At 51.9% G+C, this 47,716-nt stretch carries 36 protein-coding genes; 5 read left to right on the forward strand and 31 right to left on the reverse strand.

The genetic code is table 11. The annotated features are described in order from the left end of the window. Nucleotides 1–224: 224 nt before the first annotated feature. Nucleotides 225–899: a multicopper oxidase domain-containing protein gene (locus LJE94_16320; protein ID MCG6911668.1), complete on the reverse strand. Its 675-nt coding sequence runs from the start codon at nt 897–899 to the stop codon at nt 225–227. A 15-nt stretch (nt 900–914) separates the two neighbouring features. After that, nucleotides 915–1,433: a periplasmic heavy metal sensor gene (locus LJE94_16325; protein ID MCG6911669.1), complete on the reverse strand. Its 519-nt coding sequence runs from the start codon at nt 1,431–1,433 to the stop codon at nt 915–917. A gap of 546 nt (nt 1,434–1,979) precedes the next feature. Here LJE94_16325 and LJE94_16330 point away from each other — a divergent pair. Next, nucleotides 1,980–2,321, forward strand: coding sequence for a hypothetical protein (locus LJE94_16330; GenBank protein ID MCG6911670.1), 342 nt, complete (start codon nt 1,980–1,982; stop codon nt 2,319–2,321). 19 nt (nt 2,322–2,340) lie between these two features. Here the strand turns inward: LJE94_16330 and LJE94_16335 are convergent, their stop codons facing one another. The 7 genes from LJE94_16335 to LJE94_16365 form a co-directional block, all read right to left on the reverse strand. Beyond that, complete coding sequence (locus LJE94_16335; protein MCG6911671.1) at nt 2,341–4,806, reverse strand: multicopper oxidase domain-containing protein; 2,466 nt, start codon at nt 4,804–4,806, stop codon at nt 2,341–2,343. A 221-nt stretch (nt 4,807–5,027) separates the two neighbouring features. After that, nucleotides 5,028–5,516 (reverse strand): SoxR reducing system RseC family protein, encoded by a 489-nt coding sequence (locus tag LJE94_16340; GenBank protein MCG6911672.1) that lies wholly within the window; start codon nt 5,514–5,516, stop codon nt 5,028–5,030. Nucleotides 5,517–5,638: 122 nt separating this feature from the next. Then, a complete protein-coding gene (locus tag LJE94_16345; GenBank protein MCG6911673.1) occupies nt 5,639–5,845 on the reverse strand; it encodes a cation transporter in 207 nt (68 codons plus the stop codon). 320 nt (nt 5,846–6,165) lie between these two features. After that, on the reverse strand, nt 6,166–6,861 hold the full coding sequence (locus LJE94_16350; GenBank protein MCG6911674.1) for a hypothetical protein: 696 nt from the start codon (nt 6,859–6,861) through the stop codon (nt 6,166–6,168). Between the two features lie 49 nt (nt 6,862–6,910). Beyond that, on the reverse strand, nt 6,911–7,168 hold the full coding sequence (locus LJE94_16355) for a YHS domain-containing protein (protein ID MCG6911675.1): 258 nt from the start codon (nt 7,166–7,168) through the stop codon (nt 6,911–6,913). A gap of 32 nt (nt 7,169–7,200) precedes the next feature. Further along, a complete protein-coding gene (locus tag LJE94_16360) occupies nt 7,201–7,572 on the reverse strand; it encodes an SHOCT domain-containing protein (protein MCG6911676.1) in 372 nt (123 codons plus the stop codon). 134 nt (nt 7,573–7,706) lie between these two features. Beyond that, entirely contained in the window at nt 7,707–7,922 is a 216-nt protein-coding gene (locus LJE94_16365) for a hypothetical protein (protein MCG6911677.1), read from the reverse strand. Between the two features lie 839 nt (nt 7,923–8,761). On the opposite strand from LJE94_16365, the gene LJE94_16370 reads away from it, so the two are divergent. The 4 genes from LJE94_16370 (at nt 8,762) to LJE94_16385 (ending at nt 12,311) form a co-directional block, all read left to right on the forward strand. Then, the gene (locus LJE94_16370) at nt 8,762–9,043 is read left to right on the forward strand and encodes a hypothetical protein (GenBank protein ID MCG6911678.1); all 282 of its coding nucleotides are present in this window, start codon (nt 8,762–8,764) and stop codon (nt 9,041–9,043) included. Between the two features lie 198 nt (nt 9,044–9,241). Further along, a complete protein-coding gene (locus LJE94_16375; GenBank protein ID MCG6911679.1) occupies nt 9,242–9,865 on the forward strand; it encodes a class I SAM-dependent methyltransferase in 624 nt (207 codons plus the stop codon). Between the two features lie 530 nt (nt 9,866–10,395). Further along, the gene (locus LJE94_16380; protein ID MCG6911680.1) at nt 10,396–10,968 is read left to right on the forward strand and encodes a hypothetical protein; all 573 of its coding nucleotides are present in this window, start codon (nt 10,396–10,398) and stop codon (nt 10,966–10,968) included. Nucleotides 10,969–11,078: 110 nt separating this feature from the next. After that, on the forward strand, nt 11,079–12,311 hold the full coding sequence (locus LJE94_16385) for a permease (protein MCG6911681.1): 1,233 nt from the start codon (nt 11,079–11,081) through the stop codon (nt 12,309–12,311). Nucleotides 12,312–12,975: 664 nt separating this feature from the next. Here LJE94_16385 and LJE94_16390 read toward each other — a convergent pair. The 22 genes from LJE94_16390 to LJE94_16495 form a co-directional block, all read right to left on the reverse strand. Then, nucleotides 12,976–13,266, reverse strand: a complete 291-nt coding sequence (locus tag LJE94_16390; protein MCG6911682.1) for a MoaD/ThiS family protein — start codon at nt 13,264–13,266, stop codon at nt 12,976–12,978. 33 nt (nt 13,267–13,299) lie between these two features. Continuing rightward, nucleotides 13,300–14,442: a radical SAM protein gene (locus LJE94_16395; GenBank protein ID MCG6911683.1), complete on the reverse strand. Its 1,143-nt coding sequence runs from the start codon at nt 14,440–14,442 to the stop codon at nt 13,300–13,302. A 2-nt stretch (nt 14,443–14,444) separates the two neighbouring features. Further along, nucleotides 14,445–15,482: a radical SAM protein gene (locus LJE94_16400; GenBank protein MCG6911684.1), complete on the reverse strand. Its 1,038-nt coding sequence runs from the start codon at nt 15,480–15,482 to the stop codon at nt 14,445–14,447. Nucleotides 15,483–15,516: 34 nt separating this feature from the next. Beyond that, nucleotides 15,517–17,016: a mycofactocin biosynthesis glycosyltransferase MftF gene (mftF, locus tag LJE94_16405; protein MCG6911685.1), complete on the reverse strand. Its 1,500-nt coding sequence runs from the start codon at nt 17,014–17,016 to the stop codon at nt 15,517–15,519. A 96-nt stretch (nt 17,017–17,112) separates the two neighbouring features. Further along, entirely contained in the window at nt 17,113–17,964 is an 852-nt protein-coding gene (locus tag LJE94_16410; protein MCG6911686.1) for a hypothetical protein, read from the reverse strand. A gap of 5 nt (nt 17,965–17,969) precedes the next feature. Then, nucleotides 17,970–19,874 (reverse strand): (Fe-S)-binding protein, encoded by a 1,905-nt coding sequence (locus LJE94_16415; GenBank protein MCG6911687.1) that lies wholly within the window; start codon nt 19,872–19,874, stop codon nt 17,970–17,972. Nucleotides 19,875–19,878: 4 nt separating this feature from the next. After that, complete coding sequence (locus tag LJE94_16420; protein MCG6911688.1) at nt 19,879–20,643, reverse strand: hypothetical protein; 765 nt, start codon at nt 20,641–20,643, stop codon at nt 19,879–19,881. Next, nucleotides 20,640–21,656 (reverse strand): electron transfer flavoprotein subunit alpha/FixB family protein, encoded by a 1,017-nt coding sequence (locus tag LJE94_16425; protein MCG6911689.1) that lies wholly within the window; start codon nt 21,654–21,656, stop codon nt 20,640–20,642. Before LJE94_16425 ends, LJE94_16420 begins: the two co-directional genes overlap by 4 nt. Before the next feature lie 102 nt (nt 21,657–21,758). After that, nucleotides 21,759–23,141, reverse strand: coding sequence for a hypothetical protein (locus tag LJE94_16430; protein MCG6911690.1), 1,383 nt, complete (start codon nt 23,139–23,141; stop codon nt 21,759–21,761). Between the two features lie 177 nt (nt 23,142–23,318). Next, entirely contained in the window at nt 23,319–25,277 is a 1,959-nt protein-coding gene (locus LJE94_16435) for a mycofactocin system FadH/OYE family oxidoreductase 2 (GenBank protein ID MCG6911691.1), read from the reverse strand. Continuing rightward, on the reverse strand, nt 25,274–27,223 hold the full coding sequence (locus LJE94_16440; GenBank protein MCG6911692.1) for an FAD-dependent oxidoreductase: 1,950 nt from the start codon (nt 27,221–27,223) through the stop codon (nt 25,274–25,276). The genes LJE94_16435 and LJE94_16440 overlap by 4 nt, the downstream gene beginning before the upstream one ends. Then, on the reverse strand, nt 27,220–28,233 hold the full coding sequence (mftC, locus tag LJE94_16445) for a mycofactocin radical SAM maturase (GenBank protein MCG6911693.1): 1,014 nt from the start codon (nt 28,231–28,233) through the stop codon (nt 27,220–27,222). Before mftC ends, LJE94_16440 begins: the two co-directional genes overlap by 4 nt. Further along, the gene (mftB, locus tag LJE94_16450; protein ID MCG6911694.1) at nt 28,223–28,486 is read right to left on the reverse strand and encodes a mycofactocin biosynthesis chaperone MftB; all 264 of its coding nucleotides are present in this window, start codon (nt 28,484–28,486) and stop codon (nt 28,223–28,225) included. The genes mftC and mftB overlap by 11 nt, the downstream gene beginning before the upstream one ends. Before the next feature lie 113 nt (nt 28,487–28,599). Beyond that, entirely contained in the window at nt 28,600–28,731 is a 132-nt protein-coding gene (gene mftA / locus LJE94_16455) for a variant-type mycofactocin precursor (GenBank protein ID MCG6911695.1), read from the reverse strand. A 100-nt stretch (nt 28,732–28,831) separates the two neighbouring features. After that, nucleotides 28,832–29,320, reverse strand: a complete 489-nt coding sequence (locus LJE94_16460) for an SCP2 sterol-binding domain-containing protein (protein MCG6911696.1) — start codon at nt 29,318–29,320, stop codon at nt 28,832–28,834. Nucleotides 29,321–29,372: 52 nt separating this feature from the next. Continuing rightward, entirely contained in the window at nt 29,373–31,049 is a 1,677-nt protein-coding gene (locus LJE94_16465) for an AMP-binding protein (protein ID MCG6911697.1), read from the reverse strand. 251 nt (nt 31,050–31,300) lie between these two features. Next, nucleotides 31,301–33,172, reverse strand: a complete 1,872-nt coding sequence (locus LJE94_16470; GenBank protein ID MCG6911698.1) for an aldehyde ferredoxin oxidoreductase family protein — start codon at nt 33,170–33,172, stop codon at nt 31,301–31,303. A gap of 23 nt (nt 33,173–33,195) precedes the next feature. Then, a complete protein-coding gene (locus LJE94_16475; GenBank protein ID MCG6911699.1) occupies nt 33,196–34,314 on the reverse strand; it encodes a Zn-dependent alcohol dehydrogenase in 1,119 nt (372 codons plus the stop codon). Nucleotides 34,315–34,820: 506 nt separating this feature from the next. Continuing rightward, nucleotides 34,821–40,688 (reverse strand): sigma 54-interacting transcriptional regulator, encoded by a 5,868-nt coding sequence (locus LJE94_16480; GenBank protein ID MCG6911700.1) that lies wholly within the window; start codon nt 40,686–40,688, stop codon nt 34,821–34,823. A gap of 376 nt (nt 40,689–41,064) precedes the next feature. Next, a complete protein-coding gene (locus tag LJE94_16485; protein MCG6911701.1) occupies nt 41,065–41,766 on the reverse strand; it encodes a YkgJ family cysteine cluster protein in 702 nt (233 codons plus the stop codon). A 202-nt stretch (nt 41,767–41,968) separates the two neighbouring features. Further along, nucleotides 41,969–45,511 (reverse strand): pyruvate:ferredoxin (flavodoxin) oxidoreductase, encoded by a 3,543-nt coding sequence (gene nifJ / locus LJE94_16490; GenBank protein ID MCG6911702.1) that lies wholly within the window; start codon nt 45,509–45,511, stop codon nt 41,969–41,971. Nucleotides 45,512–45,912: 401 nt separating this feature from the next. After that, nucleotides 45,913–47,523 carry a fumarate hydratase gene (locus tag LJE94_16495; GenBank protein ID MCG6911703.1) on the reverse strand — a complete coding sequence of 537 codons (1,611 nt, stop codon included), beginning with the start codon at nt 47,521–47,523 and terminating at the stop codon, nt 45,913–45,915. Nucleotides 47,524–47,716 lie beyond the last annotated feature (193 nt).

The raw sequence follows: 47,716 nt of genomic DNA on the forward strand, positions 1-47,716 counted from the left end.
TCCAGTTTCTTCTTTAAAGTGGCCGTCACATCGATGTCCGTCAGGATGCCAAAACCTTCTTTTTTGAGAGCCTCGGTCGTCTTTTGCACAACATTTTCAAAGTTTCCCTCAATTACTGCGTTAAAATAATAACTCATATGCCCTCCTTACCATAACGCTGACTCGATCAGTATTGTCGTTCTTTTAGATACGCATTCTATTGGCATTGCCGAGAGTTAACAAAATTAATTTTTTCTCGCAAAATAGTTTCGCATCATCCCCATATCTTCGTGCTCCAGATTGTGGCAATGGTATAAAAACAAACCTGAATAATCACTGAAATCGGTCAGTATTCTTATGCTTTCGCCCGGCATCAACAAGACTGTGTCCTTCAGAAATCCGGTCATGCGGGCCATCCTGTTCCTCGACATGTAAACGAATTGATTGTCCACATCAAAAGTACGGTCCTGAATCAATAAGGGAACATCAAATTCGTTTTCCGGCAACCCTGCTGACAGCTCTTCTTCGTCAGAGACGAGAAAAAGTCCGGCGAGTCCGCCATGGACCTGAGGCCCGGTTCGACCATGGGAGTGGGGGTGATACCAATAAGTCCCGGCCCGGTTGGTTACCGTGAACTCGTAGAGAAAAGACTGTCCTTGGGAAACGGCATAACGCGGATGCCCGTCCATAATAGCCGGCACGTGAAGGCCGTACCAGTGAATGATGGATTTTTCAGGTATGTTGTTTTTAAATCGAATGCGAATGTTCTCTCCCTGGCGTACGTTGATGATCGGCCCGAGATAGCTTTCCGGAATGTCGACAACTTTGTTCGAATCGCCCTGGTTGACTGTGGCACGGTATCGCCAGACACGGGTTGGGCTGCCCGAAAGGACTCCCCCTTTCCGTGATTCAGTATCTATTCAGGGTTCGACTTATTACCAGCAGTGTTCGCCTCTGGAATATCCGTACCCCATCATGGGCCCGCCGCCCATAAATCCTCGGCCGACATCTGGATTCTGTTTTCTCATCTCTACCATAAAATGAATGCGTTTTTGATCCAGTTGAGACTGCAACTCGGATATTTCTTTTTGGATGCTTGACGCCTTGGCGGCATCCGGGTTCTCCTTATTCAGTTCGGCCTGCAGTTCTTCTTCTTTATCATAGAGCCTGCTTCGGATGTCCTGGGTTTCCTTGAAAAAGGCTTCGCGCTGCTGATCGAACTTACGGTAATCTTCATCGGTCCACCGGTTATTTCTGTCATTGTCATAACCATAGCCATGATGCCAGCCCGGGCCATGGTGACCCCAGCCGCCGTAGTACCCACCCATCATTCCGCCGCCATAACCCATCATACCCCCGCCCCAGCCCATGCCACCATGGGCAAAGGCGTTGATGCCGATACCTGCTGCCGCGATCACTGCAATCGTGAGTATAATGTTTCTTAATGTACGCATGTCAAATTCCTCCTTTAGTTGTTTGGGTTTATTGTTACACGTTCATCGTTTTGTAGTGATACATGAGCAAACGGCATGCCATATAGAGTATTTTTCATGCCCAAACCATACATCTCTTTGTAATTATTTCTAATTTAAATATTTAACACGTCTTTTCATAAATTAGGACAAAACCAAAATACCTGATAGCGTATATTTTTTATCCGATTCAAAGATGTTAACTTAAACAAAGGTATAATTATTACCCGAATTGCTTGGTGGTAATGTATTAAAAAGGTGAATTGGATTTCTTATTCAATCTCGCCCAGTGGCCATGAGTTGGCTTTATAATTTAACATGTTGAACGTAGCATAACGCACACCACTATGTGGTAAGCAAATTGAATATAAAAATAGGGATTACGTATTCAAACAAAATTGTGGTTCAATTTGAAACAACCGGAGGAAACCCCAGTCGCGTTTATTTTTTCTTTGACCAGACCGGAGAGTATTCCGGCTCGAATTCTACAGGTGACTAAAGGGGGGGACATTATGGGAAAGTTTATCAATGAAAAAAACAGCCGGGGCTGACAAGATTAGACCACATGTCCCTGCCGGCCAAAGTATTGGCAAGCAGCATTCTTTTGGGGATCGGTATGATTTTCGTCTTCATGAGTGGTATCAGCCTGCTGCTGGATGCCGGCGCCACATTTCGTGCCTGCTTGATCGTGCTGCCTTTTGTCGGCATGTTAATCGATATTGCGGCCATATGGTTCAAAGGATTCGTGTCTTCCGTATTTTTCTGGCCGCACCTCTACCCGGCGGTGGTCTTTTCGGGCTGGTGTTCGGCTATGTGTCGTTGCGAGCCTTGTGGGAAATGTGGCTCAAGCCGCGGTCTCGAGAATCATGACCGCATTTTCATGTACTATCTAAAACCGTACCTGCAGGCCACCACCCCAGCCGTATTCCGAGTGCCACTGGCCCAGCAGGGAGACGTTTTTTGTCAGCAAATAGGACATGCCGGTCTTGCCCTCCCACTGATCATGGGTGTCATATTGTACTTCGCCGATTAGAGATAACCGTGGCGTCAAAGTGAATTCCTTGTCGAGTGCCACTCGTGCGCCCCCATCGGAATCCACCCAAAGCATGGATTCGACATTCAAAGGCAACAGGTAACGTACACCGAGCACCCCCCGCGTTTCCTCAGTTTTATCTTCATATCCCATGAAATCAGCGCCCACAAACAGGCGGCTGAAACGGTTTACATAACGATCATAGGTTAGGAGACCTTCCCATTCGGTGCCGTCGACATGCTGCCATCCGGTCTCCCACTGCGCCTGAAATATGTTGCGCGTGTCCGACAGGGTCAGCGCGCCTTCGGTCATGTTGCTGAGAATATCGGCTTGCCCCCAGGCATACCAGGATTCCTTAAAAAGATTCGACTGGACAGCGGCCACAGCAGCGTCCGGTTGGTAACCGTCATAATGGATGAACCGCGCCATGCCGCTCTTCATGTGATAGAGCAGGTGGCAGTGAAAAAACCAGTCACCGAATTCATCGGCTGCGAACTCGATCACTGTGGTCGACATGGGGGCCACATCCACCGTGTGTTTGAGTGGCGCATGATTCCCCTGCCCGTTGATGACCCTGAAAAAATGACCGTGCAGATGCATGGGATGGTGCATCATGGTGCGGTTGATCATGATGAACCGGACCACTTCCCCGGCTTTGATACGAATAATATCGCTTTCGGAAAGGGCCTTGTTGTTTATGAACCAGACGTAGCGCTCCATGTCCCCGTCCAAAGTCAATCGAATCTCGCGAACCGGCCTACCGGGATCAAAAACCGTTGGCTGCAGGGCACGCAGCCTGCCATAGGGCGGCCAGGGGCGTTCCGGCCCCATGCCCTCTGCTGCCAGCGCCTTCCTGGATGACACATCCGAGGTCAATAAGCGAAAATATCTACCATATTTTTTGCCTTTGCGGTTCGGGATGGTCCCTTCCTGCATGGCGTGGCCACCAGATTCGCTTTTTTCCATGCCTTCCATGACAGATGTTTTAGTCATATCCGAATCGCTCTGCGGATGACCGGAATGAACAGCCATTTTATCTGTGTGCATTCCGTCGGATTCCGATGCAGTATCGGTTGCATGACCTGCGCCGTGTTCAGCGCCCATGGACATGCCTTGCATGCCTGTTTCCACCGAGTCATGGTGCCCCGTCATCGTCATAGGTTCGTCGGTCATCGACATGCCCTTCATGCCCATCATACCGGGTTGGTCAAATTGACCGGATTCCACCAGGCGGTCCGACATACCCATGGTGCCCGCGGGTGTGAGCGCCCATATACTGGTTTCACTGCCGTGGTGCATGCTTTGGTACAAATTGGGGTAGGGCATGTCGGGTGCGACAAACTTTTTACCGCTGCCCAGCCAGACGGAAGCGTACCCGGAGGCATCATGGGATGTGGCCCTCAGCTCATATGCCCCGTTATGCGGGATGGTTATCAGCACATCGTACGTTTCGGCCACACCAATTAAAAGGCGTTGTAACTCCAACGGTTCGACGTCCAATCCGTCGGCAGAAATAATGGACATAGGCCCCCCGGCATATTCGATATGAAAATACGTAGTAGCCGAGCCGTTGATGATTCGCAGGCGAACTGTTTCTCCACCCGCAGCATTAATCTCAGTTTCGGGCTGACCATTGGCCAGAAAATAGTTGTAAGCCACATCGGCAATGTCCATGGGCGGCATACGCTGCAGTTCGCGTGTGAAATAGTCGCCCAATAAACCGACACGGGCTGCGCCCAGAATGCTCTGACCGCTTCCCTTTTCAATGGCATACCACTCGCTACCACGCTTAAGGGTGTGTAAGACAGCATGTGGATCCTCGGTGGTCCAGTCGGACAGCAGGACCACATGATCGCTGTCCGCGCGCTGTTTCGGATGTCGCGGTTCAATCACAATGGAGCCATATACGCCGCGCTGCTCTTGCAGACTCGAATGGGAGTGGTACCAATAGGTGCCGCTCTGGCGAATGGGAAACTCATACTTAAACGTGGTTCCCGGCTCAATGGGTGGAAAACTGATATAGGGCACGCCATCCATATTGGGAGGCACAAGTACGCCGTGCCAGTGTATGGATGTTGCCACCTGCATACGATTACGCACAACAATACGTGCCAGATCTCCCTCCCTAAAGCGCAGAGTCGGACCAGGGATGCCTCCGTTGATGGTCATGCCATCAGCTGAGATTCCTTCAATTGTCACTTTCTCCCAAGCGATCGTCAGTTCGTAGGTCACTGTTTCCGCCCAGCCCTTATTTGGCAGCACACTGGCCAGAAAAAGCATCAGCAGCAGCCGGCTGTATGGTATGCGAATTTTTATTCTCATTGTTTCCAATTCCTGTCGCTATCCTGAGATTATCTGCCGGCCATCTGTACACTGCCTGTCTGCTTGTCAAGCAGCAATCTCTGAATGGCAGACCCGTCATGTCTAACGATTTTAGCCACATAATATCTGCCTTTGTTCTCGACGGTGTTGATATGGAAAAAAACTCCCTGATCTATGACATGGAATTTGGTTTTCCTACTTTCTTTGAATCCAACACGTTGTTAATAACTGCAGCAAGATGCCTTATTCACACCCGTCATACGAATATCGGGTGTAACGATTTCGGTGATGGTCGGCGTGATTTTATTTCGCATTCCCGGACTGCGGTCGATAAAGATCACAATGACGAAGCCGAAGACCAGTCCGCAAACAGCACCGAGGATCGAAGCCGTCACCTCAGCCATGTTCGACCATTCAGCAAGCCAGTGTCCGGCAAAAGCGCCGCAAAGCATGGCAACTATAGGAAGCAGGTATAAAATGGCGGCACCGGCTGACAGGATACCGAAGGACAACTGAAGTTTAACCACATCGCCGACCTTGGCACCTACCCTATTGACCGCGCGGCTTTGTATTTTTTTGGCACCTGCCAGACAACTGTGGCATTCAGTGCCGCTTGACTCACATCCGCCGCAGGCGTTTTTGCGATCCAGTAAAACCTGTGCATACTCATTCGGTTCTGTTTTTATGACTATTCCTATATTTTCCGGCATGTTTCACCACCCCCTGTCCATTGTCCTGGTGTTGATATTTTGCAGCATCCTGACGGGGTTTAAATTTTTCAGAAATTAGATAATGAAGGCGGTCTTGGGCTGCAGTTCGCTCAGGTGCTTTTCTAAGTAGACGTCGGATAACCAATTTCTGAGAGCTTGCTCTTTATTTGCGATTCGGTGGCCGGCGCATCCCATTCAACCGTAGCCGTCTTGCTTTGAGAATCCGCATCGACTTTTACCACCCCATCGAGTTCCTGAAGTTCATTCTGAATGGTGGCCACACAATGACCACATGATATGTTCGAAATGCTAAATGTTTGTTTTGCCATGATGTTCTCCTTTCATTTAATTTTGAATTGACATATCACTTTTAAAAATCAGCAATTACTGTGCCAGTAGTCCATCAACACATTTTACCTATTGTAATTATTTGCTTTATAAAAAATATGCATCATGCAATGCTTCTGGTATAAAGGCAACCGGACGGGGATATGTATAAATTTTATACGATAAATGGCATCTTATTCCTATGCGTATCATTTTTACCCTCCAGGGGAACAGCACTAAAGCTAAGTTGACTTTCCTCAGTCTTTTATACGAAATGCGTAAAGGTCTATGCAGTTTTTTGAAAGAAAGTTAAAAAGATAGGTTAAAATCGAATTACAGGAATGCCGAAGAGAGGATAATTTCTGTCTACGTTTCCGATGCCGAGCCCCAGCGTGTCGTTGCTGCAGAACATCTGCATCGCATCAAAGAAATCATTGAACCCGTATGGCGCGACATCGTAATCTGCAAAGGCCATGAACGGTATTTTACGTTTGTTCATCATCTTTGCGAAATGAGGATGGGTGATGGTTAAAAACTGTACGCACTCTGGGCCGCAGCCGGTGTCTCCTCTTATTTTTTTCATCAGCTTCGAAACCGTTGATGATTGGTGTGCTGCGCCCGTGTTGAGCTTTGAAAAATAGAAACCTTTGGGGCGTGGCGGAGCGCCGGGCCGCAAACGGAAATGATCGCTTTTGTTAAAGTCTATGTACCGGCACTGCCAGGTTTCAAGAAAAATGCGCTTTTTGGCAAAATCCCAAGCCAATTTTCCGGAAAGCACGGCATCGGCATTACCAGCGTCGTCGTCTCCGAAGCCGTAGGAAAGCAACACACCTTCAAATCCCTCGGATAGATCAACTTCAGTCAGTTCAGGAGGCTCGGGAATTCGTTGCCATTCCATGTATGGAATTCCCCATTTCATTTTTCGATCAGCCCTTCGCCAGGCTTTGAGCTGTCGATCGACCGATAAAAATTGATCCTTTGAATTCACAGGGGTTATCTTATTCTGCCGGCCTGCCATCGTCAATTCCTCTTACCGGCTTGATGCCGAGTAAGTTTATCCGTATGTATTAATGGCAGCAAGAAGGCGGTTTGCCGCCGGTTGCTTTGTTAAGTCGGTTCAGGTATCGCCCCCAAACCCCCTTTTTCTTGGCAGGTTTAACACCCAAATACTTACCTGGGGCAGCCATAAAAGCCTGCCGGCATCCTTCGGCGCAAAAGTAGTAGGTGTCACCCTCAAAATCAAAAGGCGGCACCGTGCTCTTCTTGTCCACTTTCATGTGGCACACCGGATCGATATATCGATCGTTTTGAGATAGAGTTGTCATCTTACACCTCCAAGTTGCTTGGATAAAATCTCTCAGCTTGACAGAATACGTCGTTTTTCTTCGTACTCGGTCCTGTCAATTTCACCTCGTGCATAGCGCTGCTTGAGTATTTCCAGTGGATCAGGTCTGTCTTCACCACCTTGTCTTGCAGAGCGGATACCATTGACACCGCCCGATATGATCAGCGCAAACGCGCCGATAATAAGAACCCAAAAGATAATCATAATAATTCCCATGCCGCCTCCTATAAAACCATGGTGCCCCATCAACCAACGCTCGTTTTCAGGCCAGAATCCGATATTATGCCTGTAAAGAAACCACACGCCCAGGGCAACTAGGACAGCTGAGACGCCGATGCTGATAAGGGTTGAAGTTTTATGGTTCATTTCATTATATCCCTTCATCTTTTACCGTCTGCCGTATAGTTTTTCATCGAGCCGTTGCTCCAATCTATTGAGTTCATCAATCTTTTCATTCATCATGTCTGCACCAGCATTTTGAGATTGATAGAGCCTGGAAAGCTCTCTGCGCTTTTCAATTATTTTTGTTTCAGGATATCGATTTCTTCTCTATCGGACTGTCGATACTGTCCATAGGGTTCCGGGTTGTTTCCATATTGGCCGTAAGGGCCCGGCATATTGCCATATCTGTCGTAGTTGTTATTTGGGCGATTGAACCAGCCGCCACCACCCATCATACCGCCACGGCCGCCGCCCATACCACCGCCGCTACCTCCCATCATGCTGTATAACATCGTCGTGTCGCCGGGCTCTGTTCTTGAGCAGACGCACCAAGTGCCAACAATGAAACCACAAACAACCTTGACATGATAATTCCTAATCTCTTCATCTATTGCCTCCCGAAATGAGTAATGTTTCTATTTGTCTGTCCTTGAGAAGTATTATCCCCCCTGAATTGGCTTCATTGTTTTCAAATCATGATGAAGCGACTTATCTTTGCTAAAGAGTTGAGCAAATGCCGTGCCATCGCTTTTCATCATTTCAATCAAGTGTATTTTATCTCTCTGATATTGCAGGTAATATTTATAGCAAATTTTTTCCTTGTCAAATGCGAATGCATTTTGCTGATAAGCTTAAAAAGCAATGATTGGGTAATATTTATACGGCTTCTTTTTTTGACCGATCGGTCACCATGTTTCGTAAATGACCGTTGGCAAAAGCGGCGAGGTGTATTCCACGCAGGTTTAGAATGGAATCGGTATAACTCATTGTTTTTATTTTGACAGGACCTAACCTATTTCATGGATGAACGTATTTGACCTAACCAAAGCAAGAGGTGCTTCAAAGTGGCATATTGTTTGCTTCTAAAAAAGGCATAGCCACAACAAATGAAATTCAATATTTTATTTGATAGGAATTGATATGAAGACATTTAGGCGACATAAAAATAAATACATGAGCAGATTGTCGTTCTTCTTACCGGCCTTATCGAAGCATCTTATCTCGTCTTACACGCCGCTTGAATTTACAGATGTACCATGGGCACCTATAACTAAATCCTTATCAACGTCCAAAATTGCACTGGTTACGACAGCCGGAATACACCACCGATTCCAAAAGCCCTTCGACATGGATGATCCTGCCAGTGATCCAACCCAGTGATCCAACATTTCGTATAATTGACTCGAAAACTATAGAAGAGAATTTTCTGATAACCCACGATTATTATGATCACCGAGATGCCGACAAAGACCTGAACATTGTTTTTCCGGTTACACGGGTAAGAGAAATGGCGGCCGCGAAAGTTATTGGCAGTATTGCAGAACACCATTACAGTTTCATGGGCCATATCACCGGTCCGCACCATTTATTTGAATTTGCCTTTTGGACATCCTTTGGGAGAACCATTCAATAGCACACAGCAGATACGTGTGCTTCAATCTGCCTTGATGCACTTTACTCAATTCTCAAGCCAGGCACAATAACTGATATTGATCTCAAATGAAACCGTGAAAGCTACATGCTTCCCAAATGGATGAAGGGCAGTCATACGGAGAAAGTGGTTTGACATGGAGTGATGACGCTCAAAAGGAATCTATTTAAAATGAAATTGATAAAAAGCAAAACAGATCAAATCAGAAAGCAGTATAATCGTATCGCTTTTTTCTACAATTCCTTAGAAGCACCAATGGAATGGCTGCGGTTTCGGAACTGGCGTAATCGATTAAAAACAGCGATAGCCGGGCATAGAGCGCTTGAAGTGGGCGTAGGCACGGGCAAAAACCTGCCTTATTATCCGATGGACGTGGATGTCACGGCAATTGATTTCAGTCCGCGTATGTTAACTTATGCCAAAAAGACTGCACTCAATCTAGATATTCATGTCAACTTCCATCTGATGGATGTCCAACATTTAAAATTTCCAGACAATAGCTTCGATACAGTATTTGGCAGCTTTGTCTTTTGTTCGGTACCTGACCCTGTAATGGGTCTCAAAGAGATCCGGAGAGTCTGTAAGCCGGGCGGCCGTCTTTTACTGCTTGAGCATGTACGACCCCAGAATGCTTTAGCAGGGTATCTATTCGATATAATGAATCCGTTTGTAGTTCGTATGATGGGAGCGAATATTAACCGTCGTACCTTAGAGAACATTAACAATGCCGGGTGGGATATCATTAAAGATGAGCCACTTTCATACAGTATTGTTCGTTGGGTTGAATCAACACCAAAAACCTAATTGGGATCAATCAATGAGTTTTTTCAATGAACAGAAAACTTATGAAAGATACAGTCTACAGAGAGTAAACTTTCAATTTATAAACGAGTCAGATATGGTGATAGGGAAAACCATTTTGAACTAAATACGGTTGCATTGATATCCATCTGGGAAAAGGCCTCGGTGGAGTGACAATGGCAGGCAGTTCAGAAACGAGCTTACCAATTAGTTTTGGTTTTACAATCAGGATTGGCCTCATCAGGCATTTAACAATTTAGTAGGTAACTAGCGAATTTTCATGCTCCGTGGCGGCTCGAAGGACCATGAGCGTTTAACACCAGATGATTTTTTTTGCAATCTTCCTCATCCTTTTGCGCGGGTGGCTTGATGTCTCCCAACCTCAACCCGATGATGCAGGGCTTATCCCTTTACGCTGGTCGTCAAAATAATGGGTCCAGGGCCATCAATAAATAAGGCAGGCACCCTATAGCCTCTCTGAGCTCAAGGGAATATTCTTTAGCAAGTAACAAATCAAAGAAAAGGAGTATAAGATGAAACCCTATAAAGCATTATTCGTTTTGGTAATGATTTTCTGTCTTTCAGGATTTGTCCTTGTATCACCGGGCGAAGCCCAACAAGGCTACGGCATGAAACAACAAGGCACGTGGAACTCTGATTCTGGCAATGCCCAAAGTGGCGGATGGAGCTACTGTCCTTACTGTGGTAGCGAGCTCCGAGGACGTAGAAACTACCCTATGGGTCCCGGCAGGATGGGCCCTGGGTACGAAGGATATGGTATGATGGGGCGTGGCCATTACGGTCGTCACGGTATGGGACCAGGAATGATGGGACCCGGCTATTACGACTATCGTGGTATGGGACCGGGGATGATGGGACCCGGCTATGAACGCGACTATCGCCGCTACGAAAAACCGCTGAATAAAGAAGAAGCCAAACAGGCCGTGCAGAAAATGATCGACATAAGTCGAAATCCAAATCTGAAAACGGGCGGCATCGAGGATGATGAACAATTCTTTGTCGTCGAGGTCCTCACCCAGGAGGATTCCTTAGTGGACAAGGTTCAGGTCGACAAGGATACGGGATTGATGCGCTCAATCTACTGATAATAGACCGCAAAGGAATTCGGATCAATTCTTGCTATCTATGGATAATAGAGGAGCCCCTCGGAGGCAAGATACAACATATCGTAAGGCAAGCCTGAGGAAACAGTTGCGTGGACATCTCACATTTTTTTAAACTCTACGGAGAAGCCGCAAAAACCGCAGCAGGATTTTTCTGGAAATCCGGTTGGGCGTTCGTGTTCGGGTATTCTATCAGCGCGATGATCCAAGCCTTTATTCCGAAAAGCCGATTGACGCAGTACATGGGGAAACCCGGATTCAAGAGCGTCTCGCTGGCCACCGTTTTCGGCGCTGCCTCCTCGTCATGTTCCTTCGCTGCGCTAGCCGCAGCCCGAGCTCTGGTGCAAAAAGGAGCCCACTTTATCGTAGCGGTGGCCTTTATGTTCGCTTCGACCAACCTGGTCATCGAACTGGGAGTGCTGATCCTGATTTTTATAGGTTGGCAGTATTTGGTGGCCGAGGTGGGAGGAGGGCTGATCTTGATCGCTGTCAGCGGTATTTTAATGCACCTTACTTATCCGAAATCCTGGATACAAGAAGCCCGTGACAAGGCAAAACATGGAAAATCTGAAGAAGAGGACTTTGACTGGCGCCAACGCATCAGGTCCACCGAAGGATGGAATCTGGTTGGCAAAAAATTCGGTGACGATTGGGCCATGGTGTGGGAGGAAATTCTCATCGGTTTCACGGTTGCCGGGTTCATGGCTGTGCTGGTGCCGGCCACATTCTGGGCAACAATTTTCCTGGCCGACTTTGGGGATAGCCTGCCATCCTGGCTGATCGTTCTGGAAAACGCTGCAGTAGCTCCTTTCGTGGCAGCTGCTACCTTCATTGGTTCCATGGGCAACATTCCCCTGGCAACGGTACTCAACACCAACGGAGTGCTCTTTGCCGGAATCATGGGCTTCATCTACTCGGACCTCATGGTCCCCCCCTTGGTACAGGTTAACGCGGAATACTACGGCTGGAGAATGGCCCTGTATATCGCAGGCGTCATGTATGTAAGCATCGTCATTACCGCATTGACGCTGAACGGCACCTTCGCCCTCATCGGCATCGTGCCGGAAGGCCGAAAAGCCGTGTCTCAAATCTCCCAATTCAAGATAGACTACACTTTCTGGATGAATCTGGCCTCCGCTGCCATCGTCGTAGTTATGGTTGCCTTGCGGCGACGTCATAGGGAATCCCGTCAACACCATGGAGGTCACGGCCATGGTGGCATGGATCATCGCGGAGGACTTAGCCCGAAGAGGATGATCGCCTATCTGTGTATTGGGATTTTAGTATGCGGATTCGTCGCCTATGGGCTTACAACCTTTCGGTAAAAATTAGAATGCATGCATAGGTGACGTACAAACAAGGCGGAATTGAATACCACCCGGTCGGTGATAGCGGGAGAATTGTGAGCGAAGGAATTTTTCCCGTTCATGGGTTGTAATCATGCGAGAGGGTGAATGGGCTTGGCCAAGCATTATGTCCGCAAACCCAAAGTTTTAATATTACATTGAGCGAATGAAATGTAGAGGCTTGCATCTCCAACATAGTTCGGCGATGAACCTTGTCAAAGAAGGACTTGACGTCAGCCTCGAAAATCACATTCGCTCCGCCTTTGCTCGGCCGGGTCCAGGTGCCTGCTGTTCCCCGACGTCATCGCTCTTATGCGGTGCTCCGACTTCCTGATCATCATCGGCCTAAGCTCCGGTTCCCCTTGCTGTCGGCTTACCCCATTGCTGGCGCTTTGTTCTTGGCCGGGCAACGCACAGGCCAGCTGGCGCGTTCCCGTTGGAGATTGGTCACCGGCCCCCCATACAGCCGGAAGATTGATGGGAAATGATCAGGATCTCCCATCAAAGGCTTCTTTTGCTAATAAAAATCTGACAGGGCATCAGACCATTGATAGATTGCTATGTGAGACATTTGATATTTAGCGTAAGAATTCTGTGTCATCTTGGGGGTCAAATAAATTGATTCTTATACGTAAAATGTGGATTAGCCCCCTGCAACCGGTGGAAACAAGGCTACTTCGTCATTGTTGCATAGGTGGGTCTCCAGCTTATGCGGCAGGGTTGTATAGTGGCGGCCATTGACCAGCACCTTCAACATGTTGCTGATTTTTTTGGTTTTGGGGTCAAACACCTGATTTTTCAGGTGGTCGCCAAATTCTTCACAAAGCCCTTCCAACAGTTCCCTCAGCGTCAAATCATCGATTTCCAATTCGATTTTGGTAAGATTTCCCATCACTTTCCGGAGCGTTAGAAAAGGCTTTACCGTAATTTTCATTTTTACTCCATAAAGAGGTCGCTGATTTCCCCTCTAAATGTTAAAATATTTATCCAATCCCATATGGCGGTGCATTTCCATAAACTTCACACCGCCGGTCTGCCACAGCATTTTCAAATAGTGCCAGCCTTCGAAGGGTAGTGAATACCGCTCCAGCCCGGGCTCCGTGCAGCTGTGGCACTGGGGGAGGCGTCCGATGGTTTTCCTTATCCGGCCCGCCCGATCCGAAGAAAACAGGTCTCCAACATCCGTTTCCGTGACATTGCCGACGCTCGCATTGATCAGGGGGCACAAAAACACCTCCCCGTTGCTGCGCACGAAGAAATAGTTGAACCCGCAGGAACAAGGCTTACTCACCGAGCCTGTTTCAAAGTATTCCACCAGCGATCGGCCGTGAAAACTCCACTGAAACCGATCGCCGGAAAAAAAAGTGATCATTTTCTGCAAATCCTGTTCGTCGAAGGCAAGATCTTCGGCCCGGTCCGGGTTCAGGTAGCGGCCCTCGGTGATGATGCACGGCGAAATGATGGTAAACAGTCCTCTTGCTTCCGCATAGCGCGCAATGCCGTCAAGTTCATCCACGTTGAGCGGCAGGATAGTTGTCTTCACGCCTACGATCAGATTAGGAAAGGATTTTCTCAAACCAACGAGGGCTTCGATGGTCCGGTCGACCGTCGGCCAGGCACCTGGAAAATTTCTGATCCGGTCATGCAGATCGCTAACGGCGTCCAGGGCACAGACCACTACGAGGTCGAGGCCTTGCTCCTGCATGATCGGCATCATGGCCTCTACGGCAGGCAGCACCCTCTCCGGCAAAAGGCCGTTGGTCGTGACGGCAATGGACTTAAGGCCTGCATAATGGTCGTGCTTCAGGGTACAGATGCCGTTGAAAAGCTCCACCAGGTCACTGCGCAGGAACGGCTCGCCCCCGGTAATATCCAACTCTCGAATATCCATGAATAGGTCCGAAGAGAGCAGGCTGAGCCATTGATCCATTGTCAGATTAGGCACGTCATGTGAAATCTTCCAGATATTGCACATGACGCAGCGGGCCACACAATCATGGGTGATCTCCAAGCTTAAAGCCTGCGGCCTTCCAGGCCGGCCCGTGCGCCTCAGGTACCGATAGCGCAAGGCATTTTTGAGCAGTCCTGCGGCAATTTTCGCTGTTTCCATGGTCATGGATTCCAGTTGTAAACCGATTTTCTCAAGTGGCAGCGGTCTTCCACCGACGTGAAGTTTCCACTGGCGGCGTAAGCCCTTCCTGAACAGCCGCCTGCACAATGTTCCTTGCCCACGCACGTTTTGCAAGGCTTCAATTCCTCACGCCGCCGGTGGTCCAGCACGGGCAAGCAGGCCCACAACCCTAAAGCCTTGGTTATGACGCTTTCCAGTGAACGTTCGTGGGCGCCTTCGACAGCGAAGGCCGGCGCCGGCATGTAATGGCAGGGATACACCAACCCTTGTGCGTCGATATATGGTGTTTCGATACATACGCATCTTTGTGCGGACCCTTGGGATCTGCCCTTGAACCACTCCAAGGCGGCAATGTTGCCTATCCTTTCGTAGCGGGATCTGAATACCGTATCGGTTTGGTAAAGGTCCAGCAGGCGCTCGTATTGTTGAGGCGTGGGAGGGGCGATGTGGTCCGACGCTTTGGCGCGCCCCTGGGAAACCAGGGTGCCGCTAACACACCTTGAAATGCCCATCTCATCAGCCAATTCCAGCAGCAGGGGCAAATCGGCAAAATTGTGCACCATCTCGGTAAAGGCCACCTGGGTCTGTGGGCCGAGTCCGGATTCACATAGATGCCTCAACCCTGAGAGCGAGCGTTCAAAACTGCCCTTTCCTCTAACCATGTCGTGGGTTCTGGGTCCCGTGCCGTCCAGGCTTATCTGGACCAATATACGGGCACCTTCGACCGCCTTCAATTTATCCACAACGGCATCGTCGATCAAGGTGCCGTTGGTCTGCAAGGTAACCCGCTTTATTCCAGCCTGCCCGCAGGCCTGCTCCAAAATGGTGTACCAGTCAGGGTGGAGCAACGGCTCCCCGCCGGCAAGGCAGATCTCTTCCGTTCCCAAGTCGGCAATTTCGTTTACCAGCCTCCCAAGGGTTTGTGTCGGGACCGGTGGAAAGGATTTTACCGAACCGCTGTCCGGCCAACAATGGCGACACCTCAAATTGCAGGCGTTGGTCATCGATAGAGTGACCATTCTTGGCGATCTTAAGCCTTTAGTTTTTATTTTCTCATGAAATAGTGACATTTTGTGGTTGCGGCTTGGAAATCCTCGGGTTTACGGCATTGAAAGACAGCTGCTTCGTACATTGCCACCACACACCCGCCTGATAGGACAGCTGCTCCATTGTAAAATAGACCATGAACCGGACCAGGTCCAATTTCGGTTTCTTGAGAAAAAACTCCACCAGGCCGTTCAGCAGATGCATGGCGGCAACAATGGTTGCTGCCATGGGTAACATGGAAAATGTAATAATTGCCCAGGCCAAGTAATATCGTGAAAAAAAAGCGCTGCAGTGAAAAAAAAGCGCTGCATAACTGCGGCAGAGAGAAATCGCCACCATGCCGAACGATATCCCCAATCCCCTTTGTTTCATATGGTTGGACTTGAAAACGGATTCACCGAGGAGAACAACGCAAGGTAAAAGCAGCGGCCATAAGGACTTGAACCCTACTACAGCTAAAAGACCAACCCAGAACAGGGATGCCCAGGGCGAAAAAACCATTTGTTTGACTTTCCCGGGGTAAAGACGGTTCAGCAAAGGCTCCGAGGTCCCGTAATCGAAACGTCTTCTGCAAAACGCAACAAGCCGGTTGCGATGTTTGTGAAACACCTTGCCGGAAGGCAGATAATCGATATGAAATCCCAGTCGCCGGATGCGCCAGCACAGGTCCACATCCTCGCCGACCACTAGCTGCTCGTTAAAACCGCCGGCCTGAAGAAAAACCTCATGGCGCACCAGCAAATTACATGAAGGAACATAAAAAAAGGGATTGTTGCTCGCTGACCGCTTAGGCCACGATCCCATCTTCAATGACGACCGCACTTGTTCGTACCGGTCCAGCGGTCTTTCGACATAATAGCTTTCAACCATACCGCCCACGGCGGCTATCTTAAGGTCCTTGAAGGCGGGCACCAGCTCCCGCAGCCAGGTCCTGTCCGCCAGGCAGTCGGAGTCGATGAATGCCAATATATCGCCCCTGGCACTGACCGCCCCTATATTCCGGCAATAGGGCGCCTGGCGGTTCGTCTTGTTTTGGATCAATGTTACCGGATAATGCGACACACGGTCGGGCGTATCATCCGTCGATGCGTCGTCCACCACGATAATCTCGAGTTTGTCTTCGGGGTAATCGAGTCTTAAAAGTGAATCCAGACAGGCTGCAATGTCCCGGGGGCGATTGTGGACCGGAACAATGACGGATATAAATGGAACCGTTTCCATTTCAGCCACCCCGATCCGCTCCAGAAAACCCCGGCGCACAAGGTCGTCGAGAAACGATTCAATTTTACCTTTATGCTGATTGTCAACAGCTGCAAGTATATCTTTGAATGGTATGAAAGCGCCTCCTGACAGCAGACTCATAACCTCCCGCCAGCACGGTTTCAGGAAAATATATTTCAGGGGATAGGACAGGCACAGGTGAATCCCGCCTTCTGTTTTCGTAAGGCTCACGTTTGCCCGTAAACGATAGGCCAGCGGGCTGGGTCGATCTTCGTTTATTCCCATGTGGTTTTGTGGTCGACTTTTTCCCATAGCTGGAAGTAATTTAAACCATTGTTGAAAAAATCTTTGCGTCCTCGCCATTCAGGATCTGCGAGCATTTCATGCTTCCACAAACCCGTGTTCGGTCAGAAAGTCCATGATGCCCTCTACTAGTTCTTCGGGTTCTCCTTGCAGCATGCGGCCCTTTTTCTCTATTTTGCTGCCGGTCAAAAGCTGCTGGACGCGTTCGATGGTCGGCAAGCTGCTGTCCGGTGCCACTGTCTGCTTGGGCCGGGGACGAGGCGGCATGGTCTGCAAACTAGAAACCATGGCGTCGGTACATTCAATCGGGCCGGCAACCGATTGGATGGTTGCCGCGGCGGCCTTTTCAAGGTCAGTATGACGTGGAACACGATAGGTGTACAGCCCCATGTCCGCACTTAAAACAGCCGGTAGCGGGCAACTGACCCTCTCACGCACGCCTCTGCCACAGCTGCGGGTGGCCTCGATCCGATCTTCGTCGCTGAAATATTCGAGATCCACGATTGCGGAAACAAAGGGGCGGTTCAGGTGGCCGGCAATGAGGGCGCCCACCAGGCCGTTTTGGCGATCCATGGACTCCTTGCCACATAGAATCAGGTCCGCGCCCAGCTGCCTGGCAACAGATGCCAGCTGTTTTGATTTTCCATAGGGGTCCAGAGGGAGATCCGTGTCAATGTGATGGAGGGCATCTGCCCCCAGGGCAAGACAGCGCCGCAGTTCGTCTTCGGCAATCATAGCCCCCAGCGTCAACAGGATTATCCTGGTTCCAGGAATATTCTCCTTGATCCTCAGCGCCGCTTCCAAGGCAGCCTCGTCATAGGGGTTGACGCGGACAATACGATCCAGTGGGGTTAGAAAATGATGCTCCGGGTCCATACCGCTCCGGGCATAGACCTGCTCGATCTGTTTGATGCATACGACTATTTTCATTTTCTCTACCCCCAAACTGTTTCACGCTGCATGGATGCCGCCACAATTTCTACAATATCCTTGACCTTGGGAAGGGTGTCCCTTCCCAGTCCACCAACCCCGTCTTCCAGCATGGTCAAGCAGTAGGGACATGCCGTGGCCACCACATCAGGTTCGGCGTCACAAATCTCCCGGGCACGCAATTGGTTGATGCGCTGCCCCTCGGTTTCGTGCAGCCACATCTGGCCGCCGCCACCGCCGCAACAGAAGCCGTTTTCTCGGCTGCGTTCAAGCTCCCTGACAGTCAGCCCGGGAACCGATCGGCTGATTTCCCGCAAGGGCTCGAACACCTTGTTCACCCGGCCCAGATAGCAGGGATCGTGAATGGACAGGTAACCAGCTTGCGGGTATTTTATCTGGATGCGGCCCTCACGGATAAGCCCGGCTATCAGTTCGCTGCTGTGCAGCACCGTGTACAAACCGTCCAGCTGGGGATACTCATTTTTCAAACTGTGCAGACAGTGAGGACAAAGGGTAACCAGTTTGTTGAACGCATGGGCCTTTAACTGCTGAATATTCTGAGAAGCCAGCTGTCTGAAAAGGGTTTCATCCCCCAGTCGGCGGGCCGGGTCGCCGCAACAAAGTTCTCCATGCCCAAGAATGGCAAATTCAACTCCAGCGGTCTTGAGAATTTCGACCAGGTCACGACTGACCTCCCGGTACCTGGGGTGATAGGCGCCGGCACAGCCCACCCAGATCAGAATTTCGGTGGTTTGCTTGTCCCTGCCGATAACGGGTACCCCGCAGTTGAGGGTCCAGTCGGTCCTCAAGGCAGACCCCTTACCGTATGTGTCGCCGAACAGCTGCAGGTCCCGTATCATCGGACGCGCTTCCGCGGGCAGCGCTCCTTTGCCCATGACCCGCTGGCGTCTGAATTCGATGACCTTGTCGGCGGGAGCGGTCATCACAGGGCAGGCGGCCACGCAGGCCATGCAGGTGGTGCAGGCCCACAGGTCCCGATCGTCGACCACGTCCTGCACCGGCAGGGGATCGCCGAACCTTTCCCTTTCGGCGGCGCCCAGCAATTGCTGCACGACCCTTCGGGGCGACAGAGCCTTTTCCGACAGGGAGGCCGGACAACGCTCCACGCAACGGCCGCAGGACACACAGGCCTCGGCTTCCAGCAACTGCTTCCATGAAAAATCGCCGACAACACCGACAAAAGGCCGGCTATCGTTCCGGGGCCGGGCCGTGAACCCTTCCAGGGGATCGTCGTCGCGATGATACACATTCAACGACGCGGCAACAATGTGACGCATGAAGGTATACGGCATAACCGCCACAAACACCAATACCAGAAAGAAATGGACACGGATGCTCAGCTGCAGCATCAACGGTGATTCCGGGAGTATTCGTGACACGATAAAACCGACGGGTGCCTGCCAGGCAAAAGCCACGGGAATTATTTTAAGGCGCAGACCTTCGGCCAGAAAGCCGGTCAGGGTAATACCCATGACCAGCAATGCCGGCAGAACTATCCGCCGGGGTAGGATGCCGTCCAGGGAACTCCCCCTGGTTTTTCCGCAGCGGATGAAGAAGTACAACATGCCCATAAGCAGCAACAGGCCGGACACGTCCAGCAAAAAGGAAATGGTGCCGGAGAGCGCCAGGGGCAGCTTGAATTCAAACTGAGCCGCCAGGACCACAACGATAAAGACGATAAAAGACCAGAACAGAAACAAGTGAGCTATACCGGCCGGCTGCCTTTTCAATACAGCCCGATGAGATATCAGATATCCCAACAGATGCCTCAGGCTTCCTTTGGGCTTCTCTGCCCTCCCATTCATCCATATGGCCCGCCTCCGTGAAAAACCGACGGTTATGATCAGAAGCGCGGAAACGACCAGGAATACGTCCAGAGATGTAAACACAGCCCTATTCCTTCCTCTTCGATACGCGTGAAAAACGACGAACCAGCCAGCGAAATCCACCGATAACCAATACCAACAGGGACAGCTGATAGCCTACGGCCGCAACCGTAACACCCGGTTGCTTATCCCACCTGACCTCCGGGTGCATGACACCCCACAGCTTGTTTTTCCCGTCTTTATCCAGGTGACAGGTGTGGCATTTCTGGTCGTTCAAGGGATCGGTTTCACCGTGGGCGGCCCTTCCCTGGTGGCATCCCAGACAATTATCCATGTCGTAAACCTGTGAAAAATCCTGTTTGGGGTGCGACGCAACCCGGATCGAGGGTAACCAGGCCATGTATCCGCTTGAACCGCTTTGAACGGGATGACAGGACCGACAGGTTTGCCTCAACCTGTCCGGATGCACGGATGAGCGCGGGTTCTTCGGTGAAAGGATACCGTGCCGGGTATGGCAGCTGAAGCACTTTGGGCGGCCCTGCGTCGCTCCCGCCCCGTGCTGATTGAACTTGTCATGACAGGCGGCACAATCCACCGCCCCGGATCCCTGTGTCTCCTGGTGGTCCTCGTCCAACACGTTGGTGTGGCACCCCTGGCAGGAACCCTCTTTCCCGTGAACCGAGCGCTTGAACTGCTCCATTGACATTTTGAGCAGGGATTCCTGGCTGTCTCCGCCATGACACCTTATGCAATCCTCGTCCGTGTAGGCGCCTGCTCCTACTACCGGGAGTAAAAACAAAACCAGCAGGATGTACATGATGCGGATTTTCATTTCTTTTCACCTGCAACCTTTTCCGCTTTAAGACGCTCGATAAGAAGCGGCAGGACCTGATGCAGGTCCCCAACGACACCGAGGTCGGCAAATCTGAAAATTCTGGCTTTGGGATCAATGTTGATGGCAATGACCTTGCGCGATTTCTCCATGCCGGCGGTGTACTCGTTAGCGCCTGAAATGCCGGAGTTGATGATCAACTGCGGTGTGACGGCCTTGCCGGTCTGACCGATCTGGCGCTCGTAGGCCAGGGTCTGCCAGTCTACCACCGGGCGGGTGCCGGCCACGGAACCGCCGATCGCGGCCGCCAGTTCGTGGATGATTTCAAAACGCTTGTCCTTGCCCACACCGCGGCCCCCGGCCACGACAATGTCGGCTTCCCCGATGTCCAGGTTCTCCGGCGAGGCTTCAATGACCGCAACAACGTCCGTCTTCAGATTGCAACCTGACATATCCGGTACGGCCTTGACGATCACCTCTGCGGTTTTTTCGCTTGCCTGCTCCGGTGTGTTGAGAACCGACGGCAGGAGAGTGACCAGGTAAGGCGGAGGGCCGTCAAAACACACCTTTTCGCTCAGGTGGCCGTTAGCAATCGGTCGGGTTACCGTTACCGCCCCCTTGTCATCCAGTTTCAAATCTATGGCCCGAGTCACCGCGCAACCGCCATTCAATCCAGCCAGCCGGGGCGCCATGTCCGCCGTTTGATCCGTGTGGGCCATCAGAAACAAGTAAGGAATCTCCTTTCCCATGAACGCGCTTAGAATTCCGGCAAAATATTCACCATTGAAGCGTTCCGCCTGGCTGTTTTTAAAATGAAGTACACGGCTCACACCGTACCGCCCGAGTTCCTCCAGGGGATCCTCAAAGCCGTTGCCCACGGCAATGGCCGTGATATCACCCTCCCCGGCAATTTCAGAAATAAGTCGAACGGCTTCGGACACCAGCCCCAGGGTTTCATCCTCGATGATTCCCTCCCGTTGGTGTACCCATATCCAAATGTTCGTTTTTTTCATACCAAGCCTTGATAAACATGACCCACAAAGGCACAAAGATCACAAAGTATTTTCTAAATTAGATATTTCTTTCACCCGTCCTGCCTGTCTTGATTGTTGAATTTAACCCAATCCGCCCTGACGGTCATACGCTTCCCGGATGATCTCGATGGGATGCTTAATCCGGTAAAGCGTCAACTGTTGAAACTGCAGCCGGCAGCTCAGGCACTCCGTGGTGATCAGCTGCGGATCGCGCTTTTTGATCGTCGACATCAGGCGCCCTGCTATTTTGATGGAGTTCTGATGGAATTTCTTTTTGAACCCCATGATGCCGGCATTACCGCAGCAGTAGTTACCGTTTATGACATCCATCCTGAATCCCGGGATTAGGTCCAAAAGGGGCCCATATGTGCTTTCCATACACTGTTCCCGCACATGGCAGGGCGGATAATAGACCGCCGCCATTTCGCAAGATTCGAAGGCCGTGTCCAGATCGCCCACCCGGTGCAGCTTCAGCAAATATTCGCCGGCATCATAGGTGCTCCTTGAAATCTTGAGCCGTTTGTCGGGATCGATACCTGCAAAATAACCGTTCCTGTCGGGCATGTGCTCGACGTATTTCCTGGCAACCTGCAGAATGCCGCCCGCCTGCGGGAGACTGTAAGCCAGCATGCTTCCTTGAGCGGGCCATTCGACAAAGTCTCCGTCGGTTTCATCCAGAAGCCTGCGCAGCTTGTGTTCCTCGGCGCCAGCCTTAACCACCACTTTCAGCATGTAGGCGCACGTGGGGCAGGAGCAAAGGATGTCATACCCCTGGTCGACGATTGCGGTCCATTTTTCAATATTCTCCCGGACCAGGGCCTCCGTTTTCCGGCGGTCGCCCTCCAAGAGTGTGGGCATGCCGCAGCAGCGCTGCTCGGGTACCAGCACTTCGACACCGTTTTTCTGCAGCACTTCCACCGTGGCCTGAGCCACCTCCGGAAAAAGATACCGGGCCGTGCAGCCTGCAAAATAGGCCACTTTGCGTTCAGCCGCCGTAGAAGGTGCCCCGTGATCGCGCCACCATCTGTCGAAGCTTTGCTGTGGGAACCGCGGGAATTGGCGTTCGCGATGAATTCCTAAAAACCACTGTACGATGCCGCGGGTCGTATGCTGCTGCAGCAGCGCATTGGTCATGCCCGGAAAGGCACCGCCCAGTTTGCCGATACGCTCGACGCTTTCGATCATGCGGACATTGAATCGCAGGCCGTGCCGCTCCGCATGTTCCGTTTTGAAATCCAGAATCGCGGAACGGATGTCTCGGCAGGGGCATATGCCGCACAGGTTGCACAGGTCGGCCACGGCGGCGAGCTCCCGGGTGTCCATTTTCCCACCCGCATACCGCTCCTCCTCCGCCAGGCTGAAAATCATCGGGAAGACGAGGCAGGCGTTGTCCACCAGCTCACGGCAGGCCCCGCACCGGAGGCACTTGGCGATTTCATCCCAAAATCGATCTTCAGCTGTCATAATCTCTCACAGAGCCCACAGAGCTACAGAGAATAACAACGTGTTCCAGTTTGTAATAATATGCGCTTTGATTGCCTCATCCGGGCTTCGATAATTATTGTAACTTTCATTTGCCCCTAAGAACAAATTTCTCTGTGTTCTCCGTGAACTCGAGCATCAGCGGGCGAGAGGTCCCATTCACAGCAGTCGACCGACACGATGGCCGTCGCCAATGGCCGCATCCGTCAAACGGGGGGCCACACAGTCACCGATTCTGTAAACCGCTTCCAACTTGTTCTTGAGCTCAAAATAAAGGGCGTCCTCGGCGACATTGCCCGCCGCCAGGACTACCGTGTCATAGCCTTCAAAATCGATCATTTCGTTGGAGTAGACATTCAAGCCTTTCACCAGCTTTTTCTGTATTTCCAGCACGGCTATGTCGGGCGTATAGGTCACCCCTTTCAAAGCCAGACGCCGGCGCGCCAAAAAAAGGTCCTGCAGCGGCCCCAGGGCGGATCCCGGAAAAAGGGCCGGTGTCAACACGTGGACCGTCTTTCCCTGGTCGGCCAACAGTTCGGCCGTTCCGGTTCCATGATGGTGGCCATTCAGATCAATGAACAGGACCTTTGGGCCGGTTTCCACCTCTCCGCTCAAGACCTGCCAAGTGTTGACCACATCGGGTGGCCCGTAATCGCCCGGAAAAGGATTCTCCCTGGGACGGGATCCCGTGGCCACGACAACCGCATCGGGCGCTTCTGCCAGTATAGCGTCAACGGTCGCCGTGGTTTCCAATCGCGGCTCGATATCCAATTTTTCCACCTGGCCGATAAGCCAGCGCGTAACCCCCTGGATCTCCTGCCGGCCGGCAACCCTGGCGGCCAGGCGGTTCTGCCCGCCCACCTCGCTTTCCTTTTCGAACACCACCACCCGGTGCTTCCTGAGGGCTGCCACCCGGGCAGCTTCCAGGCCTGCCGGCCCGGCCCCGATCACCACCACCTTTTTGGAAATGTCCGCCGGGGTCATGGTACCTTGACCGAGCGCTTTTTCATTCCCCGTGACCGGCGTTTGCATGCAACCGATGGTGTAGCCCATACCCATGCGGCCGATACAGCCCTGGTTGCAGGCGATGCACTGACGGACATCGTCCGGCCTTCCCGCGCGGGCCTTGTTGGGTAGATCGGGGTCGGCGATCAGCGCCCGCACCATGTTGACCATGTCGCCCTTTCCTTGCTCCAGAATTTTTTCGGCCAGATGGGGATCGTTGATGCGGTTGGTCGCATACACGGGCAGGCTCACCACAGAACGAATCCCTGCCGACAGGGGTGCCGCGTAGGCCAGCGGTGTGTGCATGGACCCTTCCACCAGGAAGAGGTTGTGGAAGGTTCCCAGGCTGATGTCGAAAAAGTCGATATTGCCGTCCTGCTCCATTCTCTTGGCGATGCGCTTGGCTTCTTCGTGGGTGATGCCGCCGTCCGGGTGCATCTCGTCGGCATTCAGGCGTACGCCCACGGCAAGGTTTTGGCCGACGGCTTCCCGCACGGCATGGATCACTTCCAGAGAAAAACGCATGCGATTGTTAAAACTACGGCCATACTCGTCGTTGCGATGGTTGGTAGCCGGCGACAGGAATTGACGAATCAGTGAACTGTGGCCCAGCTGGAGTTCGATGCCGTCGAAGCCGCCTTCTTTCACGTGCCGCGCGCTCAAGGCGAAATAATCGATGCACTCCCGAATGTCATCGAGGGTCATGGTCTTGGACGTCTCTCTAAAAAGGGGGTCTTTCCCCGGCGAAGGCCCCCACACCGGCAGGCGGGATATCTTACCGTCGGCCTGCATACCGTTGTGGTTCAACTGGGCGAATATGCGCGTGTCATACCGGTGAATGGTATCGGTAAGCTTTTGAAACCCCGGGATCACATCCGGCTCAAAGGCATCCACCAGTTTGTCATAGGCCAGGTCCGACGGATGGACGGTCAGCTCCTCTGTGGTGATCAAACCGCACCCGCCCCTGGCCCGTGCCTCGTAGTAATAAATGTGGTTCTCGCTGATCCGGTGATTTTCGGAAAGATTGGTCAGATGAGCGGCAAAATTGATCCGGTTGGGCACCACGACCGGCCCGATCTTCAAGGGTGAAAACAGGTAGTTGAAATCACTCACAGACGTTCTCCGATCTTTCTACCCTCGTAAACGGCCATTTCGATGGTACGGGGTGCCACGCAGTCCCCGATGGCATAAACCGTCATGTGGTCGGCCTTGGCTTCATGAAAAAGCCTGTCTTCCGGCAGGTAGTCCGCCTCCACAACAACGGTGTCGTACCCCTCATAGGTTATCGACTCGCCGGTGTGCATCTGGTGGGCCCTCACTCTGTCCACATCGATTTCATCCACTTTGATGTCCGTACTGAAGGTAACGCCTTTCTGAAGAAGGCGCTGGCGGGTCAGATAGAGATCGCCGATTGGGGCCAGCTCAACCCCCACGAATAAATCGTTGGTAACAATATCCACCTGCTTTCTCCGGTCAGCCAGGAGTTCTGCCGTGGCCAGGGAACGGTGTCCGCCGTTTTCGTCAATGAGCAGCACCCTGTCACCCACGGGATGCAAATCATCCAATACATCCCTTACGCTCAGCACATTTGGTGTGCCGTATGTGCCGGCAAACGATCTGTCAGCCGGTCCGGCGCCTGTGGCCACGATTAGGACGTCAGGTGCAAAGTCTGCAATCACATCTGCCGTGACCTCCATTCCAACTCGTATGGCAACGCCGGCTGCTTCAAGCGCCCTGGTGTAATATTCGATCAGCAGGCCCAAGTGGTCTCTTCCGGCTCCCTTGGCGGCCGTTTTGACCTGTCCGCCGATATTTGGGCCGCTTTCCCAGAGGGTCACGTCATGCCCCCTCCCGGCGGCCGTCAATGCCGCCTCCATACCAGCCGGCCCACCACCGGCCACCATCACCTTTTTACTGGTAGGGGGCGCGTTTTTTTTTTTGCCAGTATCGGATGATTCGTAGCCTACCAGCGGGTTGAAGGTACACCCCAAGGCTTTGCCCTGGTTGATGCGGCCCAGGCAACCCTGATTGTCCTTTAGGCAGGGGCGGATGGTGTCTGCATCACCGGCGCCCAATTTGACCGCCATATCGGGGTCGCAGATCAAGGCGCGCACACACCCCACGGCGTCCGCCCGGCCTTCGGAAAGAACGCTTTCAGCCATGTGGGGAAATCGAATGTGATCGGCGGCAATTACGGGAATGCTTACGTTTTCCTTGATCTGTTGCGCCAGATCGATCGTGTGGCCCTCCAGAGTGTGCATGGAGGCCATGTTCAAATAGAGATTGTAGTATGTCCCCAGGGTTGCCTGCAAATAGTCGATATGTCCCTTCTCCTCGAACGCTTTGGCCATGGGAATCGATTCTTCCGGCGTTATGCCTCCCCAGAACTTTTCGTCCACACACAGGCGAACCCCCACGGGATAGTCATTGCCCACCGCCTTGCGCACCGACATCAATACCGCCAGCGGCAAGCGCAGACGGTTCTCGAGGCTTCCGCCGTATTCATCCTGCCGGTGGTTGCTGACCGGTGACAGGAATTGCCGCAACAGGGATTCGGACCCCATGTCGATCTCGATGCCGTCAAACCCGTCGGCACGCGCCCTTTCAGCCGCCGCCTCAAATGCCGAGGTCAGTTCTTCGATATCTTCCGGCTCCATGGGTTTGCAGACCTCGCCGAACACCACGTCCGCCACGGCCGAAGGCCCCCAGGTTTCCCTGCGGGTCCAGGCGCCGTTGCTCTGAAAACCATGATGGGTCAGTTGAGCAAAGACGCGTGTGTCAAATTCGCCGACGGTCCGGGTAAATCGTTGAAAATCGGCCGACGCCTGAGGATGGTAGGTGGCAATGGTCCCTTCCCAGGGGAAGTCGTTGTCCATAATAGACAACTCGCCCAGCACGATAAGGCCGCAGCCCCCTTGCGCCCGACGCCGATAGTAGGCCGTGTGCCGTTCGTTCAGCTGGCCCTTGCGACCGAAATTGGTACGGTGGGCGGTAAATGCAATCCGATTGGGCAGTTTGAGCCTACCGCTGTTCAGCTCTTGTAATAGGACACTTCTCATGCCACGTTTCTAAGGTTGACCAGACATTCCGGATCCGGCATGTCGATGTCGTTGTAGGTGTGAAAGGCCATGGCCGGGCAACCGCCGCGGCAAACCTCGAAACGGGAGCAGGCCCGGCACGAGGCGATGTCCAGGTTCCTCAACCTTTCAAAAATGGGAGAATGATTCCACATCTCCTTAAAATCCGTGTTGCGGACGTTGCCGACCAGAAAAGGCGGTTCCTGCAGAAAGGCGCAGGGGTACACATCCCCTGCGGGGGAAATGCAGCAGGTCATCTTGGCGGCCCCGCACATATCCAGCCCTTTGCGGCGTCTGCTTTCGGATGTCAGGCAGAAAAAGGAATCACCCGTGCGCACAAGGTCGTGCCTTGCCAGCCATTCCGCAAATTCTTCCAGTTGCTCCGCGTTGGGCGCCAGATCCTTACGGCTGTCTTTACCCCGGCCCGAAGGACGGAAACGGGAAACCCGCAGCTCGGCACCGCACCCCTTGGCAAGATTGCGCAGATCGTCCAGCTGAGGGTAGTTGAGCCGGGTCAGCACCGCATTGATGCTGAAAGCCACTCGGTTCGATGCAAAACAGTCCGCTGCCGCCAGGATTTTTTTATAGGTGCCTTTTCCCCGGATACGGTCATTGACATCTGCGGTGGCGCCGTCCAGGCTGAGCTGCAGATAGAGCATCTTCAACCCGGCCAGACGCGAGGCCAGTTGACTGTTTATCAGGGTCCCGTTGGTGCTGACACAGGTCACGACGCCTTTTGTATGCGCGTAATCGAGTATGTCACAAAAATCGTCCCGGATAAAAGGTTCGCCGCCCCCGATGTTGACTTGGAACACTTTCATGGCCGCCAAGCGGTCGATAACCCGGCGGCACTCCTCGAAGCTCAGCTCCTGTGGTGACCCGGCACCCGATGCCGAAAGGCAGTGTTCACAGTGCAGGTTGCATTTCAAGGTTATCTCCCAGGTAACGTTGACCGGCGCCCTTAAAGCTGTTTTCATCATTTTAGCACTCAAGGATGACTCCTTTACTTTTAAGCTGCCTCAAAGCGGTGGCCACCATTTCAAGCTTTCCATCAATGTCACCATTACACCCGTGCTTACGACCCATCCACGCTGCCAGCGTCATCTCTCCCCGGAAAAAATCCTCTGCGAGAAGTCGGCCCGAGGCCACGAAATGCAGCCTCGGCCCTTTCATCTGATAGAACAGGAGACCGAAGTCCTCTTCCCGGACCTGGACGCCCGCCGCCAATTTGTAATGTTTGTCCATCTCAACGAATCCCAACCCGGCTATAACGGGAAAAAAATGATTGCTGCCAGGCTCCCAACACTCCAAGCCCACACTTGAACCCTTGAATCCTGGAATCCTTGAACCCTGGTCTATTAGTAAACGCCGCAGATACCGTCTATCGCCATCTCTTCTATTTCGATTTCCTCGATCTTAAAAATGTCTTCCGGCTCTTTTTCGGATGTGTCCGGCAACACGCCTTCTTCCTTGTCGAATTCTTTTTCCACGATGTCCTCCATGAACGATGGCAAGGAAGATGCAAATCAGGCGATATTTACATCTTCTTTGCCACACAAATGGTTACTGTTTCACTGAAACCAAACTGGGTTAAATGCCTAGATCGCTTCTTTTCTGGACCAGCTCTTTTTTGAAGGCCTCGAGCTCTTCAGGGCCTAAATCATCCGGGAATTTCAGGTCTACCTGCGTCAGGACATCCACCAGTGTATTGGCGTGCGGCCCAAGAGATAGGGCGCCTACCGTGTCACCCTTTTCCAGTTTGACGCGACCGCCCATGAAGGCACCCACGAATTTGTCTTTCTTGGTGAGAATTCTTTTCCAGGCCGGCGGTGTCGCGGACATGATGTAATCGGCATTCTCAAAGGCATAGTCTTTTGAACAGTGCTTGAACTCTTTCAACTTGCCGGCTTCCAACTGCATGGAAATGAAAAGATCATTCTCGATACCCCACTCTGGCATGGCGTTGATCTGGTAGGCGAAGCTGCCGCTCAAGCTGGAAAGCTTTTTTTCAAAACCCTCGTCATACAGAGCTACGCTGTCGTCTACCCATTCCGGTTGCGGATAAATGTAAGTTGCCATTGTTCATCTCCTTTCCCATTTTGGTTGTTAAAACAATCGTTACGTGATGCCTTTATTTGTTTTTAAACGCGGCGATGGCCTCATCCCTCAATTGGCGCTTAAAAAGTTTTTCGGTCACGGTCATCGGCAATTCATCCCTGAATTCCACGTACTTGGGTACGGCATAGGGTGCCAGATTCTCCTTGCAGAAATTGACGATGTCCGCTTCAGTGACTTTGCCCTTATCCTCCTCCTTCAGCTGAATTACCGCCATAACCCTCTCGCTGCCCGGGTTTTTCGGGTCCGGTACACCGAAAGCGGCTGCCATGAGGACTCCCGGATGTTTGAAGAGGACCTCGTCTACCGTTGTAGTGTAAACCTTCATGCCGGACACGTTGACCATGTCCTTGATACGGTCGCTGATGAAAAAGTAACCGTCTTTGTCCATATAGCCGATATCACCGGTATGCAGCCACCCGTCCTCGGTGAGGCCCCTGCCGGCATCGGGCCAGTAGCCTTTCATGGTCTGCGGACCGCGCACCACGATTTCCCCCTCTTCACCAAAGGGCACCTCTTCACCGGTTTCCGGGCTGACTAGTTTGCATTCAGTATCCGGAAGCGGCACGCCGATACCCTTTTTTTCCTTGGCCATGAACCCTGTGATGCGCCCGAACCCGGACAGGTCGGCGTGGGTCCCCGGCCCGGTTTCGGTCAGCCCGTAGGCCTCGCCCACCGGATTGCCCATCTCCTTTTGCACGGCCATGCGCACTTCATCCGGCAGCGGCGCGGATCCGCTCAGGGCCATGGCGTTCAAACGTCCGATCTTGGCCTGGGCCAGGCGCATGAGCTGGGTGGGAACACATGGGATCATAAAGGGCCGGTATTCCTTGATCGTTTTGACCAGCTTGTCCGTATCCCTGGGGTCTTTCAGCAAAATAATCCGCAGCCCCCAGAATACGGCCGCCTGGTGGATGTAATGCCCGAAAGCATGAAACAAGGCCAGGGGGATGAGCACCGAGGCCTTGCCCACGATACCCGGCGCCATGGGCCCCAGCATCCAGGGCATCAACTGCATGAGGTTGCAATAGCGGCCGTAGTGGGTAATCATGACCGCCTTGGGCAACCCGGTGGACCCGCCGGTATGAGGCAGTTCGCACAAATCTTCCTTGGGATCGATGTCCAATTGCGGCGGGTTGGGGTCGTTTTCCTCGATGAGCTTGCCGAATTCGTAGACCCCCTTAGGAAGGCTTTGGGCTACCGGTCCCACATCATACCCCTTGTCGGAAGTGACGATGATGTTCTCAACGCCGCAGGCCTCCTTCAGGCCCAGAATCCGCTCGAAATCCTTTTCCTGGCAGATGATTGCCTTGCTGTTCGAATTCCCGGCCTCGTGCACGATGCCGTCGTCCGGCCGCAGGGTGCTGGTGGGCACGATGACGCCGCCGGCCTTCTGGATACCCCAGGTGCTGACGATATATTCAAAACAGTTTTCCATGAAAATATTGACACGATCTCCCTTGTGGATCCCCAGACCGGCCAAAGCCGTTGCCAGACGGTCGGCATGATCTTTCAAGTCCCTGTATTTCAGCAGTCTTTCTTCGAAAAGAACAGCAGTTTTTCCAGGGTATTTTTCGGCGGCATCATCCAGCACCTTGAAAATGGGAACTTCCGGATAGGGAGCCAGGGTCTCCTTCAACTTGTAGGGGCCTAGTTTGTAGCTTTTCAGCCACGGTTTATCTGCATAACCCATACAATATCTCCTTAATATCCCCTAAGGTGAGCGCTTCAAATTTTAAAAATTGTTATAATTTTATTGTGTTAAATTGATTGTACGCATCTGTATTCTTAAAAATTGAAATCTTTCGAGATTGCCGATCTTACCGCATCTACGGCGTCAGATGCCATCCCGCATAGCCCACTATAGCAAAATATCATCTTCCTTGTATCTGCGGCAATCTCGGCAATCGCCCAGCTTAGGTATTCATCTCACCCGTCCCTGAATTATCCCCAGAGGTCGGTCTTGAGGTCGTCCAATCCCAGTTCTGCCAGTTTTTCAGGAGTCGGCTTTCCCGTGGCGAGATCCCAACCGCGATAACCGTAGTATGCATCCTTCAGCCTTTCCAGATCGGCTTTTTCGAGGACCATCCCTTCGGCGGAACCACCCGGCAGAGGATCTTCCATCAGCCGCGCCGGCAGCGCATCCTTTTCCCGGTCGATGCCTTCGCGCACGCAAAAAGCGCGCACCAGGTTGTAGACCCGCTCCCCGCCTTTGCGGAAATCATCTTCCGTGAAATCCCAGCCGGTGGCATTGGCGATCAGATCGACATAGTCTTGGGCGTAGAGCAGGAGACCGAAGAACTTGCACCCGCCGAGGCAGTCGAAAACCGTACACCCGTTTTCCATGTCCATGACGATCTTGGCTTCCTCAGGAACCACCTGGAACAGGTCCTGAATGTGGCTGTCCTCCACCAGCAGAATTGGACTGTCAATGAAGGTGGGTGCGATGACGGTCGCGGAAACATGGTCCCCACCACGATTGGCGGTGACATAGCTCAACCCGACGATCTTGGCAGCCCTTGGATCGTAGGCCGGTAGCTCCAGCCCCTTGACGTTCATGGCGAACCGCTCGGATCCCTGGCCGACTTTTTGGGCTACCAGGCGGCTGCCTTCGGCCAACAGATCCCCGATCCCTTCTCTTTTGGCGATCATCTCTACCAATTTGACCACCAACTCGCCATCCCCGAAATTGATCTCGAGCCCGCCGGTGTCCGCCGTTGTCAGGAAGCCTTTCTCGAAGCACTCCATAGCAAACGCAATGGTCGATCCGGCAGAGATGGTGTCCAGGCCGTACTCGTTGCAGAGGTAGTTGGCCATGGTGATGGTGTTGATGTCGGCCACATCGCACTGGGCCCCCAGGGTGTTGGAGGTCTCGTATTCGGGTCCCTCCCCCTTGTGGCCCTTGTAGGGGCCCTCCTGAATTTCGGAGCCCCTGCCGCAGGCAATGGGGCAGGCGAAACAGTTCACCCGGGACGTCAGGACTTTTTCGGCAATGGCCTGAGCGTTGACGTGTTCAATGCCTTCGAATTCCCCCTGCTGCCAGTTGCGCGTGGGGTAACCGCCCTTGACGTTGACCATGTCGGCCACCATGGCCGTGCCGAAGGTCTCGAAGCCGATCTTCAACAAAGACTCGTTGATTAGTTCGAACTGCTTTTTAGCCGTTTCCTTGAAAGCCTCCTTGTTGGCCAGCTCAGACAAAGCCTTGCCGGAAACCGCAACGGCCTTCACCTTTTTTGCGCCCATGACAGCCCCGACGCCGCAGCGACCGGCGGCACGGTGCTTGTTGTTCATGATGGAAGCGAACTTGACCAGGTTTTCCCCGGCGGGGCCGATGCAGGCCACCGTGAAACCCTTGCCCAGATCTTCTTTCAGGCTGTCCTCCGTTTCCGGTACCATCTTTCCCCACAAATGCGCTGCATCGCACAGTTCAGGCTGGCCGTCGGCGATCTTCAGATAGACTGGCCGGGGGGATGTTCCCTCGAAGATGATGCCGTCGAAACCGCTGCGCTTGAGCGCCGGCCCGAAGCTGCCCCCCGAGTTGGACTGTCCCCAGATGCCGGTAAGCGGTGACTTGGTAACCACGGAATAGCGGCTGGAACTGGGGGAGGTGGTCCCGGTGAGTGGTCCGGTGAAAAAGATGAGCTTGTTTTCCGGGCCTAGAGGATCCGCCCCTTTGGGAACCTCGTCATACAGGTAGCGCGTGGCAATACCTGCGCCGCCAAGATACTTGCGGGCCACGTCCTCGGGAAGATTTTCCTCGGAGAGGGTTCCCGCGGTCAGGTCAACCCGTAGCAACTTTCCCATAAATCCAAACATAATAGTCTCCTGACGGTTTCAGGTTAAAAATCAAAGACCCAGCGTCCGACAATCTCGCGGTTTTCCATGGCATTGATGACGTCGTTTACCTGGTCCAGGCTCAGATGTTTGGTAATCATGTCTTTGAGGTTGATTTGACCTTTTAAAACCATATTGGCCAAGCGCGGAATGTCAATCTGGTGCCGCAGATTTCCGTACAAAACCCCTATGATTTGGTTTCCCTGGAAGGGAATGGCATAAAATGGGAGCATCACCATATCTTCGCAGGAAGGGATGCCGACCGCCATCATTTTACCACCGTTTTTCAAGACGAAAAATGACTGCAGATAGGCGCCCGGATCGCCGATGGCCTCGAAAACCCAATGAACTCCTAGACCGCCGGTCAGTTCTTCGCGGATGATGGGCACCGGGTCCTGTTCGCTGCTGTTGATGAAGTGGGTGGCCCCCATTTTCCTGGCAATCTCCTCTTTGGAGCCTTCCAAGTCCACGGCGATGATGGGATCGGCGCCGGCCAGCCGGGCTCCCTGAATTATATTCAAGCCGATTCCCCCCATGCCCCACACGGCAACGGATTCACCGGCCTGGACGCCGGCTGAGCGGTGCACCGCCCCCCAGCCTGTTCCCACGGCGCAGCCCAGCAGACAGGCCTGGTCCATGGGCAGTTCATCGGGTACCTTTACGGAGGCGACGGCCGGTGAAACGATGTACTCCGAGAAGCCGGACACGTACAGGGCGTGGTTGACCACTTCGCCATCCTTGGTACGAAATCTGGCAGTGCCGTCCGACGGCAGTTTGCCGCTTCCCAGGCTCGGTAATAGGTTATCGCAAATATGCGTATTACCGCTGACGCAGTTCTCGCACGTGCCACAGGGTGCCTGCCAGCAGGAAACAACGTGGTCGCCGGGTTTTAAATTCGTCACGCCTTCGCCCACCGCCTGAACGACCCCGGCGGTTTCATGCCCCAGCACCAGCGGCAGCACGTCCAGGCCGTAAATGCCCTTCCAGGCGCTCAAATCGGAATGACAAAACCCGGTGTGGGCGACTTTGACCAGCACTTCTCCGGCTTTGGGATCTTCAAGTTCCAGTTCTTCGATGGTCATGGGCTCTCCCCAATCTCTCGTTACAGCGGCTTTCGTTTTCATGATGTTCTCCTTTTTGTTAGATGGTTTTTCCAACGATCACGATGAATGTCTTCGATTTAGCAGTTAATTCTTTGAAGTGATAGGTTGAATAGTTGATCACAGCTTTGATCACGGTAATATCCCTGGAGGAATGCAGATATTCGCTGAGTTGAAGTCAGCCAAATCAAGGCCCGTTTGAGAGCAAGCCTCAGGCTTATCATTGTCACATATTTCGATGATTACTATAAATTGCTTAATAGATATCGTCACGCTTGATTAATTTTCACATGCTAAGCAGCCAACAGCCGATTGGCCAAAGAAAGAACATATGAAATTAGAGCAAAAGGTGTGCCAGGATCCAGTGAGCAAAAAAGTCACTAATAATAACAACAAATTACAAATAAAAGTGAGTTGGGATAGGACAAATTATTTGGGGCATAAAAGCCCCAATATTTGTAAAATAAAATATAATTTATTGAATTTAAATATCAAATTAATCTGAGGCTATTTTGCCCCATAATGGGGCACTACAGGTTGTAGCGTGCTATCTTCCGGTAAAGCGTTTTGCGATCGATGCCTAGTTGTTCGGCAACCCTCGACCTCTGCCATTTGTGTGCCTCCAACAATCTCAAGATATATTCTTTCTCGAATGCAGAGACCGCATCCCGCAAGGTTCCCTGTGCATCGACAATAGGAACAATCGGTTCGTGGGCTACCCCCATAGTCCTAAATGGCTTGTGCTCTCGCTCTTGGGAGGATAAAAAATCAAGTTGATTCAGGGTGGTATATCGATACAGGGTGTTTTGAAATTCACGGACATTGCCCGGCCAGTCATAAGCCAGCATCGCATCCAGAACATTGCCTGGAATTCTTGGAAATAGCTCATCCGGGTATTTCAGTTTTAAAAAATGCTCTAGGAGCAGGAGAATATCCTCTTTGCGTTCTCTTAAAGGCGGCATTTGAATGGGGATCACATGTATGCGGTAAAAAAAATCCTCTCTCATGCGTCCTTCCCTGATGGCTTCTTTCAAATTCCTGTTGGTTGCAGCGATAATGCGAATGTCCGGATGTAGCGATGTCATGCCTCCCACAGGTTTAAATCCGCCTCCGTCTAGAACCCTCAAGAGCTTTACCTGCATCAGCGGATCAATCTCACCAAGCTCATCTAAAAACAAGGTACCTTTGTCGACTGTGTCCAGGTAGCCTTTTTTATCCGCCCCTGCACCGGTAAAGGCCCCCTTTTTATATCCGAAAAACTCGCTTTCAAGCAAGTTTTCGGGAATAGCGCCGCAATTTACGGTCAGGAAAGGTTTATCGGCGCGACTACTCATTTCATGAATGGCTTTGGCGACGAGCTCCTTACCAGTACCCGATTCTCCATAAATAATCACATTTTCATCTGTTGCAGCCGCTTTGACAATCAGCTCATAGACCACCTGCATCAAAGGCGATTTCCCCACAAGCCGGCCGAATTTATATCGATCCTTTATTTTCGATCGCAACAGTATATTCTCCCGGCGCAACTGTTCATCCTGTTCGATCAGAATATCGGTTGTTTGCTTACGGATGGTAACATCCTTGATAAAACCTTCAATAAATTTGAGATGACCTTTTTCATCGACAATTTTACGTGCATTCAAGGAAACCCATACGATTTCACCGTCCTTTTTATAAAAAGGAGCTTCAAAATCCTTTACAAATTCTGATTTGTCTAACAAGGATACAAATTCCCTGCGGTCTTCTGGATTCACGTAGATCTGTGTCTCGATATTCTTTACGTTGTTGATAATCTCGTCCGGCGTTTCATAGCCGAAGATTTTTGCAGCTGCCGGGTTCACATCGACAAACTTTCCTTCCGGTGTTGTACGGTAGATCCCTTCCACAGCATTCTCAAATATTCCCCGGTATTCTTCCTCAGCATTCTTACGATCTTCGTAATATTTTGCATTTTCAATGGAAATACTCATTTGAGATGACAAAATCTTGATTACTTCAATGCGATCAGCAGAAAAAACGCCTTCCAAGAGCGTGTTTTCAAGGTATAGGAGCCCTGTCAGTTGTGCTTTGTAAAGAATCGGGAAACAAAGCACCGAACGCACCTTTCTCCCGGTAATATAGGAATCCTGCGTGAACATTCCCCGCTTGCAAGCGTTATTCAGAACTACAGGCTTCGTGGAGCGTACAGTGTAGTTGACAATAGCCTTGGATATGCGTTGTCCTTGATCCAGAGCGATAAATGGATTGAATAATCGTTCGGTCCCTTCAACGTCGCCTTGCACCGCTATTTTAGGCTCTCCCCCTTCCATCAAAAGCAGCGTCCCGTTTTCAGCACCCGCATTTTCAATGCAGTGCCTCATTAAAGCGACAAGAAGGTTGTCTAAAACCAACTCGCTTGATATGGCCCGTGTAGCTTTGATAATCGTTGCCATGTCAAGCCCTGAAGTTTTTGGATCTTCTATGAAAGGATCCGATGGGCCACTAGATTTTGGATGCCCGTATTCGCCAACATCGTTATCTCCCAGATATGCAGGAAAAGATTCATGTAGCTGATTTGTTTTTGAAAGTGCCCCCCAGCGCACGTAGCACTTATAAGCATTTCTGATAAATGGTTTGGCGAATTGCTGTCTCCCCAATGAAACCCAATACTTGGCTGACAGTTCATAGGCCAGAGCCTCATCATTTTTATACGCACTCTTCTGTGACAGACTAATTGCCTGATCGTAATGATATATGGCCCGATCCTGAAGACCTTGAATCCTACAAAGCTCTCCCTCCACCAGGTGATATTTCTGGGCATAATTCTCGGGGGCATGCTTACTCCACAGCTTCATCTTTTTTTGATTACCTATTATTTTGGCCAGGCATTCTTGTTGTTCCTGTTCAGTATAATTATCAAATAAGGCCATACGGACTAATGCATCGAAATAATAGAAAAGAGAATAGGCCATTGGGCCACCCGGCAGACCATCGAGCTCACACTCCAGCAGATCAGCGTGATGAATCCCTTCCGGAAAGCGGCCAAAATAAGTACACAACATCAGTTTGCAAAACCGAAAGTAAATGATCGCCAAACGATCGTTTGCTTCTTCGTGGATCGACAGCATGTTGTGCTCGTCGTAAGCCGCTCCCGATAGGACCACAGGATCATCACTTTTGCCCATGAGGTTCAATGCGGTTTGATGAAATATTGCGTTGAAGCGAAATGGAGTTTCCTGTTTGTAGTGCTTTATTGCGGCACTGAACTGGGTCATATTTTTTTCAGTTTTTTCGAGGCTGAACCCTGAAACCAATGCATGCTTGTTGAAGCTGTAAGCATTATACCCAGCAAATTCAAAGTCACCCGTTTTCATGGCCACCCGGTAACCATCCATGGCCATTTCCATGGTCTTTTCGATGGGCTCTTTCCAGTGATTGATATATCCACTGATGGCATGCAGGACTTTTGCTTTAGCCTCCTCCGCGTCGAGCTGTCGGATCAGGGATACAGCCAGCTTTCCGAAGCGGTATCCCTTTTCAATATCATTAAAAAGCCTGCAAAGTATAGCGCCCATAGCAGCATAAGCAAATGCAGAAGCGGCTGTGTTTCCGTAAATATAGGACAACCTGACCTGTTTGCAGATTAAGTGCGGGAAAAGGCTAGGTACACCTATGAACACAGCAGATACCACCTCGGACATGATATCCATGGCCATGAGTTTCGTCGGGTTGTTCATTCGCGGCAGAACAAGCAATTCTTCCACAGGTCTTTCGCCCAAAAGGGATGTGGTTTCCTCGATAACCGTGGCAATTTCTTCTTTGGACGGTGCCCCTGGCAGTTCTTCTCCTAGCGTATTTAATATTTCATGGGCGGTGTTGTAAGCATCACTTAACATATTCTGCATCATGAATGCCCGGATTCTACTTCTGTACGCACCAGCAGTGTCCAAAGGGGCAACAGACTTTCTGCATACCACTCTGAATAAGTCCTCTACTTCAGCAAACCTGCCTGTCAGGCGTGCAGCTTCGATACATGCCTTGTGCAGCTTTAACGACAGATCATACTGATCATTCCAGGCCCCATCCGGCAATAGATCCAACCCCATTTTTAAATACCTGTATGCCGGCTCGAATGCCGCCGTTAAAATCGCTTTCAATCCCGCTGTCAAATTCAACTCAGCCAACTGCATACGTTCATCAAATTTTTCTATGTTTTCAGGCGCGAAATTCAAATGGCTGAGGATATCAAATACCTCCTCCTCAATTCGTTCAACTGGCATACTCTCTAAAAGTATTTTTCCGATGGCCAAATGGATTGATTTCTTTTCTGTCGTGTTCACCAAGCTGTAGGCAGCCTGCTGAATACGATCATGTTGAAATCGAAACCATGTGTTTTTCTGTGAATCGTACACCGGCAAATAAATGGAGCCATTGTCAACTGTCGTGGAAACAATCATCTCCTGTTGTATGGCTGGTTTTAGTTTTGTATTGGTTTGATGGGGGAACCCCCCGGTGATCAGGCTCAATGTCTTCAAGTCGAATTTAAATCCGATACATGCTGCCATACAGAGTGCATTCTGGCTTTCCGGCGGTAGATGTCTCAGGCGATATATAAGCAAGTCGATGACATTGTCAGTAATATCCAACGATCCTATCTTTGCGGAATCCCACTCCCAGGATTTCCCACCGCCATGCTTACGGATAATTTTCTTCTGATGCAACATGGTGAGAAACTGGTTAACAAAAAATGGATTTCCATGCGTCTTGGTGAAAACTGTATTCGCCAGGGGTTGGATTGTTTTCGGGTTGCTCTTCATGGAGTCGGCGATCATTTCGGAAACCGAATGCCGTTGAAGAGGCGAAAGGGATATATTGTGATAGACATTTTTTTTATCGCCATAGGTCGTAAGGACCATCATCAATGGATGAACATTAGTCACCTCGTTATCCCTGTACGCACCTATCAGGAGCAGGTATTGAAGCTTTCCACTATTCATCATCAGATCTATCAATTCAAGGCTGGCCGGATCGATCCATTGGAGATCGTCAAGAAAAATTACCAGCGGATGGTTTGCCGAGCAGAAAACGTTTATAAATTTAAGGAATATCCTGTTGAACCGTCGCTGAGTCTCATCACCGCCCAATGGTTTGATAGATGCCTGTAGCCCGATTAGCTTTTCCACATCCGGTATGATTTCGGTTATCACCCTGCTGTCATCACCCAGAGCATCATGAATGCGTGTTTGCCATTGCTCCAGTCGGTCATCGTTTTCGGTCAATATCTGACCGATCAATTCCTGAAACGCGGACACCAGGGCGCTGTATGGAATATTTTTATGAAACTCGTCGAATTTTCCGGTAATGAAATAGCCTTTTTCACGGGTAACCGGTTTATACAATTCCCGCACCAGTGATGTTTTACCGATACCCGCATATCCTGCGACAGTCAGAAATTCAAACGCCCCCTGTGTAACGCCGTTGAAACAGCGCAACAGTATTTCGAGTTCACTGTCGCGACCGTAGAGTTTCTGGGATATCTGAAATTTCTCAGGCCGGTCATTTTCTCCCAGCGTGAACCGCTCTGCAAATCCGGTGTCGTTCAGTTGTCGGATGCAGTTTTCTAAATCGAGGCGCATGCCGGCTGCGCTCTGGTATCTTTCCTCCGCGTTTTTGGACAAGAGCTTGAGAACGATTTCAGACACCACGTTGGGAATTTTTCGGTCGATCTGATTGGGGGGTAGTGGTTGTTTTGCCAGGTGGCTGTGAACCAATTCGAGTGGATCCTCCAGCTTGAAGGGTACGGTTCCAGTCAGCATTTCGTACAAGGTAGCACCCAGAGCATAATAATCGGTCCGATAATCCACCGGTCGATTCATCCGACCGGTCTGCTCCGGTGAAATATAGGCCAGATTCCCATCTATGGAGCTAAAACTCTGGATATTCGGCGCCTCTTTAGGCAGAAGCGAGCATACACTGCAATCTCCGACCCAAGCCTCCTTTTTATCCGGCCCGATGAAAATGTTCTCCGGCTGAATATCCTTGTGGATGATGTTGTGCCGGTGCAAATTTTCAATAACTGCAACCAGCGACAAGGCTATTTGAAGTGCCTCGGCCACGTTCAACCGCTCTTTTCTTAATAATTCATCGAGAGGAACCGCATTGATCACTTCGAAAATCAGCGCAATGCCGCTGGTAAACTCAACTTTGTCCACTGGTTGTAAAACGCCGGGAATTTTCAATCCCTTTAGTACATTATACTCATGATCCAGTTGTGACAGCTCCTTAAGGACTGGATTGTTCGACAGATGGGATTTGACAATGACATCCTCATTGGTGTCGTTGTTTGTGGCCCGGTAATAGACCCAACGTGCGTTCCTGAATAACTCCTGTTCAATTTGATATCCTGAAATCGATATCATCGATGTCACCTCTAAAATTTGAGGAAAAGCGGATCTTGAATTGATAATCAGCAATGGCTTAAATGATATGGAATTTTGCTTGAATGGTCAAACCGTAAACAGCGGTTCATTTCAAATCAATTTGGCTCAATCTTTCAATACCAGACTAACACCATCATGCTTTATAATAATTTCAGTTAAAATATTCCTCATGCTTTTTTAAAGATTGGAAACGGAAATATCAATGTTGCGGGGACCAGTGTCGATAAAGACTACGGCAAATTTGGAGAATGCCTCTTGGTTAAGTTTTTAAGCTAAATCACAATGTGCTTTAAAAGGGTTTCAAGTATTGATTTGTTGGTCTTGTTCTAAAATAATTACAGGATTTCCCAATGGATTAAATTCTTACCAGTGCACCCTTGCCGTCTTTTTCTCTGACCTTGTAGCCGAACACTTCGATGGTCTTTGAAAGCGGCCGTCCGAACAGGAAATCGGTCATGCCGGGCTCCACGCCCCCCTTTGAAACCACTAAATCTCTGACTTCCCGATCGTAGCGGACCATGGTGACCGTCGATGCAACGGCCGTGCGTTGAAAACCGGTGTCCCGGTTCCTGTCCATATCATTCAGGATCAATTTCAGCTTGGGATAGCTGCATTGCCGTTCATGCTCCTGGACCAGATCCCACAGCCCCGCAATGTCCGCCAGTAGGTCTTGGCGCTTGAGCCTGTCCCGGTCATACACGGCCTCGATACCCGAAGGATCCCAGCATTTCAGTACCCGGCACTCCATGGGGCGGTGCCGGTAGATCCCGCAGGCGCTTTCCGCCGCGTTAAAAAAGGTGCACTGCCACGACGACTCCATCCCTTTGATTTTAATCATCTCTTCGGGGCTGGGCATCACCACATTGCGCACGTTGTCGTGCACCATTTCGCCCCGCCGAATGGTGTAGAGGCAACGGGTGTGGATCAAGCCCTCGTCGACCAGCTGCCGGTCCTCCAAATGCAGGCAGGGCCCCCCTTTTTCGCAGCAGGTCCCGCAGCGAATGCAGGAGTTCCGAAACGCAGCGCTGCCGGGTTTATTTTGGTTCTCTATTTCCATGTCATCTCTGCCACGGCAAAGCCGTCATACAGCAATGATTTAGCTCCAGGGTTTATGGTAACATAGTTAAACATCAAACGTCCAACATTCGGCATCGAACACAATACCGGTTGTCACGTATGTAGAAACATAAACCCCGCAGGAACCGTCCGGCGGGGTTTATGTTGTTACCATCTATTTTCTTTATGCCGTCATAAGACGGTTATGCTTCTTTTTCAACTGACTCCTCATTAGGAGCTGTGGCTGCCAGGCGCTTCATGGCCGCAAAGCGTTGCATGTATTCCTCCTCCAGACGCTTGGAAAGTCTCTTCGACTCCTCCGGGAAGGTCTTCTTGAGGGAGGCATACCGCACCTCGCCATCCAGAAACGCCTGAAACGTTCCGTCCGGATCCTTGGAATCGAGAATGAACGGGTTTTTACCCTCTTTTTTAAGTTCCGGATTGTAGCGATAAAGGGGCCAGTATCCGCTCTGCACCGCGAGCTTCATCTCCTCCTGCGTCTTGCCCATGCCCTTCATGATGCCGTGGTTGATACAGGGGGCATAGCACATGATCAGCGACGGCCCGTCATACGACTCGGCTTCCGTCAGGGCCTTCATCAGCTGCTGCTTGTTGGCGCCCATGGATACATTGGCCACATAGACGTACCCGTAAGACATGAACATGGCGCCCATGTCCTTTTTGCCGGTTTTCTTGCCGGAGGCGGCAAATTTGGCCACCGAACCGGTGGGCGTCGCCTTCGAAGACTGACCGCCCGTGTTTGAATAGACTTCGGTGTCAAAAACGATGACGTTGATGTCTTCCCCCGACGCCAGGACATGGTCGATACCGCCGAAGGATATGTCATACGCCGATCCGTCGCCCGCAAAGACCCAGTAGGATTTTTTCGTAAACAGCGCCGACTTGGCGGCAATCTCCTTCAGCAGGGGAATGTCCCCGTGGGCCGGAAGAAGGGCTTTGAGCCGGTCGCCGTAGGTCCTGGAAGCGACGGGGTCCCTGGCATTGTCCAGCCAGCCCTGGAGCGCTTCTTTCACCTCACCCGGGACGTCGTACCTGAGCGCCTCTCCGGCCAGTTCGGCCAGCTTCTGACGCTGCTGCAACGCTCCCAGAAACATGCCGTAGGTAAACTCTGCGGGGTCCTCGAAAAGGGAGTTGCCCCATGTCGGTCCGAACCCGTCCTTGTTGACGCAGTAGGGAATCGAAGGCGCCGACCCGCCCCAGATCGAGGAGCAACCGGTGGCATTGCCGATCACCATGCGTTCACCGAACAGCTGTGTCACCAGTTTTGCGTAAGGGGTTTCCCCGCAACCCGCACAGGCACCCGAGAACTCCAGAAGCGGTTGCTGAAACTGGCTGCCCTTGACAGACGTTCTCCCGACCAGGTCGTCCCTGATCGGCAGCGTAACCGCGTACCGGTGGTTGGGCACCTGCACGGCGGTCTGTGTTTCCAGCGGACGCATGACCAGGGCCGGCTTCTTGGCCGGACAGATGTCCGCACAGTTGCCGCACCCCAGACAGTCCAGGGTGTTGACCTGTATGCGGAAGTGATACCCCTTGAGGTCCTTGCCCACCGCTTTCTTGGCGGCGAATCCCTCCGGCGCCTCGGCCAGTTCCTCATCGGTTATGAGATGCGGCCGGATGGCGGCGTGCGGGCATATCATGGCACACTGGTTGCACTGTATGCAGTTGTCGATAATCCATTCGGGAGTGTTGATGGCCACACCGCGTTTTTCATACTGCGTCGTGGCAACGGGGAAAATGCCATCCGGTCTGAAGGCGCTCACCGGCAGCTTGTCGCCCTGCTGGGCCAGCATGGGGCGCATGACGTTTTTCACAAAATCCGGATCGTCGGCCTCCGCATCCGCGCTTATACCTGCATCGGCCCATGCCGAGGGGTAGTCGATTCTTTCCAGGTTTTCCAGGGTGTTGTCTACTGCGGCATTGTTCATATTGACGATCTTGTCGCCCTTTTTACCAAACATGGCCTTGATCTGATCCTTGAGGTAGGCGATGGCGTCATCCACGGGAATCACGTTGGCCAGCTTGAAAAAAGCCGTCTGCATGATCATGTTGATGCGTCCGCCCAGACCGATATCGGCGGCGATTTTCACCGCGTCGATATTATAGAATTTGAGCTTCTTCGCGGCGATGGTCCGACGCATCTCCGCCGGCAGCTTGGTTTCCATGTCCGCCAAGCTCCAGTTGGAGTTCAGCACGAAGGTCCCGCCCTCTTTGATCCCCTCCAGGACGTCATAGATGTCCACGTAGTTCGACTTGTGGCAGGCAATGTAGTCGGCCGCGTCGATGAGGTAGGTGGACTGGATGGGTGTCTTTCCGAAACGGAGATGGGACATGGTCACACCGCCCGACTTCTTGGAATCGTAGGCAAAATAAGCCTGAGCAAACATGTCGGTGTTGTCGCCGATAATTTTGATGGCGCTTTTGTTGGCCCCCACCGTTCCATCGGCGCCAAGTCCCCAGAATTTGCACTGGACGGTTCCCTCAGGCGCCACATCGAACCCCTCTTCCACCTCGAGAGACGTATGGGTGACGTCGTCGACGATGCCGACAGTGAAGTGATTTTTTGGGGTTTCGGCCTTCAGGTTGTCGAAGACGGCCTTCACCATGCTGGGGTTGAACTCCTTGGAGCTTAACCCGTAGCGGCCGTTGACGATCGTGGGAATGTCGCCGCCGCGCTGGACAAATGCCGTGCACACATCCACATACAGCGGGTCGCCCACAGCGCCCTTTTCCTTGGTCCTGTCCAGTACCGCTATGCGGCCGGCGGATTCCGGTATGGCTGCGAACATGTGCTCGGCGGAGAAGGGGCGGTACAGGCGCACCTTGACCAGACCGACCTTCTCACCGCGTTCCACGAGGTAGTTGACCACTTCCTCGATGGTTTCACAGGAAGAACCCATGGAGATGATCACCCGCTCCGCTTCGGGATCCCCCACATAATCGAAAAGGCCGTACTTCCTGCCGGTAAGCGCAGCGACCTTCTGCATGTAGTCTTCGACGATGCCGGCGATCTTCAGGTAATAGGGATTGGCGGCCTCGATGGCCTGGAAATAGATGTCCGGATTCTGGGCCGTACCCCTCAGTTCCGGCCTTTCAGGATTGGCGCCGCGCGCCCTGAAGGCGGCCACGGCATCCATGTTGACCAGGCTTTGCATGTCCTCGTAGTCGATCAGTTCCACTTTCTGTATTTCGTGTGACGTTCGGAACCCATCGAAAAAGTGGACAAAAGGTACGCTGCCCTCGATGGCGGAAAGATGCGATACCAGCCCCAGATCGAGAATTTCCTGAACCGAGGCCGACGCCAGCAGGGCGAATCCCGTTTGCCGCACGGCCATGACATCCTGGTGGTCGCCGAAAATGGAAAGCGCGTGACCGGCCAGGGACCTGGCGGTCACGTGAAATACCCCGGGGAGCACCTCCCCGGATATTTTATACATGTTGGGAATCATCAGCAGCAGCCCCTGGGAGGCGGTGAACGTCGTCGTCAGTGCACCGGCTGCCAGCGCCCCATGAACCGCGGCGGCGGCACCGGCTTCCGACTGCAGCTGGCGAACGCTCATGGTCTGGCCGAAGATGTTCTTCAGCCCGTTGGCGGCCCACTCGTCACAAAGCTCCCCCATGGGCGATGAAGGCGTAATGGGATAGATGGCGGCGGCGTCACTCATGGCGTAAGCCACGTGCGCGGCAGCGGTATTCCCGTCAATGGTTTTCATTTTTTTTGCCATAATTTATCTCCTTACCATAGGTAACTTCATTTCCAGATGCCCTTGACGTGCGAATCATGTGACTTGCAGCGGCTGCTTCCCATGTCCGTTGTCATTTTCACAACGCACTGAGCCCGCACCGGGCATCCAGAATATTTTATTGTTTTGGGGTGACAAACTCTTTTTTCATACCAATTGTTTGCACACGATTACAGCTTCATCAAAAAAGAGTTCAGAATATAACAATCATCCGTATTTGTAAAGCAGTTTAGCTTTCAGTCTACTAGCGGCAAAACCGCGTTTGATAATTTCTGTGCAACAAAAATGATCGGACCTATAACCAATAACAAGGTAAAAGCCGGCCGGGGCGGTGGTATTCCTCGGCAAGCGTTGTGCCTTGTTTTGGGTTATAGACCCGAAAATTATTCGAGCAGGGTTTCGAAGAAATCGTTGCCCTTGTCGTCCACCAGAATAAATGCGGGAAAATCCTTGACCGTGATGGCGAAAATGGCTTCCATGCCGAGCTCGGCATACTCGAGAACCTCCACCCCGGTTATGCATTCCTTACCCAGCCGTGCCGCGGGGCCGCCGATGGACCCCAGGTAAAATCCGCCATATTTTTTGCATGCATCGGATACCATCCGGGAGCGATTGCCCTTGGCCAGCATCACCAGCGATCCCCCCTGCTCCTGGAAAATGGGGACATAGGGGTCCATGCGGGCCGCCGTCGTGGGGCCGAAGGAGCCCGAAGGGTAGCCCTCGGGTGTTTTCGCCGGACCCGCGTAATAAATGATATGATTTTTAAAGTAATCGGGCAGCCCCTCCCCCCGGTCCAGACGCTCCTTGAGCTTGGCGTGGGCGATATCCCTGGCAACGACGATTTTACCGGTCAACAGCAGGGGGGTCGTCACCGGATATTTGGACAGGGTTGCGCGGATCTCCTCCATGGGCCGGTCGAGGTCGATGGAAACCGCCTTTTCGCCGCCGACCTCGATGTCGGGAAGAAAGCGTGCCGGGTTTGTTTCCAACTTTTCGAGGAAAACACCCTCGCGCGTGATCTTGGCTTTGATGTTGCGGTCCGCGCTGCAGCTGACGCCGACGCCCACGGGACAGGAGGCCCCATGACGCGGCAGCCGGATGACGCGCACGTCAAGGGCGAAGTATTTGCCCCCGAACTGAGCACCGATACCCAGTTCCTGCGATAGTTTCAGGACCGTCGCTTCGAGCTCGACATCCCTGAAGGCATGCCCGGCCGGGCTGCCCGAGGTGGGCAGCGTGTCCAGGTATCCGGCGGAAGCCAATTTGACGGTCTTGAGGTTAAACTCCGCCGAGGTTCCCCCGACGACAAACGCCAGATGGTAGGGCGGACATGCGGCCGTTCCCAGCATCTTCATCTTTTCACGCATGAATGCCAGCAGGGTGTCGGGATTCAACAAGGCTTTGGTTTCCTGAAACAGATAGGATTTGTTGGCCGACCCGCCCCCTTTGGCGATGAAAAGAAAATGGTACGCATCTCCTTTAGTGGCGTACAACTCGATCTGGGCCGGCAGGTTGCACCCGGTGTTCTTCTCCTCGTACATGCTCAAAGGAGCATTCTGGGAATACCTGAGGTTGTTGTTCAAATAGGCGTTGTAAACCCCCTGGGCAAGGGCGGCCTCGTCTTCCTCTCCAGTCCAGACCATCTGGCCTTTCTTGCCCATGATGATGGCCGTCCCGGTATCCTGACACATGGGGAATTCCCCTTTTGCGGCAATGACGGCATTTTTAAGCATTTCAAGCGCCACGAGGCGATCGTTGGCCGAGGCTTCCGGGTCGTCGAAAATGGCGGCAACTTTTTTCAGATGGGCGGGCCGCAACAGGTGGGAAACGTCTCTGAAGGCCTCTTCTGCAAGCAGGGTCAGAGCCCGAGGGGCCACCATTATGACCTCGCGGTATTCGAATGAAGCCGTCGTTACATGGTCCTTACTGACCAGGCGGTACTCGGTTTCATCCTCTCCCAGCGGAAACATTTCCTGATATTGAAATTCGGTCATTTACAAACTCCTATTTACATTAATTCAGCCTGTTGCAGTCGTTGATGGCCGCGAAGGGCCCGGGGCCGTATCAACGCGGCGCTGCCTTGTTTATGATGTCGGATTTGGCGCCTGGAATTTTATTACCCCTGTTACCGGAGCAGCCAAATATCTCTGGCCTGGCCCAAAAAACCAGGATGTCGATACGTCACAT

This window comes from Deltaproteobacteria bacterium (assembly GCA_022340465.1).
In the GTDB taxonomy this organism is placed as follows: Bacteria; Desulfobacterota; Desulfobacteria; order Desulfobacterales; family B30-G6; genus JAJDNW01.

Coding starts and splice junctions, on each gene's coding strand:
- LJE94_16325 (MCG6911669.1), bottom strand. CDS start 1,433: ATGCGTACATTAAGAAACATTATACTCACGATTGCAGTGATCGCGGCA.
- LJE94_16330 (MCG6911670.1), top strand. CDS start 1,980: ATGAAAAAAACAGCCGGGGCTGACAAGATTAGACCACATGTCCCTGCC.
- LJE94_16335 (MCG6911671.1), bottom strand. CDS start 4,806: ATGAGAATAAAAATTCGCATACCATACAGCCGGCTGCTGCTGATGCTT.
- LJE94_16340 (MCG6911672.1), bottom strand. CDS start 5,516: ATGCCGGAAAATATAGGAATAGTCATAAAAACAGAACCGAATGAGTAT.
- LJE94_16345 (MCG6911673.1), bottom strand. CDS start 5,845: ATGGCAAAACAAACATTTAGCATTTCGAACATATCATGTGGTCATTGT.
- LJE94_16350 (MCG6911674.1), bottom strand. CDS start 6,861: ATGGCAGGCCGGCAGAATAAGATAACCCCTGTGAATTCAAAGGATCAA.
- LJE94_16355 (MCG6911675.1), bottom strand. CDS start 7,168: ATGACAACTCTATCTCAAAACGATCGATATATCGATCCGGTGTGCCAC.
- LJE94_16360 (MCG6911676.1), bottom strand. CDS start 7,572: ATGAAGGGATATAATGAAATGAACCATAAAACTTCAACCCTTATCAGC.
- LJE94_16365 (MCG6911677.1), bottom strand. CDS start 7,922: ATGTTATACAGCATGATGGGAGGTAGCGGCGGTGGTATGGGCGGCGGC.
- LJE94_16370 (MCG6911678.1), top strand. CDS start 8,762: ATGATCCTGCCAGTGATCCAACCCAGTGATCCAACATTTCGTATAATT.
- LJE94_16380 (MCG6911680.1), top strand. CDS start 10,396: ATGAAACCCTATAAAGCATTATTCGTTTTGGTAATGATTTTCTGTCTT.
- LJE94_16390 (MCG6911682.1), bottom strand. CDS start 13,266: ATGAAAATTACGGTAAAGCCTTTTCTAACGCTCCGGAAAGTGATGGGA.
- LJE94_16395 (MCG6911683.1), bottom strand. CDS start 14,442: ATGGAAACAGCGAAAATTGCCGCAGGACTGCTCAAAAATGCCTTGCGC.
- LJE94_16400 (MCG6911684.1), bottom strand. CDS start 15,482: ATGGTCACTCTATCGATGACCAACGCCTGCAATTTGAGGTGTCGCCAT.
- mftF (MCG6911685.1), bottom strand. CDS start 17,016: ATGGGAATAAACGAAGATCGACCCAGCCCGCTGGCCTATCGTTTACGG.
- LJE94_16410 (MCG6911686.1), bottom strand. CDS start 17,964: ATGAAAATAGTCGTATGCATCAAACAGATCGAGCAGGTCTATGCCCGG.
- LJE94_16420 (MCG6911688.1), bottom strand. CDS start 20,643: ATGAAAATCCGCATCATGTACATCCTGCTGGTTTTGTTTTTACTCCCG.
- LJE94_16425 (MCG6911689.1), bottom strand. CDS start 21,656: ATGAAAAAAACGAACATTTGGATATGGGTACACCAACGGGAGGGAATC.
- LJE94_16430 (MCG6911690.1), bottom strand. CDS start 23,141: ATGACAGCTGAAGATCGATTTTGGGATGAAATCGCCAAGTGCCTCCGG.
- LJE94_16440 (MCG6911692.1), bottom strand. CDS start 27,223: ATGAGAAGTGTCCTATTACAAGAGCTGAACAGCGGTAGGCTCAAACTG.
- mftB (MCG6911694.1), bottom strand. CDS start 28,486: ATGGACAAACATTACAAATTGGCGGCGGGCGTCCAGGTCCGGGAAGAG.
- LJE94_16460 (MCG6911696.1), bottom strand. CDS start 29,320: ATGGCAACTTACATTTATCCGCAACCGGAATGGGTAGACGACAGCGTA.
- LJE94_16465 (MCG6911697.1), bottom strand. CDS start 31,049: ATGGGTTATGCAGATAAACCGTGGCTGAAAAGCTACAAACTAGGCCCC.
- LJE94_16470 (MCG6911698.1), bottom strand. CDS start 33,172: ATGTTTGGATTTATGGGAAAGTTGCTACGGGTTGACCTGACCGCGGGA.
- LJE94_16475 (MCG6911699.1), bottom strand. CDS start 34,314: ATGAAAACGAAAGCCGCTGTAACGAGAGATTGGGGAGAGCCCATGACC.
- LJE94_16480 (MCG6911700.1), bottom strand. CDS start 40,688: ATGATATCGATTTCAGGATATCAAATTGAACAGGAGTTATTCAGGAAC.
- LJE94_16485 (MCG6911701.1), bottom strand. CDS start 41,766: ATGGAAATAGAGAACCAAAATAAACCCGGCAGCGCTGCGTTTCGGAAC.
- nifJ (MCG6911702.1), bottom strand. CDS start 45,511: ATGGCAAAAAAAATGAAAACCATTGACGGGAATACCGCTGCCGCGCAC.
- LJE94_16495 (MCG6911703.1), bottom strand. CDS start 47,523: ATGACCGAATTTCAATATCAGGAAATGTTTCCGCTGGGAGAGGATGAA.